The sequence below is a fragment of the Anaerococcus tetradius ATCC 35098 genome, assembly GCF_000159095.1.
In the GTDB taxonomy this organism is placed as follows: domain Bacteria; phylum Bacillota; class Clostridia; order Tissierellales; family Peptoniphilaceae; genus Anaerococcus; species Anaerococcus tetradius.
This window is the reverse complement of the sequence record NZ_GG666309.1, coordinates 1-48,144: the sequence shown is the minus strand read 5'-3', so window position 1 is coordinate 48,144 and position 48,144 is coordinate 1. Positions and strand designations below refer to the sequence as shown.

At 28.6% G+C, this 48,144-nt stretch carries 32 protein-coding genes and 2 pseudogenes; 30 read left to right on the top strand and 4 right to left on the bottom strand.

Going from position 1 to position 48,144, the window contains the following annotated elements; genetic code table 11:
• The 8 genes and pseudogenes from HMPREF0077_RS09725 to HMPREF0077_RS09690 form a co-directional block, all read left to right on the top strand.
• A pseudogene (locus HMPREF0077_RS09725) lies at positions 1–265 on the top strand (single-stranded DNA-binding protein); the annotation flags it as partial.
• Positions 266–916: 651 nt separating this feature from the next.
• A complete protein-coding gene (locus HMPREF0077_RS09720; protein WP_004837843.1) occupies positions 917–2,287 on the top strand; it encodes a radical SAM/SPASM domain-containing protein in 1,371 nt (456 codons plus the stop codon).
• Between the two features lie 2 nt (positions 2,288–2,289).
• Positions 2,290–3,450 carry a site-2 protease family protein gene (locus tag HMPREF0077_RS09715; RefSeq protein WP_004837842.1) on the top strand — a complete coding sequence of 387 codons (1,161 nt, stop codon included), beginning with the start codon at positions 2,290–2,292 and terminating at the stop codon, positions 3,448–3,450.
• Positions 3,451–3,469: 19 nt separating this feature from the next.
• Positions 3,470–5,014, top strand: coding sequence for a spermidine synthase (locus tag HMPREF0077_RS09710; RefSeq protein WP_155811755.1), 1,545 nt, complete (start codon positions 3,470–3,472; stop codon positions 5,012–5,014).
• Positions 5,015–5,020: 6 nt separating this feature from the next.
• Entirely contained in the window at positions 5,021–5,938 is a 918-nt protein-coding gene (locus HMPREF0077_RS09705; RefSeq protein WP_004837840.1) for an ABC transporter ATP-binding protein, read from the top strand.
• The gene (locus HMPREF0077_RS09700; RefSeq protein ID WP_004837839.1) at positions 5,922–6,656 is read left to right on the top strand and encodes an ABC transporter permease; all 735 of its coding nucleotides are present in this window, start codon (positions 5,922–5,924) and stop codon (positions 6,654–6,656) included. Before HMPREF0077_RS09705 ends, HMPREF0077_RS09700 begins: the two co-directional genes overlap by 17 nt.
• Positions 6,657–6,686: 30 nt before the next feature.
• Complete coding sequence (locus HMPREF0077_RS09695; RefSeq protein WP_004837838.1) at positions 6,687–8,225, top strand: sensor histidine kinase; 1,539 nt, start codon at positions 6,687–6,689, stop codon at positions 8,223–8,225.
• A complete protein-coding gene (locus HMPREF0077_RS09690) occupies positions 8,203–8,817 on the top strand; it encodes a response regulator transcription factor (RefSeq protein ID WP_004837837.1) in 615 nt (204 codons plus the stop codon). Before HMPREF0077_RS09695 ends, HMPREF0077_RS09690 begins: the two co-directional genes overlap by 23 nt.
• Before the next feature lie 747 nt (positions 8,818–9,564).
• Here the strand turns inward: HMPREF0077_RS09690 and HMPREF0077_RS09680 are convergent.
• A complete protein-coding gene (locus HMPREF0077_RS09680) occupies positions 9,565–10,932 on the bottom strand; it encodes a relaxase/mobilization nuclease domain-containing protein (RefSeq protein WP_004837835.1) in 1,368 nt (455 codons plus the stop codon).
• Entirely contained in the window at positions 10,932–11,300 is a 369-nt protein-coding gene (mobC, locus tag HMPREF0077_RS09675; RefSeq protein WP_040349748.1) for a plasmid mobilization relaxosome protein MobC, read from the bottom strand. The genes HMPREF0077_RS09680 and mobC overlap by 1 nt, the downstream gene beginning before the upstream one ends.
• A gap of 549 nt (positions 11,301–11,849) precedes the next feature.
• On the opposite strand from mobC, the gene HMPREF0077_RS09670 reads away from it, so the two are divergent.
• The 18 genes from HMPREF0077_RS09670 to HMPREF0077_RS09585 all read left to right on the top strand — a co-directional run bounded on the left by HMPREF0077_RS09670 (position 11,850) and on the right by HMPREF0077_RS09585 (position 39,550).
• Positions 11,850–12,242, top strand: coding sequence for a metal-dependent transcriptional regulator (locus tag HMPREF0077_RS09670; protein ID WP_004837832.1), 393 nt, complete (start codon positions 11,850–11,852; stop codon positions 12,240–12,242).
• 196 nt (positions 12,243–12,438) lie between these two features.
• Complete coding sequence (locus tag HMPREF0077_RS11050) at positions 12,439–13,800, top strand: salicylate synthase (protein ID WP_040349747.1); 1,362 nt, start codon at positions 12,439–12,441, stop codon at positions 13,798–13,800.
• Between the two features lie 3 nt (positions 13,801–13,803).
• Positions 13,804–14,850, top strand: a complete 1,047-nt coding sequence (aroB, locus tag HMPREF0077_RS09660) for a 3-dehydroquinate synthase (protein ID WP_004837830.1) — start codon at positions 13,804–13,806, stop codon at positions 14,848–14,850.
• A gap of 14 nt (positions 14,851–14,864) precedes the next feature.
• Positions 14,865–16,139 carry a 3-phosphoshikimate 1-carboxyvinyltransferase gene (aroA, locus tag HMPREF0077_RS09655; protein WP_040349746.1) on the top strand — a complete coding sequence of 425 codons (1,275 nt, stop codon included), beginning with the start codon at positions 14,865–14,867 and terminating at the stop codon, positions 16,137–16,139.
• Positions 16,126–17,205, top strand: a complete 1,080-nt coding sequence (aroC, locus tag HMPREF0077_RS09650; protein WP_004837828.1) for a chorismate synthase — start codon at positions 16,126–16,128, stop codon at positions 17,203–17,205. The genes aroA and aroC overlap by 14 nt, the downstream gene beginning before the upstream one ends.
• 22 nt (positions 17,206–17,227) lie before the next feature.
• Positions 17,228–18,469, top strand: coding sequence for a shikimate kinase (locus HMPREF0077_RS09645; protein WP_004837827.1), 1,242 nt, complete (start codon positions 17,228–17,230; stop codon positions 18,467–18,469).
• Positions 18,447–18,875 carry a type II 3-dehydroquinate dehydratase gene (aroQ, locus tag HMPREF0077_RS09640; RefSeq protein WP_004837826.1) on the top strand — a complete coding sequence of 143 codons (429 nt, stop codon included), beginning with the start codon at positions 18,447–18,449 and terminating at the stop codon, positions 18,873–18,875. The genes HMPREF0077_RS09645 and aroQ overlap by 23 nt, the downstream gene beginning before the upstream one ends.
• A gap of 15 nt (positions 18,876–18,890) precedes the next feature.
• Complete coding sequence (gene aroF, locus HMPREF0077_RS09635; RefSeq protein WP_004837825.1) at positions 18,891–19,859, top strand: 3-deoxy-7-phosphoheptulonate synthase; 969 nt, start codon at positions 18,891–18,893, stop codon at positions 19,857–19,859.
• Positions 19,860–19,979: 120 nt separating this feature from the next.
• Positions 19,980–20,720 carry a thioesterase II family protein gene (locus HMPREF0077_RS09630; protein ID WP_002842328.1) on the top strand — a complete coding sequence of 247 codons (741 nt, stop codon included), beginning with the start codon at positions 19,980–19,982 and terminating at the stop codon, positions 20,718–20,720.
• A 1-nt stretch (position 20,721) separates the two neighbouring features.
• Positions 20,722–21,408, top strand: coding sequence for a 4'-phosphopantetheinyl transferase family protein (locus HMPREF0077_RS09625; RefSeq protein ID WP_002842315.1), 687 nt, complete (start codon positions 20,722–20,724; stop codon positions 21,406–21,408).
• Entirely contained in the window at positions 21,405–22,991 is a 1,587-nt protein-coding gene (locus HMPREF0077_RS09620; RefSeq protein WP_004837824.1) for a (2,3-dihydroxybenzoyl)adenylate synthase, read from the top strand. The genes HMPREF0077_RS09625 and HMPREF0077_RS09620 overlap by 4 nt, the downstream gene beginning before the upstream one ends.
• 12 nt (positions 22,992–23,003) lie before the next feature.
• The gene (locus HMPREF0077_RS09615) at positions 23,004–29,213 is read left to right on the top strand and encodes a non-ribosomal peptide synthetase (protein ID WP_004837823.1); all 6,210 of its coding nucleotides are present in this window, start codon (positions 23,004–23,006) and stop codon (positions 29,211–29,213) included.
• Between the two features lie 8 nt (positions 29,214–29,221).
• A complete protein-coding gene (locus HMPREF0077_RS09610; RefSeq protein WP_004837822.1) occupies positions 29,222–34,657 on the top strand; it encodes a condensation domain-containing protein in 5,436 nt (1,811 codons plus the stop codon).
• Positions 34,654–35,775 (top strand): saccharopine dehydrogenase family protein, encoded by a 1,122-nt coding sequence (locus HMPREF0077_RS09605; protein ID WP_004837821.1) that lies wholly within the window; start codon positions 34,654–34,656, stop codon positions 35,773–35,775. The genes HMPREF0077_RS09610 and HMPREF0077_RS09605 overlap by 4 nt, the downstream gene beginning before the upstream one ends.
• A 3-nt stretch (positions 35,776–35,778) precedes the next feature.
• Entirely contained in the window at positions 35,779–36,858 is a 1,080-nt protein-coding gene (locus HMPREF0077_RS10555; RefSeq protein ID WP_002842344.1) for a Gfo/Idh/MocA family oxidoreductase, read from the top strand.
• On the top strand, positions 36,851–37,450 hold the full coding sequence (locus HMPREF0077_RS09595; RefSeq protein ID WP_002842343.1) for an MptD family putative ECF transporter S component: 600 nt from the start codon (positions 36,851–36,853) through the stop codon (positions 37,448–37,450). The genes HMPREF0077_RS10555 and HMPREF0077_RS09595 overlap by 8 nt, the downstream gene beginning before the upstream one ends.
• Positions 37,447–38,163, top strand: coding sequence for an energy-coupling factor transporter transmembrane component T (locus HMPREF0077_RS09590; protein ID WP_004837820.1), 717 nt, complete (start codon positions 37,447–37,449; stop codon positions 38,161–38,163). The genes HMPREF0077_RS09595 and HMPREF0077_RS09590 overlap by 4 nt, the downstream gene beginning before the upstream one ends.
• On the top strand, positions 38,156–39,550 hold the full coding sequence (locus HMPREF0077_RS09585; protein ID WP_004837819.1) for an ABC transporter ATP-binding protein: 1,395 nt from the start codon (positions 38,156–38,158) through the stop codon (positions 39,548–39,550). The genes HMPREF0077_RS09590 and HMPREF0077_RS09585 overlap by 8 nt, the downstream gene beginning before the upstream one ends.
• A 438-nt stretch (positions 39,551–39,988) precedes the next feature.
• On the opposite strand, the pseudogene HMPREF0077_RS11195 reads toward HMPREF0077_RS09585, so the two are convergent.
• Positions 39,989–40,729 (bottom strand): annotated as a pseudogene (locus HMPREF0077_RS11195) (transposase).
• A gap of 294 nt (positions 40,730–41,023) precedes the next feature.
• On the bottom strand, positions 41,024–41,983 hold the full coding sequence (locus HMPREF0077_RS09570) for a helix-turn-helix domain-containing protein (protein ID WP_004837815.1): 960 nt from the start codon (positions 41,981–41,983) through the stop codon (positions 41,024–41,026).
• Between the two features lie 148 nt (positions 41,984–42,131).
• Between HMPREF0077_RS09570 and HMPREF0077_RS09565 the strand changes: the two genes are divergently transcribed.
• The 4 genes from HMPREF0077_RS09565 (at position 42,132) to HMPREF0077_RS09550 (ending at position 48,043) form a co-directional block, all read left to right on the top strand.
• On the top strand, positions 42,132–43,886 hold the full coding sequence (locus HMPREF0077_RS09565; protein WP_004837814.1) for an ABC transporter ATP-binding protein: 1,755 nt from the start codon (positions 42,132–42,134) through the stop codon (positions 43,884–43,886).
• Positions 43,870–45,588: an ABC transporter ATP-binding protein gene (locus HMPREF0077_RS09560; RefSeq protein ID WP_211204694.1), complete on the top strand. Its 1,719-nt coding sequence runs from the start codon at positions 43,870–43,872 to the stop codon at positions 45,586–45,588. Before HMPREF0077_RS09565 ends, HMPREF0077_RS09560 begins: the two co-directional genes overlap by 17 nt.
• An 11-nt stretch (positions 45,589–45,599) precedes the next feature.
• Positions 45,600–46,943 (top strand): MATE family efflux transporter, encoded by a 1,344-nt coding sequence (locus tag HMPREF0077_RS09555; protein ID WP_040349741.1) that lies wholly within the window; start codon positions 45,600–45,602, stop codon positions 46,941–46,943.
• 692 nt (positions 46,944–47,635) lie between these two features.
• Positions 47,636–48,043, top strand: coding sequence for a sigma-70 family RNA polymerase sigma factor (locus HMPREF0077_RS09550; protein ID WP_002841660.1), 408 nt, complete (start codon positions 47,636–47,638; stop codon positions 48,041–48,043).
• Positions 48,044–48,144: the final 101 nt, after the last annotated feature.

Genomic DNA, 48,144 nt, shown 5'->3' with positions numbered 1-48,144 from the left:
CTGCTACGCCTATAATGACAAAATCAATCAAGTAAAAAATTTGAAAAAAGGAGATTTTGTACACCTATTTGGCAAAGAAAAGAAAAGTATAGGAAAGGATAATAAGGAATACACAAGTCTAAAAGTTTACTCTACAAAGTTATTAAAAGCTAAAGAGCATACTAAAGCAAAAGCATCAACAATAGGGAAATTAAAGGAATTTAAAACTAAAGGGGATATGAAAGTGGATGAAAAGAAGAAAAAGGATAATAGCATAGAAAGGTAAAAGATTATAGGGGGCAGGTTTTAGGATTGCCTTTATTTTTTTGATAAGTTTGCAATATCGGTTATACATTATTATTCTTAATATAATAATGTATAAACATAACAACAAGTTTAAATCAAAAAACTATTAGTAGATAATTAAAATTAATCAGCAATGATCATTAATTTTCATATCTGTAATTTTATTTTTGCAATTGATATTAATATATATGATAAAATTTCAAAGTTTTGCGAAATTACGTAAACTTAACAGAATTAGAAAATTGTCCTTGAAATAAACTTTTAGAAGAATCAATTATTCAATATCGTAAATATAGAAAAATAAGACAAAAGTAAGCTGACAAAAATAAGATTAAATAATATTATAAAGACAGTACAACAAAAGTTGTATTTGTGTTGTTTACTAAGATTTAGAAAGGAGAACTTTTATGAAATCAGTTAATGAAGTGAAACTTTGGACGGAAGTTGAAATTGAAGAGCTTGAAGAAAGAGAAGAATATATTTCTTGTTTGTGTTGTTGGAGAATTTAGTATAATTTAACGTTTTTAGCTTTAAAGTTGTGAAACTTAATTAGTGAACAACGCAAAAAAATATGGCGGTGTTGTTATTATTAATGGCATCGCCATAATACTACACATTAGGAGGACTAAACATGGCTATATTAACAAAATATATTTCGTTTTATAATATTAACGAAGAAAATGAATTGATGGTGAATGCACTTTCTGGTGCTATTGATATTATAGATTTGGAAACGAAATCTATAATTCATAAGTTTAGTGAACAAGATAACATTAAAGCTTTGAATGCTAGAGAAAAAAATATATATGATTCTTTGAAGAAAAGAGGATATATATTTGAAGATAGAAATCATGAGTTAAATGAGATGAAACGACAAATGAAAATTCATGAATATTTATGTGATATATCTGTGATTCATGTTATTTGTCCTACTATGTTTTGTAATATGAATTGTGTATATTGTTTTGAACCTTCTAAGGTTAGAAATCAACAAAAAGTTATTAGTGATAATCAATGTCAGTCTATTTGTGATTTTATATATAAAGTAAAAGAGAATAAACCAAATATAAAGCATCGAATTCAATTATTCGGGGGAGAACCTATTCTTCCTATTACCAAAGATATAAATATTAAAATTTTGTCGTTTGCTGAAAAAAATAATATTCCAGTTAGTATAATAACAAATGGAAGTCATGTGGAAAACTACATAAATATTTTTAAAAGATTTGAAAATACGATAGATTCCGTACAGATAACTATTGACGGAATTAAATTAATTCATGATTCTAGAAGAGTTTATAAAAATGGTAAAGGAACATTTGACGATATAGTTAATGGATTGGATTTATTAGTAAATACTAAAATAAGGCAAATAAATTTAAGAGTTAATATAAATCAGTATAATATTAACTACTTAAAAGAGCTTGAAGATTTTTTAAAATCAAAAAAATGGATAGATAGCCCTAATTTTAGATTCGATTTAGCACCTGTGACAGATCATACTGCAGATAATGCTGTGGACACAATATCGGAAGATGAGATTATAAAAAAATTAAATGAAAAGTTTCCAAATTATATGGAAAATAGATTATCAATGTTTAGAGTAATATCTCATATAATGAGAGGAACTTCTGAGAATGCAAAAAAAGATTTTGCAAAATACACGTATTGTGAAGCTAATAGGGGACAATATTATGTGTATGATCCAGAGGGTAACATATATGCGTGTCCTGAAGCAATAGGAAATCCCCAATATGCTATAGGATTTTATAACGATGAAAGAGTTAGTCTTAATAAAGAGGCATATTCAATATGGAGTAATAGATGTATATTGAACATTGATAGATGTTTGGATTGTGAAATTGCTCCGTTCTGTGGCGGTGGGTGTGCCTACGCAGCTATAAAAAATAATGGTGATATTAATGACCCTTATTGTAATAATGCTAAAGAAGTTTTAAGAGAATATATAAATTCGATTAAGTATAAATTTTTAGAGATGTAAATATGGTAGAAAATTTAAAGACTAATCATTACGTTAAAGAATATCTAGATGATGGAAGACTACTACTTAGTTTTGATAACGGGAAAAGGGTAAGAGTTACGCCAATTGTAGAAGAAATAATTAAAAAATTTGATGGTACAAAAAGCATAAATAAAGTAAAAAATGAATTAAATAATGAAGGATTTGAGATATCAGAATCAGAATTAGAAGATTTAATAAATAATAGATTAATAATGACTGGGGTATTTAGCGAATATAATGAAAGTAGTCAATATAAATTTTGGTTTCATTTACCAATAATAGATGGTGATAAACTAAAAATGATATTACCTGGATTTATATTTAAACCAACACTTATAATAATTTTGAGTATAATTTATTGTGTAATATCTCTAAAATATATAAAGGAATTTAATTGGATATATTTTATTAACGGAATAAACAGTATTAATTATTTTCTATTTTTTATATCATTTGGTTTAATCTTCGTAGTTCATGAACTAGGACATATATATTCATCTAAGTCACTTGATTGTAAAGTTGGTAATATTGGTATAGGAGTATATATGTTTAGACCTGTTATGTATGTTAACCTAAGTGATTCATGGAAATTAAGTAATAAAAAAAGGTTAATCATAGATTTTGCTGGGATTTATTTACAAATGCTTGTTGGATTATTTATGTATTTTTTTTCGGCGGTAATGATCCGAAATAACACTATGGATGCTCTAATTATATTTAACTTAATTCTTATAATATTTAATTTGAATCCATTTTTAAGATTAGATGGATATTGGATTTTGTCAGATTTTATTGATGAACCGAATATTCATGGTAGATCCATGAAATTATTAAATTATATTTATAATGGAAAAATATATAATAAAAGGAAAGCATATACAATGGAAAGTAGCAAGTGTGTGAAAGTTTATTCTTTGATGTATGCATTAGTGAATTTGACAATAATAATTTTTGGGATTATTAGAGTATTAGAAGTGTTTTTTGGAAAGAGAAATTTACTAGAATCAATTCGTTTACTTTTTTATGGAGAATTGTTTCTATTTCAAAGAATCAAAATTGGAGCAAATTTAATTATAGATATAATATCTCTAGTTTACATATCTTTATTGTTTGTTAAAATCATAAAAAAATATAAAAAATAGTTAGAACATGGGGGGCTATATGAATGTAAATAAAAATAAGCAAGTTATTATATATTACTTTACTGCTTTAATATCAGGGTTTTGTATAATGGGAATTGAAACAAGTGCGACAAGAATATTATCTCCTTATTTTGGCTCAACAACTCTAATTTGGTTAATTGAAATTAGCTTAATAATGATTTGTATAGGAATTGGGAATTATTTTGGGGGTAAACGTGCAGATAAATTAGTAAAAACAAGAACTTGTGAGGAAAGGATTGTTAAAAATTTATTAATATCTTTTTTGTTCATATGTACGGTATCACTAACGTCTAAAATAGTTATAATGGGGTCAATAATATTGGCTTCTGAAGTGCAATTAGGGAATATAATTATGATATCTTCTATTATTTGCAGCATAGTATTATTTAGTGTTCCATTAATTTTTATGGGGACAATCTCTCCACTGCTAGCAAAAATAAGTATAACTTCTTTAGATGAAACTGGAAATGTAATGGGAAATTTATATTTATTCAACATATTTGGATCTGTGTTAGGAACAATGATACCAACTATATTAGTAATCCCCAAAATAGGCGTAAAAAGATCTTTTCTATTATTTGGAGCGGTACTAGCCATTATTCTGATTTTATATAGCAAAAAAATAAAAAAGAATTTTTTATTAAATTCAATTATTTGTGTTTTATGGCTTTGTATGTCGTTATATTTATCAACAACAAGTCTAGCCTTTGATAAGCCTGTGCACGAAGAAGAGTCAGAATATAATTATATTAATGTATCACAAAATGATGATGGAAAATTAGCTTTAAAAACAAATGTATTTTTTGGCGCACAGTCAATAAAAGTTGATAAGAATAAAAAGAAATCAGGATATTATTATGACGAATTTGTTAAGATTAATAATTTACTTGATGATAAAGTCAAGCATAAAATCTTAATTATTGGTTATGGAACGGGAACTATGTCTACTTTGTTGCATAAAAATTTTGATAATTTTGAAGTTACAGGGATAGAAATAGATAGAAATATTGTCAACTTAAGAGAGCTTTATTTTAATAAAAGTGATGATAAAATTATAATTTCTGACGGAAGGAATTATTTAAATAGTACAGATGAAATGTATGATTTAATAATACTTGATGTTTATCAGAATATATCTATGCCAATAAACCTAACTACTAGAGAATTTTTTGAGGATTGTAAAGCGCATCTTAATAGAAATGGAATTATTGCATTGAATATAGGTTTAGGAAATAGCCTGAATTCTAATCTTGTGCTTGCCTTAAGTGGTACTTTGAAATGTGTTTGCCCTAATGTTTATAAATATAAAACCAAAAGTGACAATAATGTTATTGTATATGGTTCAGAAAAGAATTTAGAATTATCGTTAAAAGAGCAAAACAATAACCATCTTAAAGATGAGACTAAAAAGTTGTTTAAAGATTCTCAAAAAGTTGAAGATGTAAATAATATTTTATCTGATGATATTAATAATATTGAGAAACTTCAAGATGAAGAATTTAATAAAATAGTGAAAAATCAAATGAAGATTAGAAAGGATTGAGCGTAAATGGATGTAATTCAATTAGAAAATATTTCTAAAAAGTATAAAGAGACTATCGCTTTAGAGAATATAGATTTAAAAATAGAAAGCAATAGAATTTATGGTTTGATAGGAGTAAATGGAGCTGGGAAATCTACTTTAGTTAAAATAATTACTGGAAATATTTTTCCTACAAAAGGTTCTATAAAATTATTTAATAAATCTTTTTCAAAAGAACTGATAAAGAGTAGAGAACATATCAGTGCAACGATTGAAACTCCAAGTTTTTACTCCGGATTGACTGCAGAAGAAAATATAAGATTAGCTTGTATTGAACTTGGGATTGAATTTGGAATGGAGCAAAAGGAAATATTCCAACAACTAGAAATAATGGATAGCTTAAAAAAGAAAGCTAAAAATTTATCGCTAGGAACGAAGCAAAAACTTGGATTAGGAATAGCTTTTTTGAAAAATCCTGATTTATTGATTTTAGATGAGCCAACAAACGGAATCGATCCAATATCCGTATCAAAGCTAAGAAGAATTTTTAGAGATTTCATAGAAAAAGAAAATAAGACAATATTAATATCTAGCCACATATTAACAGAATTGTATGAGATAGCCACAGATTTCATATTTATTGATAAGGGGAAAATAATACAGGTGGTTTCAAAAACAGAATTAACGAAAGATTTAGGCACATCTGTTATAGGATATAGAGATAATATCGAGGAAGTTTATAATCTATTGAAAATAGCATGCCCTGAAAGAGAATATAGATTAAAAAATAATACTTTAGAGGTTCGAGGCATATATTCAAAAGATGAAGAGCTAGAAATTATAAAAAAATTAAGACTAAATAACTGTAAAACAGAAATAAAAAGAGATAATTTAGAAACATATATGATAAAATTAGTGGAGGGAGACAATGAAGAACTTAATTAAATTTAATGCAGAAAGATTGAAGAAAGATAAGTTTTTTTATGTGCTAATTTTAAGTGTAACATTGTTATCAATATTAAGTGGATTTCAAGATACCGTACAGGGAAATATAAGCAGTGGGTATGAAGGTTTTATAAAATCTTATTCAGATATATTTATGTCATTTTTCATTGCGGTTTATTGTGGATATTTTATAGGTAGTGATTTTTCTTCAAAGATTATACAAAGACAGATTTCTTCAGGAATTAGTCGAAAAGACATTGTAATATCAAAATTGATTGTATTGATGATTGCTTCTTTTATAATTGTTAACTTGTATCCAATTATAGTAGGAATAATGGGAAGCTTAAAGTATGGATTTTTACCAATCAAAGACTATAATAATATTCTTGAAATTGTAAGAATATTAATTATTTCTAATTTATGCTTTATGTCTTTAACGAGTATTTATTCTTTATTAGGATTTGCAACCCAAAGTATCGGGGAAACAATAGGGATTTCTTTAGCAATTCCAGTAGTAATATCAATGTTACAGGGAATAATACCTATAGAATTTATAAAAAAAAGTATTACATTTTTTCCGCTATCTCAAATAAAAAATGTAATTATAAATAAAAACTTTATAGACGGAACTCTTAGACCTACAACTATATCCCTAATAGTCTTTTTTATTATGATTACAATAACAATATTAATATTTAGAAAGTCAGATATTAATTAAAAATAACATGATAAATGGAAGGTACTGTATATGATAAATAGAAAAAGTGTATTATTAGTTTTATGTATAATAGTTCAAGGTGTGATTAGTTATTTCGTCCTTAGTCATTTGGGAAATAATAGCATTAATAATATACAACTATTCTCTTTGTGTTTATTTACAGTATACGGATACATAAGCTATAAAATTTTGGTATTAGATAGAGTTAAGGAGACGATTAAAAATTTTATAATAGCTACTTTATGTATTAATATTTTTGTAGTAGTTGACGTTTTTGATTTTTTAAAAAGTAATATGTACACAACATTTAAGCTAATAACGGTGTTTGTAATTACAGCAAATTTACTCAAAGTCGTTAGTGCATATTTAATAGATATAAAAATACTTAAAAAGATTATTATATTTTTTACAATTTTAGCTATATTGTTTGAGTCACTTGATTTAGGGTATGCAGAGATAATAAATTATATTTTGTATGTAATTATAACATTTGGTCCTTTTGTTATGGCATACAAGAAACGAAAGATATTATTTGAGTTTGGTGCAAAAATATATGGGGTAACATTTTTATTTATTGCCTCAATATTTATATATATATTTAGCGGAATATTTATAAATAACGCTAAGTTAGAAAAGCTGGAAATATACTTTTTGTTGAATTCAATATATTTGACTACATTATATTTCATACTACTAAAAAAACAAAAATCATCTAAAGTGATAAACAAAAATGAAATGCTCTTGATGATTATAGACTGTATGTTTTTATGTATATTTATAGTATTTGTAAATTTATTTGGACAAGGTCTAAGGAGAGTTATTTATATGGGGATAAGTCTAATAACAATATACAAAGAGAGTATGTTAATGTTTTACTTTTATTTTGAAAAACAGAAAGATCCAAATGGAGTGATAAGAAATAAAATACAGCAATACAATATAGAAAAGAATTATAACAAAAGAATTTCAAACTTTTTACATGATGATATATTACAAGATATAATAGCTATAAAAATGAATATTCTTTTAGGAGAAAAAGAATTTTTAGATGAGTCAATTAAAACAATAGATAAATTAATTGGAATTACAAGGTCCGAGATTGAATTATATAATCCTACAATTATTTATGATTTACCATTAGCAGACAATTACTATAATTTAATAGAATCTTTAAGGAACAGGTTTAACAAAAATGATATATTAATAGACTTAAATTGTGATAAAGAGTTTTTTGTAAATTATCCATACGATATGGTTATTTATAAGATTTTGCATGAATTATGTATAAATATATACAAACATTCAAAAGGAAATTATTCTGAGATTAATATAAAAACGGATAATAGAGAATTATATATTAGCGTAATCAATCATGAAGATGTATTTGATTATGAAAATATAAAGATAGGGAATGGAAGAGGATTAGAGATTATAAAAGATGAAATTGAAAAATTAGATGGGAAAATATTAATTGATCAGTTTTATGACAAAGTTGAACCATTCATTAAAATTAATGTAACTATACCTATAGAGGAGGAAGTGATCTGTGAAAATATTATTAATAGATGACCATACCATGTTTTCTAATAGTTTAAAATATAGTTTAGAGCGTGAAGAAGAAATAGATATTGTTGATTTGATTGATGATATTATTAATTTGGGATCAATATTAGAAAAAAAAGAATATGATATTATTTTAATGGATATTAATTTGAGTAAAATGAAGGGCAATAAGGATGGATTAGAAGTTGCTAATGAGATATTAATAAAATATCCAAAACAAAAAATCGTTATGCTAACTGGATATGATTTAATAGGCTTTGAAGAGAAAGCGAAGAAAATAGGTACTAAAGGGTTCATATGCAAAGATGAGAATATCAAAGTTTTAGTAAAGAAATTAAATGATGTAGTAAATGGAGAGTTAATATTTAATGCAAACACTAACTTGAATTATGATTTGACAGAAAGAGAAATTGAAATTATTAATTTGTATTGTTCAGGGCTTACAAGAATGGAAGTCGCAAAGGAATGTAATATTTGTAAAAGTTCATTAGCGACAGCGTTAAATCGCATATACGAAAAATTGGGTGTTAGAAATTATCAAGAGATGGTTCATATTGCAATGAAATATGGATATGTAAAACCTGTATATTTTAAATAATAGAATTAAAAAGTTCTTTATTTAATAGAACTAATATTAAGGCACTCTTAGTAGTGATTGGGTAATATTTTATGTATAGAAAAGATTAGAAATAAGATTAAAAAAATATATAAAGTGTTAAATCGAATAATATCGTTCAGAGAAAGTGCAAGATTCACAAGAAACAATAGAAGATATTTTAGGTGAGACAGTGGAACAAATGTTAAAAGCAGAATTAGACGAGTACTTAGACTATGAATATGGTGAAAAATATTATCTTTAAGTATTAGAAATGGATCAAGCAAGAAATAGTAAAATCGTCCTGTGAAAACATAGATCTAAACATTTCAAAATGAAAGACTTAAAAATAATAGCAATGGAAAACTTTAATAGACAATTAAGAGAAGTAACAAAAAACAAAATGATGTTTTTAAATGACCATGTTTTATAAAAAAAGTTTGTATTTAGAAGTGGTGGATGCTTCAAGTAAATGGACAAGCAGAATAAGCGGATTGGGTCAAATACTATCACAATTGATTTTATTTTTTGAAGATATAATCTAAAATTTATCTTTATTGGTTAATTGTGCCAAATTAGGTTACAAATATTTGAACCACAGAATTTAGTGATAAAAGTGCATTTTTTTGATTAAGAAAAATAGCAGCTTACAGTCTATTGGGAAGAGCAGGTTTTACAGAACCAATTGAGAGAAAGTCATGGTTACAGTACTTCGTAACCTATTTTCTAAATATCTTAAAAATATATTACTTATATTAACTCATTATTAATATACTTATCTGTATTTTTTCTTAATTGAGTAAGCTCGTAAATCAAGGTGTTCTTATTAGAGTAGTCTTTCATAAGAATATCTTTTTTACTTTTATATTCATCGTAAATATTTGATAATTCTTTTATACTTAAATTTTTATACTTGTTTTTGTCTAAAGTAGTTAATGACTTTTCGTATGTGATAATTTGAGTTCTATATTCTGCATAAAATTCTTTATCTTTAGAGTTTGATTTATAGACTTCATAAATAGATTTATTTATTTGTAAAGTGTTTAAAGCTTCAATTGCAGTATAGATTTCGTTCAAATCTTTTTCTATATTCTTAATTTCATTTAAAGTTTTTTGCCTATTAATGGCTTCTTGTTGAAGTTTATTTTCTAGATCTATATTAGATGTCAGCCCATACTTTCTGAGTTGATTTAAAGTATCAGCCATAGTATTCATATTGTGTTTCTTTGCCCATATTTCATAAGCTTCAGAAGATTGTATCTTTTTATTATTTTTTAAGTCTATTATATTGTCGACTTTTTTATATGTTTTCGTAGAAGAATCAAAATCAATTTTTACTGACTTTTTATTCATATTATTCTCGATTCTTTCCTTTATCTTTTCATTGGTATAATCTTTTCCAAGAGTATTTTCTTTAGCACGAATAAATCGTCCTTTTTCTCCTTGTTCTTTATGACGAAAAGATAAGTACTTGCCTAATTTGATTTCGTATCCATATTCTTCCATAGTTTTTAAAAAGTTATCATAGCTATTAGACTTTTGAATAGCATGATCAATAGATATTTGAAGTCTATATTTCCAAGATGTCCCTTTTTTAAATTCCATATATTCCTTATATGATTTCCCATTAGTTTTATATTTATTTTTAAACTTCATATAGTCTTCATCTATAACAGATAACTTATATTTTCTACACAAGTCATCACTATAATTTCTAATTTGATGGTAAGATTTTTTATTGCTTTGATAGGCTTTACCTGTATCAAAAGAAACATTATTAAATAGAATATGGTTATGAATATGCTCCTTATCTACATGGGTTGTTATTACGTATTCATATTTTCCTTGTAGTACCTTCTCACATAATTCAATTCCAATTTTGTGTGCTTCTTCAGGTGTAGTTTCTCCAGGTGCAAAAGCTTGAATTAAATGTCTAGCTAAAACTTTTGCCTTAGAATTACATTCTATTTTTGTTTGTTCAAACTCTAAATGAGCAGTTATAGGGTTACAATTTAAAGATGAGATTAGAATTCTTTCGTCTGTTTTATTGCTATCCATAATATAATCAAGGGCAGCTTTTAAGGTAGATTTAATAGGATGAATTTTAGTAACAGCCATTATTTTTTCTCCGTATTAAAACTATTGGAATAAGTAAGAGAGTATATTTTTTTACGCATGGATAAAATATCCTTTGCTTGTTTTTCTAATAAGCTTTTTAAATCTTCTAAATCATCTTTATATATAATTGATGTAGTATTTATCCTTTTAGCAATTTGATTTATATTATTTGAAGTACGACTTATATTTGTTGACATTTCACGAAAGACATCCATATCTAGTACATAAATATCTTTTTCTAAAATACATTTCATAATAAATTGCCTAAGAGTTTTACACTTAGATGCTTTATATTTTTCATTTAGCAATTCTAACTCCTCATCAGATAACATTAAATAGATTCCGTTATGCCTAAATCTACTTGTCATAATTTAACCTCCTTGTCTATTATAGTTGTAGTAATAAAATACTACATTTTGTTCTCAATCTCTCTTTCTTATGGGATAATAATTGTATATATAGAGCTCGTAGTAAACCTCATTGAAGTTCGTCTACCTAATAAATTTATTAATAGAAATAAAAAAGAAAAACCTGTAAATTCAAGTAGGATTACTTGACTTACAGGTTTAATTTATTCTATATATTTCGTCTGGAAATCTCCTGATTTAATTTTTTAGTATTTATATTTTATCACTTTTTGAGATAATATTCAAGTTTGAGTTGGGGCTATTATAAGAGCTTGTTGATGAATTTAATTATTATAAATTTAGGGGTTTGGGGATATTCCCCAACAAGTAAAATGGAAAAAATAAGCGATATAATCGTAGTATTCTTATTTCATTTTTAGTAAGTGCATATGCACTTACTGTGCTTGCTGAACAAGTGTTAAGTGGTTTTAATATATTTGTAATGTTAGAGAATATATTTTATAATTATCTTAATGGGGTATACATTAAAATATAAAAAAGAAAAGGGGTATGATTTTGGGAGGTAAGCTTCACAGAAAAGTTTTTTCTAAGGAACACTATATTGAAGTAATTTATGTTTTATTGAGAGAAAAAGAGAATGTTTATAATAAAGATATTGTTAACTATACGAAGTTAAGCAAACCATCAGTTAGTGTGGCTATAAATAATTTAATAGATGAGGGGTATGTGTACAGGGAATCTATGTCAATAAAGCTAACGGAAAAAGGAGAAAAAATAGGTAAAGAATTATATAATAAACATATTTATTTTTATAATCTATTTTTAGAATTAGGCGTTGAACCTAAACAAGCAAATGAAGAAGCGTGTAGTGTTGAACATGTAATATCAAATGAAACATTTAAAAAGATTAGAGCATTTATAGAAGAAAGCAGTAAAAAATAAGCAAATATTTTCAGGTAGGCAGTTTTAATTAAATTATTAGGTAAACCTAAGTTGATTTAATTAGAATTGTTTTTTTTTATGTAGAAATTTATACTTTTTTACAAATTTTAAAATTATTTGAAGTGACATATTGATTTTCATAAATATATATGTTAAAATTAAGTTAGTCAAGACTAACTTAATAAAGGAGGATAATATGCCTAAAATAAACAGAGGAACTTATGATAAGGCCACTATAGATATTTCAGATAATGACAATCTGAATTCATTTGTATTAGCGATAAAAATAATAGAAGATGTAGCTAATGAAATTCAACCTTATATGGTGTATGAAAATTTCAATGAAATATCAGTTGCTATAGGAGAATATATTGGAATTGAAGTGTATACAGAAAAAATCCTAATAACTGAAAATGGTGATACTGTAGAACATAAGGTAAGCGATCTAAGTGAAGACATGAAGAAGGTTTTCGAAAATATAAACTTTACTGACTGGAGAATGTATGGAATCGCTGATTTTAATTATGCAAAGCATACATTTTTGAAAAATGTGAGTGATAAGGAAGTTTTGTTAAAGATGTTTATTCCAAGAACCGACATTAGAATTTTAGAAGGTTCGATAGAAGTAAAATCTGTTGATAATATTGACGAAATAATTTCAGCAGTGGAGAAATGTACAATAAATTCTACTAAAGAAGAGTTGAAAAAAAATACTTCGCAAGTTGATTTAGAAAAGCTAAAATCAATAGATAGTGAATACTACAAAGAGATTGTTTCTAAAGGAATAGAAGAAATTAATAATGATAAGTATGATAAGGTTATTTTGTCCAGAAAAATTAAGTTAGAGAAAAAAATCTTACTAAAAGATAGTTTTTTATTAGGGAGAAAATACAATACCCCTGCACGTTCATATTGTCTGAAAATTGGTGATGTTGAAGTTATAGGTTTTAGTCCAGAAACAGTTGTCGAGGTGGATGAAGAAAAAAAAGTATACACATTTCCTCTAGCTGGAACCAGAGCATTAACAGATGATCCTATAAAGAATAAGGAATTAAAGTGTGAATTATTAAAAGATCCTAAAGAGATTGCTGAACATGCTGTTTCTGTTAAGTTAGCTTTTGAAGAATTAGAAAAAGTTTGTATAAAGGATAGTATATCGGTAGTTAAATTCATGGAGGTTTTGGAGAGGGGTTCAGTTCAGCATCTAGCATCAAGGTTGAAAGGGACGCTTAAAGAAGAATTCAATGAATGGCATGCATTTACTGCTCTTTTCCCGGCAGTTACCGCATCTGGAATACCCAAAGCAGAGTGTATAGATGCTATAGATAGGTTAGAAAAAGACGAAAGAGGATTATATAGCGGAGGCGTACTAACTTATGATCAAAATGGAACAATGGATGTGGCATTAGCTTTAAGAACTGCATTTCAAACAGACAAAGAAACATGGATTCGAGTAGGTGCTGGAATTGTAAAATTATCAAAAGCAGAAAGAGAATTAGAAGAAACTAAAGAAAAAGCAGGAAGCATTTTAGACAAGTTAGTTTATATAGAAGATTAAGAGATGGATATATTTATTAACACTACGCAATCTAAATACAAAATATATTTAGATTGCGTAGCTTTAAAAAACTTAAATGAATTTATTTCAAGCAAAAAACAGTACAAGAACATTATAGTAATAACAGATAGCAATGTGGACCATTTTATAGGCAACAGTTTTAATTTAAAAAATTATAAGCTTTATAAGTATGTTATAGAAGCAGGGGAAAAGTCCAAAAATATAGAAACATACTATAAAATAATAAGATATTTGACCTCAATAAAAGCGGATAGGCATGATTTAATTATTGCATTAGGTGGTGGGGTAGTTGGTGATTTAGCTGGATTTGTGGCCTCTACTTATATGAGGGGCATAGATTATATTCAAATACCTACTAGTCTTTTAGCTATGGTTGATTCATCCATTGGATCAAAAACGGCAATCAATACAGAAGACGGGAAAAATTTAATCGGAAGTTTTTATAATCCTAGAGCTGTGTTTATAGATTTTACTTACTTAAAAAACCTTCCTCAAAAAGAATTTCTAAATGGACTGTCTGAAACAATTAAAGCTTCGATTATAAAAGATAGAAAACTATTCGAATTAATTATAGAAAGCGATTTAAACAATGAAGAAATAATAAAGAAGATTGTAAAAAGAAGCATTGAAATTAAAAAGGAAATTGTCGAGAGGGATTTAAAAGAAACAAAAGAAAGACAACTTTTAAATTTTGGTCATACAATAGGTCATGCCTTAGAAAAACTAAGCGACTATACCTTACCACATGGCTATGGTGTTGCAATTGGAATGGCAATGATAACTAGAGGATATTACAATATGGGAAAAACAGATGAGAGAACCTATAAAAGAGTAGAAGAAATACTTAGAAAATATCATCTACCAACACATTGTAGTTATAGTGCAGAGGAACTTTACAGCGAAATTTTAAAAGACAAGAAAAGCAATGGAGACAAGATAAATATTATATATCCAAAATTAATAGGTGATTGCAGAATTGATATTGTAGATAAGTCTAACCTATTAGAAGTGTTAAAACATTGCTTATGAAAGGTGGTTGTCGAATGAATGTAAAAATTAAGCCGAATGAAATTAAGGGAAAGATGAAGTCGATACCATCAAAGTCGCTGTTACATCGAGCAATTATATTAAGTGGAATAGCAAAAGACAGAGAAATCATATTAGAACAGGTAAATACAATATCAGAAGATATAGAAGCTACACTTACTTGTATTGAAAAATTAGGAGCTAAAACTAAGGTGGAAGGAGATTCAATTAGAATTACAAGCCTTGGAAACATAAAGAAATCTAAAGTTGAATTACACTGTAAAGAGAGTGGAACAACACTTAGATTACTTTTACCACTTGTAAGTACATTTTCAAAAGAGGCAACAGTAGATTGTTCTGAGGGTCTTAGAAAAAGACCGATTAGAGAATTAATCGAAACGTTAGAAGAATCAGGGTTATATTTCAAGGAAAAGGGATTTCCAATTAACATCTCAGGAAATGTGACCACTGATTTTTTTAAAATTAGTGGTGATATTAGTTCTCAATATGTCAGTGGCTTGCTTTTGCTTTCTTCACTACTAGATCAAAGAAGTTCAATATATCTTACTACTAAATTAGAATCTAGGGCTTATGTAAATATAACAATAAAAGTATTAAGAGATTTTGGAATAATAGTTAATGAGTTAGAAGAGGGTGTATTTGAAATATATGGGGGGAGAGACAGGATACTCCCACCTAAAGAATATCAAATCGAAGGGGATTGGTCTAATGCAGCATTCTTTCTTGTAGGAGGTTGTTTAGGAGACTCAATAAAGATGTCTGGTTTAAATTTAGAATCTAGTCAAGGGGATAAAAAGATAGTTCAAATTCTTAAAAAGGCTGGAGCAATTCTCACCTGTTCTGATGATTTTATAAGTTCTAATAGAAGCCATTTAAACTCCTTTGAAGTAGATTTTTCCGAAACACCTGATTTATTTCCAATTTTATCAGTAGTGGCTGCATTATCAAAAGGACAAAGTATTTTAAAAGGTGGAGAAAGACTAAAACTTAAAGAAAGCAATCGAATAGAAAGTACATTTCAGATGTTAAAAAGTTTAGGGGCAGACGTAAAAAAAAGAGAGGATGGATTGATTATTCAAGGGAAGGAAATTTTAGATGGTGGAATTGTGAATTCTTTTAATGACCATAGAATTGTTATGTCAGTAACCATGGCATCTATTAGATGTAAAGAACCTGTTTCGATAGTAAATGCAGGAGCGGTAAATAAATCATATCCTAATTTTTTTGAGGACTTTAAAAAAGTAGGAGGGATCTTTGATGTCATCAGTTAGTATAGGAGAAAACATAAAAATAAGCCTTTTTGGAGAATCTCACGGTTTGGCTATTGGGGGAGTAATAGATGGATTACCCCATGGACAAAAAGTTGATATGGAAAAACTAGACAAATTTATGGCAAGAAGAAAACCAGGTTCTGGGAAATATGTAACTCAAAGAAAAGAAAGAGATGAAATAAAATTTTTATCAGGGATAAAGGATTTTATTATTATGGGAGATCCACTGGCAGTTATTATTGAGAATAATAATATTAGACCGGAGGATTATAAAACCTTAGCCTATACTCCAAGACCTTCACATATTGATTTTTCAGCTAAGAAAAAATTTGGAGAGCATATAGATTTAATTGGTGGTGGGCATTTCTCGGCAAGGCTAACAGCAATTTTAACTGCTTTTGGAGGTATCGCTAAGCAAATACTTGAAAGCAAGAATATTCTCGTATCTGCTCACCTAGATAGAATTAGAGAAATTCAAGACACAAGACATAATGATATAGAAAACATACAGAAGGCTGTAGAGAAGTCTGAGAATAATAGATATTCCATAATTAATGAGGAAAATATGGAAAAAATTGATAAGGTCCTACAGGAGTTAGTAAAAGAAAAGGATTCTACAGGAGGTATAGTAGAGTGTTCTGTATTTGGCTTGCCACCTGGGGTAGGAAACCCTGTATTTGATGGTTTAGAAAATAATATTGCTAAGATGTCTTTTGCCATACCGGGAGTTAAAGGAATAGAATTCGGATCTGGATTTGAGGGTGCTTTGAAATTAGGTTCAGAGAACAATGATAACTTCTATATTGATGAAAGAAAAGAAATAAAGACCAAGACTAACCATGCTGGTGGAATAATTGGTGGAATAAGCAGTGGAATGCCTATAAATTTAAAGGTAGCCTTTAAACCAACTCCATCTATTGGGAAGGAACAAGGAACAGTGAATATACAAACAATGAGCAATACTAGGATAAAAATAAAAGGAAGGCATGATCCTTGTATAGCAATAAGAGGTGTTGTAGTAGTTGAGGCGATAGTGTCTTTAGTAGTATTAGACTATTTATTATAGATAGCAAGTTAGAGGAGCAAGTATGGAATATGGATTACTAGGGAAAAAACTAATTTATAGTTTTTCTCCAATGATACACAAGTATTTTGGGGACTGTGAATATGAATTAGTAGAATGTAGTGAAGAAGATATAAGATTAATTTTAAGTGGAAAGAAATTTAAAGGCTTAAACATTACAAATCCATATAAGATAATGGCAAAAGAATATTGTGATAAGCTAGATGAAAGTGCAAGAAAGACAGGTTGTGTAAATACGATAGTAAATAAAAATGGCAGTTTGTATGGATATAATACAGATTATTATGGTTTTTTACACATGATTAAGAAGATAAAATCCATAAAGAAAGAAAGTCCGTTTTCTATCATTGGATCAGGAGCTACAGCAAGGATGAGTAAGGTAGTCCTAGAAGATTTAGAATGTCAATCAATAAAAATAATTTCTAGAGAAGATATAAAAAACCATAATATTGAAGAACTTATTAAAGACACAGAGATACTTATAAATTGTACACCAATAGGAGTTTATCCACTTGTTGATGAAAGCTTTCCTGTAGAAATAAAAAAACTGATTAAATTAAAGCATGTCATTGATTTAAATTATAATCCTTTAAACACGAGGCTGATGATAGAAGCAAATGAACTAGGGTGTAAGGCAAACTCAGGTCTTTCAATGCTAGTTGCTCAAGGGAAAAAAGCTGCGGAAATATTCTTGAGTAAGAAAATAGATGATAGCTTAATAGATGAGGTAGAAAGAAAGATAAGAAAAAGATTATTAAATATCGTATTGATTGGCATGCCAGGTAGTGGAAAAACTGTAATAGGAAGAGAGTTAGCACATAGAATCAACAGGGAATTCGTTGATATTGACAATTGTATTGAAAATCTTCATAAAATGACTATTCAAAAAATAATTGAAAAAAATGGGATACGTTTTTTTCGAGAACTTGAAAAGGAAGTAGTAAGGGAAGAGCTATTATCTTTTTCAAAAGTGTTTTCTACTGGTGGAGGGGTCATTGAGGATAGAGAAAACTGGAGATATCTAAAATACAATTCACAAGTTATTTATATAGAGAGAGATTTAGATCAACTTGACACCAAGGGACGTCCTCTTTCGCAAGGAGGAATAGATAGATTGAATAATATCTATGAGAAAAGAAATCCTATTTATAAAAAACTTTCAGATTATAGGGTTAAAAATAATAAAAGTCTTCTAGAAACAGTAGAGGAGATAGTAAAAGTTTATGAAAAAAATTTTAGTTATTAATGGTCCAAACCTTAATATGTTGGGAATTAGAGAGCCGGAAATCTATGGAGTAAAAACATATGAGGATTTGTGTAGGGAGATCAAAGAATATGCAAATAAGATAAATATTGAAGTGGATACTTTCCAATCTAATCATGAAGGAGAGATAATAGACATAATTCAAAAATCTTATGGTAGATATTATGGGATAGTGATTAATCCAGGCGCCTATACTCATACCAGCATAGCTATTTTAGATGCCTTAAAAGCTGTAGGAATAAGAACGGTAGAAGTTCATTTAACAGACATAATGGATAGAGAGGATTATAGGAAAAAGTCATTTATTTCAGAACATGCTGAGATGACAATCTACGGTAAGGGGTTTGAAGGTTATTTACAAGCCATTGAATCCCTAATTAAAAAGTAGAAAAGGGGTGATAAAATGCAATACATTCTGAAGGGAAAAAAAGACTTTAAAGCATGTGTGGAATACTTAAAAAAAGAAGATATTCTATTTCAAGATTATGATATTAAAGATTATTATATCATCAATGTTTTTGATAATACTTTATGTTCAAAGATAGAAAATGAGGAAGAAGCTTTTCTAAATACAAAAGATATTTCTATTGAGAATGGATATTTAGTAACAAAAAGATATAAAGAGAAAACCATAATTGATGTAAAAGGGATCGAAATTGGAGGAGAAGAACCTGTTGTTATTTCAGGACCTTGTTCTGTTGAGTCAGAAGAAATTGTAAGAAATATAGCAATAGGTATAAAAAAAGCAGGAGCAGATATATTAAGAGGAGGAGCGTTTAAACCAAGAACATCTCCTTATGAATTTCAGGGCTTAGGTAGAAAGGGAATAGACATTCTTAATAAGATTGGTAAAGAGCTTGAGATACCTGTAGTAACGGAAATAATGGATATCAGAGAACTGGACTATATGATAGATAAGGTTGATATTTTACAAGTAGGTGCTAGGAATATGTACAATTACTCTCTATTAAAAGAATTAGGGAAGCTAGATAAGCCTATTTTACTTAAAAGAGGATTAAGTGCAACGATAAAAGAATTTTTATTAAGTGCTGAGTATATTATGCTTGGTGGCAATGGAAAAGTTATTTTATGTGAGAGAGGAATTAGGACTTACGAAAATTATACAAGAAACACAATGGATATAGCTGCCATATCTTTCTTGAAAAATATTACACATTTACCAATAATCGCAGATCCAAGTCATGCAACAGGAAAGAGGGAACTAATAGGCCCCTTATCTAAAGCTTCAATTTCAGCAGGTGCTGACGGAATCATAATAGAATCTCACTTAAATCCAGAAAATGCTTGGAGCGATGGAAAACAAACAATAGATATATCTAGTTTGAAAACTATAATTAGATTTTGTAAATAGTAAAATATATTTTTATAAAAAATATCAATAGATATTGAAAAATGCTATCAATATATGCTATTATTAAGTTAGCTTAAACTAACAAATGCTAATATTTAATATTTTTCAGGAGGTAATAATTTGAGTAAGTGGTTTGTACATGGCAATGAAATAGGAATACAAGAGAGTAGGAATACCATTTTTATATTTCCCTATGCTGGAGGAGGAGCTTCTTCTTTTAAAAATTGGGGAAGACATTTTAAAAATAGCGGTGTGTATTTTGCTCAATATCCAGGTAGAGAAAATAGGTTTTCTGAAAAAGCTATTAAGGATATCAGAGAATTAGTTGAAGAACTATTTAAAGCTATGAAAACAGTTTTTGACTTTACATCACCATATTATTTATTTGGACACAGCATGGGGACTAAGATAGTTTATGAATTAGCATTGAAAATAAAAGAGAGTGGGCTTCCAAACCCTGAAGGCTTAATTATTTCAGCGGGGAGGGCGCCATGCTATAAAGAGCCAAATCCTATCTACCATTTAGATGATGATGGATTTATAGAAGGATTGAGAAGATATGGTGGAACTCCTGATGAAATATTAGATAACAAGGATTTAATTAGTATCTTTTTACCTACTTTAAGAGCAGATTTTATCATAGATGAGGACTATCAAGATGAAGAATATAAAAAAGTTGATAGTGATATACTAGGCTTGATGGGAACAATTGATAAGGAAATGAGTTTAGAAGAAATGACTAAGTGGAGTGAATATACGACAAAGAATTTCACATATGAGTACATCGAAGGAGAACATATGTTTATAAACACTTCTGAAGAAGATGTAATTAAAGAATTGAGAAAATATATCAACGATTAGAATGGATACAAAAATTTTACAAGTGTTTAAATTTGATGAAATCGACTGTATTGTTGATAGGTTTTTTGATAATGAAGTAGCTTTATTAACAATTAACACATCTGAATTTAAGGATAAATATTATACAGAAAAATTTTTAAAAAAGGAAGAAATTAAACATGCTCAAGGATTTAAATCAGAGGTAGCAAGGATAAATTATATTGTATCTCGAAGCGTAGTAAATAAAGTTTTTTCCTTTATATTAAGAAAAGATGTTGAAAAAATAGAGGTATTAAATGGAAAGTACAAAAAACCATTTGTTAAAAACAATAAAGGAATAAAGTTCAACATTTCCCATACAGATGGTCTTGTAATAGTTGGATTCTCTCAAGAAGAAATAGGCGTAGATATAGAATGGATAAATAAGAGATTTGAGTACAAAGATATAGTAAATAATTGTTTTACAGATTCAGAAATTGAATATATAGATAAGGATTTCTGCAAATTTTATGAATTATGGACGATTAAGGAAGCTTACTTAAAATGTGATGGTATTGGTCTAATCAGAGATACTAAGGAGATAGAAGTTATAAATATTAGCAAGAATTGGGCTGAGTTAAGAGATAGTAAAGGCTACAATAAACAACTTAGAATGATTAGAGATAATTCAGGGTATATAGGGGCAATTTGCACAACGGAGGAAAAATGAATATAAAAATTAAAGAAAAATTAGAAGACTTCTATGACAAAGAGGTTTGGAATCATTTATCTCTAGGTGATTTTTTAACTAAAGTTTCCAATAAATATAGTGAAAAAATAGCCATCAATGAAAATGGAAACGAGTATTCTTATAAAGAGATTGAAAGTATCTCTAATAGATATGCAAAGGGATTTTTAAAAGAAGGCTTTAAAAAGGGTGATAAAGTTGTATTACAACTACCAAACAGTGCTGAATTGATTTTTGTGGCTTTTGCTCTTTTTAAAATAGGAGTAATTCCAATTATGTCTTTACCAGCTCATAGAAAGACGGAGATTAGTGGAATAATTCAATTATCAGAAGCAAAGGCATATATCGCACAAGATAGGTATTTAGGATTTTCTTATACGGAAATGATTAGAGAAGTTATTAAAGAAAATAGAACAGATATAAAAGTTTTTATTCAGGGAGATAATGAAGAGTTCAGATCTCTAACAGAAATCAAAGCAAATACGCCTATTGAAGAAAATGTGAATGTTGATTATAAAGACATAGGTTTACTATTGTTATCTGGAGGAACAACAGGAATACCGAAATTAATCCCAAGGAGACACTGTGATTACTTATATGTAGCAGAGTATTCGGGACGAAGGTGTGGGTTAACTGAAGAAAGTGTATATTTAGCTGCTTTACCGATGTCTCATAACTTTCCTTTAGGATGCCCTGGAATAATGGGAACATTGTTTTATGGAGGGAAAATAGTGATTTGCCCTACTACAAGCCCTGATGAGATAATACCGTTAATTGAAGAAGAGAGAGTTACAATTACTGGATTAGTTCCTGCCATGGCTAATATGTGTATAGAGTTTTTAGAAATGGATGAATATGATATATCCTCTTTAAAATTGATTCAGATTGGTGGTTCTGTTTTAGACCAAATTACAGCCAAGAAAATCGAGAGAGGTTTTTCTTGTAAGCTTCAGCAAATTTTTGGAATTGCTGAAGGTTTAATATCAACTACAAGTTTAGATGATAATAGTGAAACTATATACAATACACAAGGTAAACCAATAAGTGAATATGATGAGGTATTGATTGTTGATGAAGAAGGGAAAGAATTACCTGTAGAGGAGTATGGAGAACTTATAGTTAGAGGCCCATATACAATTTATGGTTATTATAATTTAGATGAAATTAATAAGAACTGTATAACTGAAGATTGTTACTTCAAAACAGGTGATAAAGCTAGAAAGCTTAAAGATGGTAATTTTCAAATTGTAGGAAGGCTAAAAGAAATGATCAATAGAGCTGGAGAAAAAATAACCCCTACAGAGCTAGAAGAAATTCTATTAACTCACGATAAAATTGTAGAAGTACAAGTTGTAGGAATTCCAGATCAAATTTTAGGAGAAAAAATAGGAGTTTTTGTCCTTTCAGGAGATAACGAGATTACTCTAAATGAAATCAGAACATTTCTAAAAGAGCATGGAGTAGCCCATTTCAAATTACCAGATTTAGTTAAAAAGGTTGATGCTTGGCCATTGACAAGCGTTGGTAAGATAAGTAAAGAAACACTTAGAAAATCTGCCTTATAGGAGGAATTAGCAATGGAGATAAATGATATAAAAAACAAAGTGATACAGTCCATTAAAGAACATATTCGCATGGAAATTAACGATGATTTTGAGAAGGGCGATAATCTTATAGAAAGAGGATTAAGTTCTATTATGATAATGAAAATATCTAATAAGTTAAGAAAATCAGGTATTAGGATATCATTCTCTAAATTAATGGAAAAACCAACTTTTAATGAATGGGAAATGTTAATTAAGAGTGCAAAAATTAACGATAAATTTATATCAAAAGAAGCAGAAATAGTTAAGAACAAAGAATATGTTGGTATTAAATTTCCGTTAACAGATGTGCAATATGCTTACTGGGTTGGTAGAGAAGATGATCAGGTTTTGGGAGGCGTAGGGTGTCATGCCTATCTAGAAATTGATGGTAAAGATATAAATGTTAAAAAATTAAATGAAGCGTGGATAAAATTACAAAAAGATCATCCAATGTTGAGAGCAAAATTTAACAGTGATGGCACTCAGGAAATCATGGAGTCTCCTTACACAGACGAAATCAGTGTATACAACTTAGAGAATCTAGATAATAAAGAAATTAAGGATTCTTTAAATGAAATTAGAGAAAAAATATCTCATAGGAAATTAAAGGTCGAAAAAGGTGAAGTAGCAGGTCTTGGAATTGCTTTATTACCTGAGGGAAAGACAAAAATCTTTTTAGATATTGATTTGTTGGTTGCGGATGTTATGAGTCTAAGCATTATGATTAAAGAATTAACAAGAAATTATGTAGGAGAAGGTGAAAAACATTCTATAGACTATACCTTCAAAGATTATATTGGAGATAATAAAGACAATCAATTACAATTAGAAGAGGATAAGGACTTTTGGAAGACAAAAATTGAAAATGACTTTCCTATGGAAGCACCTAATTTACCACTAAAAATTAGGCCTGAAATGGTTAAAGAAACTAAGTTTATTAGAAGAAAGAAAGTGGTAGATGAAGAAAGTTGGAGTGAAATAAAAAGACTAGCCTCTTTGCATAAAGTAACACCATCAATGGTTTTATTGGCCTGCTATGGTCTTGTAATAGAACGATGGACTAATCAAGAAAAGTTTTTAATAAATATGCCTTTATTTAATAGGGATACTGAAAACAGTAATTTAAGTAATATGATTGCAGATTTTACTAACTTATTATTGGTAGATTATGAGAGAAGACTAGGGGAAACATTGATACAAACTATAGAGAGGGTTAGTGAAGTATTTTTAGAAAATGTTTCGCATAGCTCATATTCTGGTGTCCAAGTTCAAAGAGACATGTATAAAGAAATAGGTAACAATAATAACGTGGCTCCTATTGTGTTTGCTTGTAATATTGATTATCCTTTAGAAACGGAAAAGTCAAGAGAAGCGCTTGGGGGAATTTCATATATGATTTCTCAAACACCAGGTGTTTGGTTGGATTTTCAGACTTATGTAACAGATGAAAAGTTAATTTTATGTTGGGATGCTGTGGAAGAACTTTACCCAGAAGAATTATTAAATGATATGTTTGATGCTTTTTATGAACTCCTTATTTCCTTAACTAAAAAAGAAAATTGGGAAAAGAAAACAGATGTTTTATCTCAAAGGCAAAAGGAAATTAGAAGGCAAGAAATTGAAGCTATTATTCCACTAAAATATCCAGATGAAAGAATTTATGATGGATTTATTAAAAATGTTATATTAAATCCAAGTAAAGTGGCAATTATAGACTCTTCTACAGGTGAAGAGATAAGTTATGGAGAACTTTATGATAATGCTTTAAAAATTGCTTTTTATTTACAATCAGAAGGCATAAAAAAGGGTGATTATATAGGAATAACACTTCCAAGAGGATGCAGACAAATTTTTGCTATTTTTGGAATTTTATTTAGCGGCGCAGCATATGTACCTATAGGAATTACACAGCCTAATGAAAGAAGAAGTAAAATATATGATCAAATTGGTATAAATCACATAATAAGTGATGAAGAAACAATAATTAGTTGTTCTTTGAATAACGAAGAAGTTAAGATTATTGATTTAGATAAAGGTATGAATAGCGATAAGAAATTAGAAAGTCCTGTTCAAGTTAGTCCATATGACAGTGCGTACATTATTATGACATCAGGGACAACAGGAGTGCCAAAAGGCGTTGAAATAATGCACACTAGTGCTATCAACACCTGTATAGACCTGAATAAGAAATATAACATTAACACTAATGATACTGTCTTAATGGTGTCTTCTATAGATTTTGACCTTTCTGTGTTTGATATATTTGGACTTTTACATGCTGGTGGTACATTTATTACCACAAGTGAAGACAATTATAGGAATCCAGATGAATGGCTTGAATTAATTGATAGATATAATGTTACTATTTGGGATTCAGTTCCAATATTATTTGACATGTTAGTTACAATGGCTGAAGGAAAAAAGAGAAAATTACCTTTTAGAGTTGTTATGTTATCAGGAGATTGGATTGCTTTAAATCTACCCGGAAGATTTTATAATATGAGCAATGACTCTGTTGTTGTAGCCATGGGTGGGGCTACGGAAGCATCTATATGGTCAAACTATCTAAATGTACCTAAAGAAATTCCGAACAATTGGGTTTCGATACCGTATGGAAAGCCTCTAGAGAATCAAGTATATAAGGTGGTAGATGACTTTGGCAGAACTTGTCCTAATTATGTTAAAGGCGAGTTATTAATCGGAGGAGTAGGTGTTGCTGAAGGGTACAGAGGAGATACTGAATTAACCGATAATAAATTCATTGTAGAAGATGATATAAGGTGGTACAGAACAGGGGATAACGGAAGAATATGGAACGATGGTACCATAGAATTTCTTGGTAGAAAAGACACTCAAGTTAAAGTTAAGGGACATCGAATTGAAATTGGTGAAATTGAGAAAGCTATAGCAAAGTATGCTGGGGTAGAAAATGTAATTGTTGATTTAATGGAAAGAGGAGGAAGCAAGAAGTTAGTAGCCTTTATTAAAAGTGATGTTAATTCATATGAAGTTAACAACATGCCAAAAAATCAAGGTTTTAATACTTCTTTTTTGGTAAAACCTAAAATACCTTCATCAAATGATGAAACTATATACAAAAACAAAGAAATTGACAAACTAGTTTTGAAAACCATTTTAAATGTATTTAATGGGTTAAAGATTGACTTTACTAGTAAAAGTTACTCTTTAAATGAAATATATAAAGATATAAACTTGTCAAGTTCAAATAGAATAATAGTGGACAAATGGATTGATACACTAGTAAACTTTAAGCTTTTAAAAAAGGTTGATGGAAGATTTAAAGAAGATAGCTCTATTTCTAAAATAAAAATAGACGTGGAATCAGTACAGGAAATTGAAAGATTCACAAAAGAAATTACACCAGAGCTTATAGATATTTTAAAAACAGGGAGAGATCCTTTAGAAGTTTTCTACAGAGAAGATAAAAAATTTAATTTAGTAAGACTTGCTGAAGCCATAGAAGATTATAAAGAATCTATAGATAGTATAGTAAACTCTCTAAATAATTATATAGATAAGAATACAGACAGAAAATTAAGAATCATAGAATATTCAACTAGAAACAGTCAAATGACAAATAGATTATTTAATAAATACAAAGATTATGTTGAGGAATATGTTTATGCAGACAATTCTGTGTTTTTAAAAGAAGACTTATCTGATATTAATGAAAATAGTAAATTTAGATATTCTATTATTAATCAAGAAATAAATGATGGATTGGAAGAGGATTATTTTGATGTGGTAATAGCATTAAATTCAATTCACAGGAGTGGAGATTCAAGAGAGACATTAAAGAAGCTAATAAAGAAATTGAAACCAAATGGGTTACTTGTAGGAAATGAAATTAATAAATTAAATTTACTTTCTCTGATTACAGCTGATATATTGAATCCAGAAAACATAGGTATTAATAACGACATTAATTTAAAAACAGATATTAGTAGAATTCTTTATGAAAGCAATGTCAATGAGTCATCCAAGGCTAATTTCAATACTTTTTTTATCGAAAAACTAAAAAGTAATAAAATCTCATTTGAAGATCTAAAAGACTATTTGTTGGGAATAGTTCCAAATTATATGATTCCAACTTATTTTTATCATGTGGATGAAATCCCACTGAATAAGAATGGAAAAGCAGATAGAAAGAAGCTTAAAAAAGATTTACTGAAGGATGTCAAGCATTCTAGAGTTATTTCAGAAGAAATAACAAATGACATATCAGATACAGAAAAAATATTATTGAATATCTGGAAAGAATGTTTATGCAATGAAAATATTGGAGTTAATGATAATTATTTTATCGTTGGAGGGGACTCATTAACAGCAGCATCCATTATCGGGAAAGTCAAAAATAAAATGGGGATAGAAATTTCGATAAAAGACATTTTTCAGAGTGCCTCTGTAGCTTCTTTGTCGGATTTTATAGATAAAAACAAAATGTTTATCAATAGAAGCAAAATACGAACTTTAGTGCCAGATAAAGAAAACATATATGAGCCATTTCCACTTACTGATGTACAAATGGCTTATTGGATAGGTAGACAGGGGGCGTATAACTTAGGGAATGTATCAACACATTGTTATTTTGAATTCGATAGTATGGATATAAATGTCAATAAACTACAGAAAGCGTTAAATGATATCATTGAATATAATCCTGCTTTAAGAACAATAATATTAAATTCAGGAGAACAAGTAATTCTGAAAGAAGTTCCATACTATTTATTAAATATAAATGATTTAAGCACTTTGGATGATGATGCTAAAGAAAATATTTTATTGCAAATGAGAGAATCACTTTCGCATAGAATTATAGATTTGAGTAATTTTCCTACATTTGATTTTAAAGTAACTAAAATTACTAAAACTCTATTTCGAATATTTATAGGAATTGATAATGCAATACTTGATGGTTGGAGCATGTTTGAGTTTTTAAAAGAAATAAAGCTTAAATATGATGGAGATTTTAGTTCGGAAACTATTGAACCAACATTTCGAGACTATGTTTTATATAAAAAACAAGAAGACAGATTTCATTATGAACGAGATAAAGATTATTGGATAAACAGGTTGGACTCATTTCCTATCATGCCAAGATTATCCATTATGAAAAATGATGGAAATAACTCTGAACAAAGATTTAAAAGAAAAGAAGCTAGAATAAAGAGAGACGATTGGATAGAAATTAAAAGATTAGCGACTGAAGTAGAGGTAACACCAACAACTATACTTTTATCATTATTTTCTACAATATTATGCAAATATAGTAACAGCAATAATTTTGTAGTTAATGTGACACAATTTATAAAGGAAGATATTCATCCTGAAATTCATAAAGTTATGGGAGACTTTACTCAGTTATGTTTATTGGAAATAAAACTTGATAAAAGCAAAACTATTTTGGAAAATGCAAAGGAAATTCAGGAACAACTCCTTTCTGATATGATGCATTCATCATATAGTTCAATAGAGTTTTTAAGAGATTTAAGAGAGAAGAAACATACAGATATGATTGCTCCAATTATATTTACAAGTGGCTTAGGAATGAAAGGAAATAGAAATGTAGATTTTCTCGGTGAGTTAAATTACTCTATAAGCCAAACGCCTCAAGTATGGTTAGATCATCAAGTAATAGAATTAGATGAAGACCTTATATTGACATGGGATTATGTAACTAATTTATTCATAAATGAGGAGATAGATATATGTTTCAACGCATATGTAGAATTAATAAATGATTTTTTAGAATCAAGCAACAAAAAAGTGGATGAATTAATAAGAATTTCAAATGATGACACAGAAATGGATTTGACAATAAACCATATTGAGAAAAAAGACCTTATTAAAAAATCAATTTCAAACAACAGGAATGATAAAAACCTCAATAGTGAGTCAGAAGAGAGTATACAAACATTTGAAAATGAGATAGTCAGGATTGTAGAAAATGTATTAAAAGTAGAGAAACTAGAGTTGGTAGATGATTTTTTCAAATCTGGTGGCAACTCGCTTAATGCTGTGCAATTAACAAACTTAGTAAACGAAACATTTAATATTAATTTATCTATGGTTGTAATATTAGAAAATCCTATGCTCCAAGATTTTTCTAATGCTGTCTTTAAGGAAATAAATAACAGGAATAAAAACAATAACAATGATAATGAAATAGGTTTTATATAGGAGGGCATATGTCGATAGAAAAAACTATTCTAAAATATCAGAAGCAAGGCATAAGGTTATTTTTAGAAAATGGAAAACTATGCTATAATTCCCCAAAAGGTGTTATGAATAAAGCAATTCAAGAGGAACTTTCTAAGATAAGAGATGAGTTAATAGATTTTCTTGCAAAAAGTTGCTCTCCTGTAATAATTGACAAGGAAAATTTAAATGAAGAATTTGATTTAACAAATATGCAATTAGCTTATACAGTAGGTAAAGGGGAGCTATATAAATATGGACAAACAAACTGTAAAATTTATTGTGAAATAAAATATCCTGTAATTGATATAGCTAAATTTAAGAAATCCTGGACTGATGTAATAATAGCAAATGAAATGTTACATGCTGTAATTTACAATGATGGAAAACAAAAAATCTTAAAGGATTATAATATTCCAGATATAAGATATACTAAAAGGTGTTCAAAATACCATTTTAATGACGAACATTTGGAAAATGTTAGAAAGAGATTATCTTCAAAGACTTATGAGTTAGGGAAATGGCCACTATATGACATAGAAATAACATCATTTGATGATTACAGTATAATTCATTTGTCTTTGGATATGTTGATTGCAGACTTTACAAGCATTGGAGTTATAATTAGAGATCTTGAGGACTCATATTTTGAAGATATTAAGTTAGAAAACAAAGGAATAACATTTAGAGATATTATAGTATTCGATGAAAACTTCAAAAAAACAAGTGAATATCGAATCAACTATAATAAAGCGAAAGATTATTGGTTGAAAAAAATTGAAGATTTACCTGAAGGACCAACATTAACAACCAAATCAAGTGAAGGAAATGTATCAATAAAACAATTTAATCTTCGTATAACTGAAAAGAGAGAATTAGAAATACAAGATATTTGTAGCAGAAACAAAATAACCCTAACAGCGTTTATATTAACAGCATATGCAGAAGTATTAAGCCGTTGGTCTAGCGAAAAAAGATTTTGTATAAATGTCACAATTTCGGAGAGAGATGATATTCATCCTAATATTAGTTCTATTGTAGGGGATTTTACTGATATCAATTTACTAGAAATAAGCAATTTAAACGAAAATGAATTTGTGGAAAATGCACAAAATATCCAGCTTCAACTTTGGAAGGATATTGATAATAGAAGTTTTTCAGGTATTGAAGTTCTTAGAGAAGTATCAAAATCAAGAAAACAGAATATAATATATCCATATGTTTTTACAAGTGCTTTAGGCATTCAAGAGAACATTAAAAGTAACAGCATAAGTAATTTTGGGGAATTGGTTTATAAAATAACACAGACCCCACAAGTAATACTTGATTGTCAGGTAATGAGAGACAAGGGTGGAATATTGATTACATGGGATGTAAGAGATAATATATTCCCTAAAGGTATGATTGAATCAGCTTTTACAAGATTCTCTGATATTATACTAAATAGACGTAAAGAAAACTCTAGCAAAGATAAAGAAGTGTTAAGAACATTTGGCCAGAGTCATATATTGTCATCGGAGTTTAATGACAATATGAATTTTGAATCTTTTATTGGAAATCTATATCTAAAAGAAATGGCTTCTAAAATAATATTGAATAATTATGATCAAAAATATACGTATAAAAAATTAGGTTTGCTAGTAAGAAATATTAGAGATTTATTAATTATAAATAAATGCAAAGCTGGAGATACTGTTTTAATTAATTCACCGGATGCTTTTTTAAAAGTCGGAGCTATCTTAGCAATATTATCAATAGGAGGGGGAGCATTACCTATTGATGAAACGGAAGATTTAGAAGAAATAGAGTCGCTAAACAAGAAGTATGATATTAAATTTGCTCTAATTAATGATATTAACGATTTTTGCTTAGATGGAGAGATTTATAAAAATTTAAAAATTATTTCTTTGGAACAGATAGAAGATTTTGATGATGAAAAACCAGATAAATTTGAAATAACTGATATAGCAAAGGCTACACTCATTTCAAAGGAGATGGATCAATTAGGTGAAATGAGATTTTATCCTATCAAGGTTAAAAACATATTTTCTTTTGTCAGAAAACAAATTGATTTATTGAAAGTAAGAAAAGCTGATGAATTACTAGTTTGTGAAAATAACAATAGCCGTGTTTTAATTACGAATTTATTAATATGCTTATTATCTCAATCAACATTAAACCTGTGCAAAAATATTTCACAACAAAAATATAATAAAATGATAATGGACTCAGAATTCATACAGGTCAATATGCATCAACTTGAAGTGTTATGTAAAAATCATATTCGTAAATCAAAAATAAAATCAATAATTTCTAAAACTTTAATTGTTATAACTGCTATTGACTCTATGAGCTTAATAAATCAATTTCCAGAGTTATTAGAAAGTTTTAGAATTATATTTATGATTGATGATTTTACAATTCAAGATAATGAGCAGTATATGATTTTATGTAAAGAGTATGTAAAGATGGATCATGAAGATAATTTGCTTTCATTTAACAAGAATCTATCGAGCGGTGAAGTTTCTATTTTGGATCAGCATTTGTCTATGTGCCCAGAATGGGTTGTAGGTGATATATTCGTCAACAAAAAATCGAACGATGAGTCAAGTAGTGACATATATAACAGTACTGATCAAAAAAATGTTCTTGCGAAAACAAAATTTAGAGGAATGTATACATCAGATAGTATAATAGTAACCCATGATAGTACTGGTGATGTAAAATTAGAGGGTAACGATATTAATGTTTATGAAATTGAAAGTAAAATTAATTCTTTAAAAGATATTCATAAGTCTGCAATTGTCCCCAATAAAAATGATTGTAGCGTAGATGTGTTTGTCCAACCAAATTTTTCTGAAGCAACCAAAGATACCAGAAATATTAAATTTTCGGAGTTCAACATAAAAGATGTGGATGACTTTAACTTGGATAATTTTTTAAGGTGGATGCAGGCATCAAACGAAACGGCTATAGAGGATATTTTTCAAACATTTTTAAAATTAGGAGTATTTGTTAATAAAAACAAGTGGTATTCTATTAAAGAAATATATTATGAAACAAAGGTTGTTGATATATACAAAAGATTATTGAAAAGATGGCTTAATGCACTTATTTCCGAGGGAATTATTAAATACAACGCAAACAGAGGATACAAATTAAATAGTTGTAGAGTAGATAATATAGGAAAGGCATGGGAAAAATGGAAAGAGATAGATTTGCACGTTAAATACAGCGATATAATGATGAATTATTTTTATGAATCACGAGTGAATCTAATTAAATTGCTACAAGGAAAGATAAATTCAGTTGAGTTATTTTTCCCAAATGGTTCTTTTGATGTAGCTTTAGCAGCATATAAAAACAATCCTATAAGTAACATAATGAATAAAGCAACGATAAAATATATTAATGATATTATAGATGATTTCAATCAACGCTTTCCTAACAAGGATTTCAGGATTTTAGAAGTAGGGGGAGGAGTTGGAGGAACCACTATTGATTTAATGAAGCAAATTAAAAATTATAATATAAAGTATTTATTTACTGATATTTCTCAGTCATTTATTAATGAAGCAGAAAAAAATTTTATAAAGTATAATAATATAGATTTTGGAATTTACGATATAAATAAAGATTATTTTGAACAGGGAATGAATAATTCAGAGTTTGATTTAATCATTTGCAATAATGTATTTCATAATGCAAATGATGAATCTGAAGTATTAGAACAATTTAAGGGAATGCTTACTAGAAATGGACATCTAGTAATTCTTGAAGGTTTACCCGGAAGTTATGCGTTATTAACTTCAATGGAGTTTCATGCAGGCTTAGACCATATAAAAGGATTTAGAGAAGATACGGATCAAGTGTTTTTATCAATGAATGACATGAATAAAATCATAAATTATTGCAATGGTGATTTGGTGAAGTGTTTTCCAGACAATAGCAGAGAACGAGATATTTTGGGACAATGTTTATATATTGTAAAATTTAGAGAAAGTATTATTGATTTAGATAAAAAAAGAATTTTAAATAATATATTAAGACTCTTGCCTTATCCTATTAGAGTTAATACATTTAATGTTATTAATTCAATCCCTCTTACAAGGGAAGCTTGTATTAATAGAAGAAAACTAAGAGATGATTTAAAGGAAAGAATTAATAAAAGAGTAAAAATAAAAGAAATAAATAAGAAGGAAGTTGGACCTGCAACTAATTTAGAAAAAAATTTAGTTCAAATATGGAAAGAAACATTGAAAGTTGAAAGTTTGAGCATTAATGACAACTTTTTCGAATTAGGAGGTGATTCTTTAATAGCTGCACAGATTGCCTCTAAAATGAAACAAAACTTAGCAGAGTTTAAAGAAGTTCCTTGGGATCAGATAATGTTGGGCTTAATTCAATCAGATTCCTTAAGAGAAATGTGTAGTAATTTTATATTTAACTCGCAAGAAGAACTAAAAGAAGATAATGAGAGTATAGGAAAAATAATTTTACTGAGTGAGAAAAAGACTACGAATTCAGCATGTGTTTTATTTCATGATGGTTTAGGAAGCTTGGGACCATATTCGAGCTTGATACCATTAATAAATGAAAATTGTGATAAGTATAATTTATACGGATTAGGAAATATTGATGAAAAAAGTTTTTTATCAATATCTCCAGATAACTTGATATCAACATTAGGATACGAGTATGCAAATCTATTAGAGCAGACGGGAGAAAAAGAATTCGAATTAATAGGATTTTGTACGGGTGGGTTGATAGCTATTGAAACTGGTAAAGTTCTATTAGAAAAAGGTTTGAAGGTAAATATGGTGACCACAATAGATACTATGATATGCAAAAAGATGATACTAAATAATTTTCTATTAGAAAGGGCATTTGCACAACTCATAGGAGCGAATATTAATAAAGCTGGTCATTCAGTTTCAGACGAAGAAGTGAGAAAGAGCTTACTATACTTATCGAAGAATTATAATCTTAAATTAATGCAAAGGGATGATTTATTTTTAGAGTCTATTGATAAATTTAAGAATGTGAAAGAATGTTATGTAGAATTTAGTACATTAGATGAAAATGAGCGTTTTAATAGGATGTTAAATAGCATTGAAAACGAAAAGCTTAATGAAATAAATACTTTAAGTAATATTAAGCAAAGATTTAACATATTCTCTCAAAGTTTTGAGGCTGCTATGCTATATGAGCCTGAAAATTATGTAGGAGATGTAAAAGTTTTATATTGTGATAATGAAAAATTTACTTTTTTACCGCTCGATAATATTGATAATGAAAAATTTTGGAAGAATGCAACTTTAGGGGATATAAAGCTACAAAAAATAAAAGGGAATCACTTAACATGTTTAAATGGGAAAATGGCAAGTGAAGTATTTAAAAATATTTTTGGAGATAAAAAACAATGAAAAAAAAGATAGGTATATTGGGATCTAGTGGCTTTTGCGGGAATATAGTATTTGAGGAGTTGAAGCAAAGTGGGTATAGGTTAAGATGTGGACATAGATATATAAAAAAAGATCTCGTAGATAAATATATTGAGCACGTATCCGTTGATGTTTTGAATGATAAAGAGTTGTACCTTTTTTGTAAGGATTGCGACTTGATAGTTAATGCGACAGGACCTTCATATATTACAAGCCCTAAAATTGCTTATGCAATAAAAAAACTTGATTTAAAATATGTTGATTTATTTGGCGTTAATTTATTGGATGATGAAATAATTTTAAATACAAAATCTGTAATAGGTACTGGAAATTTCCCAGGATTATCTGGAATTGTTTTGAAGTGGCTCAATGAAAAATATTCAAAAAACTTAAAACGTATTTACATGTATGCTGGAGGAAATGAGAAAGTGACATTAAATGCATTAATTGATGTTTTAATGAGTTCATTAGATGGATATATTGAGACCAATTGTTTTATCTATAAAGGAGAAAAGAAAAAAATAAGCAGAGAAGTTGATTTAAAAGAACAAAATAATGTTGATTTTTTACCTTTGAATTCTGTATGTATAAAATATATTTCTAAAGAGTTATTAAATGTTTCTGAAAAATTTCCTAATAATGAAGTTTATTGGAATAATGTGTATCTCAACCCAGAGCATGATAAGATTCTAAGACAGGGTGTTTCAGAAATCCAGAAAGAATATTCCTTGGAGAAAGTATATCAAGTTGCCGATTACATTAATGAGCAAATATCAAGTAAAAGAAAAGCTAAGGATAATTTACTTCAATACAAGTATCAATGTTCTATAATTCTAGACTATGGGTTTGGGGAATATGAGGAGTTTTTAGAAGTTATATGTGGAGATACTTATCTTATAAACGGTTATTTAACAGCAATGTGTGTAAAAGAGTTGTTGGATAGAGATGACATAAATAAAACAATGTGGGCGTTTGAGATTTTGGATAGTAAAGATGTTTTAGAAGAGTTGCTATACAGAAAAGCTATTTTAGATATTAAATTAAATGGCAAATCAATAAGAGATGAAATTTGTGTTAGCCAAGAAAGGGGGGAAATATAAGTTATGCAAAACAAATATAGAGTATTGGTTTGTGGTGTAGGATTTGGACAGTTTTATATAAAAGCTATCGAAAATATGAATGAAAAATTTCAGATAGTAGGCATTTTGTCAAAAGGTAGTGAATTGTCTCAAAGTTATGCTAAAAAGTATAAAATACCAATATATACAACCTTAAATGATGTGAATCTTAATGAAATAGATTTGGCTTGTGTTGTTATAGGGTCAACATTGATAGGTGGGGCAGGCAGTGATTTGGTTAAGCAACTGTTAAAGAATGGAGTAAATGTAATTCAGGAACAACCAGTTCATTTAAAAGAATATATAGAGTTTTTGAAATTATCAAGAGAAAATTCTTGTTTTTATAAACTTAACACATTTTATCCAAATTTAAAAAGTGTAGATACATTTTTGAGTTTATCTAAAAAGCTAAATAAGTTGTCGAAAATTAGATTTATTTCTGCACAATGCAGTGTACATGTATTGTTTCCTCTTATAGATATTTTGGGAAGAGCTTTGGGAGGACTAAAACCTTATGAATTTAGAAATATATCTACGCAGAATATAGAATCACCTTTTGAGATTATAGAAGGGTATATAAACGATATTCCTATATGTATAAGTGTGCAAAATCAAATGACTGCGAAAAATCCAGATAATTACATGTTATTAATGCATAAAATAATGTTTATAACGAACTCAGGGAATTTGACATTATCAGGTACAAATGGACCTATAATATGGGAGAGTTGTTTGGATAAGCCACATGATAAAAATGGAAAATTTAATTTAGAAGAAAGCAATGAGTTTTCGAAATTAAAAACATTTGAAATAGCTGAAGATAACGAAGAAACTTATAGTAGTATGATGAAATTAAGTTGGGTTAATTCTATTTCAAAGTCCATTATAGAATTTATAAATTGTATAGATAGTAAAAAGGCTAATATAGTGGAGCAACAATACTTGATTTCAGCGATAGAGACATGGGGTGAATTATCTAGAGAGCTTGGACAAAGTAAAATAATTCAACCGTATAAAAAAAATGCAATTAAAATTAATGATTTAAAAGGAGGAAAAAATGAATAAAAATAATATGAATGGTCTAAAAACAAAGGATTTGATTACTATAGGGGTTTTTACAGCTCTCTATTTTATATTTAATATGATTGGGGGAATGCCTTTTGGAATGAATCCTGTATTAACCTTTTATCAGCCAATGGGTAGTGCTCTTTTATCAGGAATAATATTTATGTTTCTGATCTCGAAAGTGGCTAAAAGAGGAACTATTGCTATTTTGGCAATAATAATTTGTATTTTGAGATTTGCAACTGGCATGCATTGGGCTATGGGTCTTGGAACTTTAGTTATGGGGATAATTGCTGAGTTTATAGCAGGAAGCAAGTCATATAAAAGTAAAAAAACAAACATCCTTTCTTTTGGAGTATTTGCACTTGGAGATATAGGGACTTTTGTCGTATATTTTATGGATCCTAAGTCTTGGTCAAATGCAATGATAGAGAAGGGGACAGATATAACATATATAGAGTCTATGAATGCAGCAGCTGCTGATTGGATGATTTATGTTATTGTGATTGGAACTTTTTTAGTTGCTTTATTTAGTGCTTTTATAGGTTCTAAACTTTTGAAAAAGCAATTTGAAAAGGCGGGTATTATATGATTTCAGGAGAATTGAATACACATATTAATCCATGCACAAAAATAGTTTTACTATTTTTGTGCATAATTATATCTAGTATATTGCCCTCAATAGAATATGAATTAGCTTTTGTAGCATTAATTGCTATTTTTAGTCTTATAAATAGAAAAATCAAAATTGCTTTTACTGGGATATTAATATATCTATTAGTATATTTTCTTAGTATTTTAATTGTAAGATATGGAAGTAATACTTTTAGAAGCATATTTATGCCATTTTTGGGTTTAGTTAATAAAATTTATCCGGTATGTATGCTCTCTATGATAATACTTAGCACAACGAAAGTAGGGGAGTTTTTATCTGCTATGGATTATGTTGGTGTTTCTAAAAAAATTTCTATCCCCCTAGCAGTAATGCTTAGGTATATACCAACTATAAAAGAAGATTGGCTATATATAAAAGATTCAATGAGGTTTAGAGGAATTTCTCCATCTTTTTTGGGGTTTATAAAAAACCCTTCTTTAACCGTAGAATGCATTTATTCTCCTATGATAATTATGGCGTCAAAAGCCGCAGATGAATTAACTATAGCTTCTATCACGAGGGGAATTGAATCACCAAATAAACGAACTTCAATTATAAGGATTAATTTTGGAATTTTAGATTATTTATCTCTAATAATTGGAGTAGTAATTACTGCATTTACAATATATTTGAGGTATTTTTATGATTAAGTTAAATGAAGTTTGTTTCAAATATAGAAACTCTAAGGATATTAGCCTAGATAATATAAATATAGAAATAAAAAAAGGAGAGTTTATTTTAATATGTGGTTCTTCTGGCTCTGGAAAAACCTCTATTACAAGGCTTATAAATAAGTTGATACCATATTATTATGAAGGAGATTTAAATGGTGATGTAAAAATAAATGATAAATCATTATCTGACTATCAAATGTTTGAACTTTCAAAAAATGTCGGCAGTGTTTTTCAAAATCCTAGAACCCAATTCTTTAATGTGGATACAAATAGTGAAATTGTATTCGGACTAGAAAACCAAGGAGTAGAAACAAAAATTTTAGAAGAGAAATTAGATGAAACCTGCAAGAAATTAGAAATAAATAAACTAAAAAATAGAAATATTTTTCATTTATCTGGAGGAGAGAAACAAAAAATTGCTTTTGCATCAGTTTATGCAACAAATCCAGATATTTATTTACTTGATGAGCCTTCTTCTAATTTGGACATACCGACAATAGATATATTAAAAAAACACTTATCCATGTTGAAAGAGAGTGGTAAAACAGTTATTATATCTGAACACAGAATCTATTATATAATGGATTTAGTTGATAGAATTATTTATATGAAGAATGGGAAAATTGATAAAATTTTTTCCAATAAAGATTTTTTAAGTTTATCTGAAGATGAAATTAAGACTATGGGTTTAAGAACAAGAAACAAACCTAGTTTAAATATAAAAGAAAAATCACCAATTATAGGTAAGTCTTATTTACAGGTAAATAATGTTTCAATTTATAGGAAAGATAAATGCCTTACAGATAGATTTAGTTTTTCTGCAAACAAGGGTGATATTATTGCTGTTTTAGGATCTAACGGCATAGGGAAAACTACTTTTTTAAGAACTCTTTGTGGACTTTATACTGATTATAAGGGTGAGTTTATTTTAAAATCTAAAGAAATTGATGAAAAAGCAAGAAAGCAAATATCTTATATGGTTATGCAAGACGTAAATTATCAATTATTTGCCGATAGTGTCTTTGCTGAATGTAAATTAGGAATAAAGAACGTAAAAGATGATTTAATTAATGAACTGCTAAATGATTTTGACTTATATAATTATAAAAATAGCCACCCTAACACTTTGTCTGGGGGACAAAAGCAAAGACTTGCCATAGTTTGTGGACTATTGTGTAACAAAGAAATTTTTATTTTAGACGAGCCTACAAGTGGGCTTGATTATAAAAATATGATTAAAACTGTAGAATTATTAAAGTCACATTCAAAAGATAAAATTATTTTTATAGCTACCCATGATTTTGAATTTGCAAGTTTAATTTGCAATCGTGTATTGGATTTAGAAAAAATAAGATATGTCTAACTTGATATCTTAATGAAATTATAAAAAATATTCACATTAATAAGAAGATAATTTAATTGTTTTATTATAGTTAACTAATAATTGTTCAGTATTACACTTTAAAATTATTAAGGCATAGAGTTTTCAAGGTAGTGTTAAATAAATTGTGTAACCTCTTGTGAAACTAAGTAAATTGTACCTAACTAGATAATGCTACATGCTTTGTACCTTAATCCCATATATTGGATGAAAAATTTTTGCTTTGGCGCTTTCCTTATGTTTTATTTAGCAGTTTACTTAGTTCATATAGTGCCATCCCAAATTCCTTATGGATCATAGAAGAAAACGCCGTGTTGTATTTTGAAACATCGGTATACACATACTTTTCCAGAGATGTTTCATGGGGAAATTGTTCTTTTACTTTAGGATATTTGTCTGCCCATTTATCAAACAAATTTTCTAAGGGAAGTTTAAGTCTTCCAGTAGGGGTGACTTATTATTGACTCTTACTTTATTGGCTATATTTCTTATGATATGTATCCAGTAGGATCGATGTTTTGATAAGGGACATTCATCGTTAAGAGTATGCTTTAGTTTTGTTAATTCATCGCTAACAAAGAGAACGATATCTTCTAGTCCTCTGGATTTAAGATCTTGGAATATTTCTCTGTAGTTAGAAGCAGATTCTATGGGATAAATAGCAAAGCTTAGACCCTCTTTGTGGCCTTCTTTTGTGATTCCTATAATATCATGAACAGCTTCTTTGCTAATCGAATCTCGTCTTATGGAGAGAAAGGTAACATAGCAGTAGACAACGGCCTGTCTGGAGTTCTTTTTAAAAAGCTATAGTTCCTCTAGGGTGGACTTCGAACTATTTGATACGGTTTGCTGACCGTATATTTTCTCAATCATTTCTAATAGGTCTCTGGTTGTTAGACCATTTTGGTGGAACAATTTAATGTTATCTTCAAGAGTAGAATTTGACTCGTTAAAAAAAGATAGGGGTTTTTGAGAAAAGAGCCCCTTCCTATCCATAGGCATCTTAAGATGTAATATACCATATTTGCCTTTAAGGGTTCTAGTGTAGTAGCTATTTCTAGAATTCCCAGAGTTGTATTCACTGGTATCACAGGGCTCAAATCCTAAAAAACGTTTTTTTCTGTTTCTAGAAGAAGATTCATCGCATCTTCCGGTTGACAGCGAAATATTTCTGTAACATCTACTCCTTGGGCTAGCACTTCAATCAATTCTTTGTTAAAATTTGTTATGAGGTTCTCCAATATTCATGTGATTTAGTTGTGTTAACTTAATCTTACAAGATTGGATCCTCTTTTTCTATCCAAGGAACAACTTTACGTTTACACAAGATATTTTACACTATGATTTTCAATGAGATATAAATTTATATTGTTAATTAATAGTATTAAAAATTCCAAAAAGAGGACTAGACATATTGAGGCGTCTTAGTCCTCTTTTTAGGAATATGGTTTAGATTTATTTATTTAAATTAATCATAATTTTAACCTCATTAGGATAAACTCCCTTATATCTTTTGTAAAGTTTGCTAAATCGGCTAGCTGAAGTATACCCAACAGTTTTAGCTATATGTCTTATTTCAAGATCAGTGGTTACTAATAATTGTTCTGCTATATTCATTCTTTTTCTTTGGGTAAATTCTGTAATACTCAAATTGTTTTTTTTCTTAAAACTTTCCTTTAACTTTGTTCCACTCATACAAGCGATTTTTTCTAGAAGTGATTGAGGTATGTTGTTAGAATAATGATCGCTAATATATCTTTCTACATTCTCAATAAGTTTTTCATCTTCGGTTGAAAGAGGCTTAAAATTTTTCGAATCTTCACTAGCCTCAACAGTTATATAAAACCACTCTTTTACCTTTTCCTCAAAGAAAAGTTTAGCTTCAGCATTTTCAAGTTTACAAGTCAAAATATCTTTAGCAATCTTACTTATTGGATTAATAATTGAATTTTTAGATTGAAAAAACATATCTTTTAAATCATCTACATTATTTGAGTAAGAATATGGTGGATAGTATTTTTCTAAAAAACTTTTTTTAAATTTTACACCTACAAGACACAATCTAGAATTTTTATGTATAAGATATCTATTCTTTTTGTCGCTTGGATCCATAACAAACATAGAAAAAGGTTCAATTGACTGATAGGGATTAAACCATTCTCCGTTTCCAGACATTACAAAATTGGAAATTAATGTAACATAATTTTGCATTGATTCAACGCCATCTTCTACAAAATCTTCTTTTATGAAAAGATTATGAATGTCTATTATAAAGTCGCTACTTTCGTAATACCAGTAATAACCATTATATAATTTCGTATTAGCTATATAATACCTCCCTAGAGGATGAAAATAATTCTCGTCTTTTAATTCCGATGAAACATAAGCATTTATTAAACTTTCAAAATTTTCCATACAAACCTCCAATAACACGTTTAGACATATAAACCTATATATATTGTAAAACAAACGAAAATATTTTACAATATACTTATGATAAAAGTTATCAAGTAAGTCGTATTTTTTATTTGAAATTTATCAAAATATTATTAAGGGGGTAAATATGAAAATTTACAAAAGGCTTTTTTCCTATGTGCCTGAGGGAAAACATAATGGATATATAGCAGTTTTCTTATCAGCACTATCTGCGTTTCTGATGGTGTACGGATATTCATTGTTGTATAAATTTTTAAGAAGTTCAATTGTTGAGGAGGATTTATTAGTTGCTAGAGCAATGTCTATTCAAACTGTTTTGAGTTTGACGTTGGGAGCTTTGGTATATTTACTATCAGGTTTATTTTCCCATAAGCTCGGATTTCGTTTAGAAACTAATTTGAGAAAGAAAGGGATAGATGGACTTACAGGAGCAAGTTTTCGTTTTTATGACTTAAATCCATCTGGAATTATAAGAAAAACTATTGATGATAATGCAGCTAAAACTCATACGGCAGTAGCACATATGATACCAGATAATTCACAAGCTTTTTTAATTCCAGTCTTATCTTTAATACTTGCCTTTTCTATTAGTAGTAGAGTGGGAATAGTTATTCTTATACTAACAATAGTAGGGGCTCTTATTTTAAAGAACATGATGGGTGGAGGAGAGTTCATGGAATACTACCAAAAATCCTTAGAAATTTTAAGTGGTGAAACAGTTGAATATGTCAGAGGCATGCAAGTTGTTAAAATATTCGGAGCTACTGTAGAGTCTTTTAAAACTCTTTATAAGGCAATTAAGGATTATTCTAAGTATGCTCTTGATTACTCAATTAGTTCTAAAAAACCTTATGTACTATATCAATGGATATTTTTTGGAATTATTGCAATTTTGTCTATCCCTTTAGTTTTTACCATAAATAAAGTTAATAATGCTAATTTGCTTATTGTTGAACTATTCATGATTTTGTTTTTAAGTGGAGTAATGATGGTTTCATTTATGAAAATTATGTGGGCTAGTATGAACATCTTTAACGCTAGGTATGCTGTAGATACTTTAGAAGATTTATATAAAAAGATGAATGAAGATAAATTGTCTTATGGAGAGAATATTAATTTCAAAAACTATAATATAGAGTTTGAAAAAGTGAATTTTTCTTATAATGAAAACAAAGTACTAGAAAATTTATCTTTTAAATTAGAAGAAGGAAAAAAATATGCTTTGGTGGGTCATTCAGGCTCAGGTAAATCGACTATTGTAAAGCTATTATCTGGTTTTTACAAAGTAGATAGTGGCAGTATAAAGATTGGAGAGAGACCCTTAGAATCTTATAGTAAGGATACTCTAATAAACACAATTTCTTTTGTTTTTCAGGATAGCAAACTTTTTAAGACATCTATTTACGAAAATGTTGCTCTTGCTAATAGAAAGGCAAGTAGAGAAGAAGTTATGAAGGCTATGGAACTTGCAGGTTGTAATGTTATTTTAAATAAGTTTCCTGAAAGGGAGAATACCATGATCGGCTCAAAAGGAGTCTATTTATCAGGAGGAGAAAAACAGAGAATTGCTATTGCGAGAGCCATGCTCAAGAAATCTAAAATTGTAATTATGGATGAAGCTAGTGCTTCTATTGATCCAGACAATGAGTATGAGCTTCAAAAGGCCTTTAAAAACCTTATGAAAGATAAAACAGTTATTATGATTGCCCATAGGATGAGTAGTATTCGTTCTGTTGATGAAATTTTAGTTTTAGAGAATGGAGAAATAATTGAAAGAGGCAGTGATCAAGAACTTATTTCAAAAGGTGGAAAATATAAGGAATTATTAGAGCTTTATGACAGTGCAAATCAATGGAGGGTTAAAGATGAGGAAATTTTATAAAAAACGCTTTTGTCTGACTGATAAAGGGGCTAAAGATCTCACTAAATCAACTATATCGAGTTTCTTAGTTTACTGTATTAATATGGTTCCTGCCTTTATTTTAATGATGTTAACAGATGAGCTTCTTTTGAAAAATGTTAAAAGCCCTTATTTATATTTTGGAGTTTCTGTTGCTACATTAGTAATAATGTATGTTTTGTTAGCCAAAGAATATGATGATCTTTATACTACAACTTATGAAGAGAGTGCTAATTTAAGAATAGATATTGCTGAAACTCTATCAAAACTTCCCCTATCCTACTTTTCAAGACATAATTTATCAGATATATCTCAAACGATTATGGCAGATGTGGAAAAAGTAGAACACGCTATGAGTCATTCAATTCCTAAAGTAGGAGGAATGGTTTTATTTTTCCCACTAATTGGAATTATGTTAATGATAGGTAATTTTAAGATGGGGCTTGCAGTAATGATCCCAACTATTTTAAGTTTTATACTAATACCTATTGCTAAAAAGTCGCAGGTAAAAGGAAACAAGAAATATCACAAGGTACTTAGAGAAAACTCAGAAAAATTCCAAGAAACCATTGAACTTCAACAAGAAATAAATAGTTTTAACTTATCTGATGAAGTGAAGACATCACTTTATAAACAGATGGAAGAAAGTGAAAAAATACATTTAAAAGTGGAAGAGAGTTCTATTATAACATTAGGTTTATCTACTATGTTTTCTTTCGTAAGTATAGCAGTAGTTAGTTATGTCGGTATTAGCCTTATTCTATCTGGAGAGATTGACATTTTATATCTCTTAGGTTATTTAATGTCTGCTATAAAGATAAAAGATATTTTTGATTTATCAAAAGAAGGATTACTAGAAGTTTTCTCTATAGATCCAAGTGTTGAAAGGATCAGAGAGATTAAAGAAGCAAAAATTCAAGAGGGTAAAGATGTAGAACTGAATATGTTTGATATAGTCTTTAAAAATGTAGCTTTTTCTTATGATGATAATCAGGTTTTAAAGGACATTAGCTTTACTGCGAAACAGGGAGAGGTAACGGCTCTAGTTGGAGCTTCTGGCTCTGGAAAGACAAGTATATTAAGATTAATATCAAGATTATATGATTATGATAAAGGTCAAATTTTAATAGATGGAAAGGATATAAAAAACATTTCCACAGATTCTTTATTTAAGAAAATATCTATTGTTTTTCAAGATGTTACTTTATTTAACTCATCTATATTAGAAAATATTCGTATAGGTAAAAAAGATGCCAGCGATGAAGAAGTTATCAAGGCAGCTACCCTTGCAAATTGTATGGATTTTATTAATAAACTTCCTAATGGATTAGATACAGTTATAGGGGAAAATGGGTCAGAGCTTTCTGGTGGTGAAAGACAAAGGCTTTCTATTGCAAGAGCTTTTTTAAAGGATGCACCAATTCTTATATTAGATGAAATATCAGCAAGCCTTGATGTGGACAATGAAAAGAAAATTCAAGAAAGTTTGAATAAATTAATAAAGGATAAAACAGTTATTATTATTTCCCATAGATTAAAATCTATTGAAAATGTAGATAAAATCATAGTCATAGAAAATGGACATGTGGAAAGCCAAGGCAATCACAAAGAACTGATAGAAGAATCAAAATTGTATAACAATTTATTAGAAAAAACGAAATTAGCAGAAGAATTTATATATTGAGGGGATTAAAAATGAAACAAAACATGAAAGAACAGTTGTTGACCAAGAAGCCATTGTCTTTAATGTTTCAATTATCTATACCAGCAGTAATTGGGATGGTAGTTATAGGCCTATATCCACTTATGGATGGAATATTTGCAGGACAGATAATAGGGGAAAATGCCATGGCAGCTTGTTCAATAGCCATGCCACTTACATTTTTTAATAATGGGATTGCAACGCTTATAGGGATAGGTTCGGCATCGATTTTATCAAGAGCCATGGGAAAAGGTGATAAAGATACTATAGACAAACTTATGGGAAATCTTATCTATTGGGTTATCTTTTTTTCAACGATTATAACAATAGGAGGAATACTTCTAGGACCATATTTTTTAGATTTAATTGGAGCAACAGGAGAAATAAAGGCATTAGGTATAAGGTATTTAAGAATAATATTTCTAGGCTCAATTTTTGTAAACTTTACCCAGTCAGCCAATATGGTTATGCGTGGTGAAGGGCTTATGAAAAGAGCAATGAGTATCATGGGACTCGGTGCCTTTATCAATATAGTTCTTGATCCAATACTAATGAAAGCAATGGGTGATTATGCCATTGAGGGAGCAGCTATAGCAACTGTAACAGCACAAATAATTCAAGCTGTTATTACTCTTTATTATTTTAAGAATAAAAGTGAAAATGTAAAAATAGGGAAAATAAAAAAAGAAAAAGATATATCAAAGGAAATGTTTGGAGTAGGAGTATCAGCTATGATCATGCAAGTATTTTTCATGGTTCAGCAAACATTGCTTTATAGACAAGCTTTTAGATATGGAGGAGATCCAAATGCAATATTAATGTCAGCAACTTTGAGATTTTATGGATTTTCATTTATACCAATTTGGGGAATGAGTCAGGGGTTACAGCCGATTATTGGTACAAACTTTGGAGCAAAACAATACGATAGAGTAAAGGAAACTATGAAGATATTTTCTATAGGAGGAACAGTACTTGCAGCAATTTTTTGGTTACCAGCACAAGTATTTTCAAAACAGTTACTTGGTTTATTTAAAGTAAGTCAGGATATAATTTCAAGCGGAGTTAATAATTTCAGAATATTCTATTCAGTATTTATTCTTTATGGAATTATGATTATGACAATAACTTTTTTTCAAGCGATAGGGGATGGAAAAAAAGCTGGAATGATTGTAATGCTAAGACAGTTAATACTACTTGTTCCAGCCTTACTTATATTTCCAAGAGTATTTGGAGTAGGGGCTGTTTGGTGGGCAGAACCAGTTGTAGATTTTACTATGATAATGGTAGGTTTAGCAATGCAAGCCAAGGCTATTTCAAATATGAATTTAAATAATTAAAGATTTGATTTTTATAATATTTTTATGGGAAAAATAATATATCAGTAAAGAAAATTCGATAATTGAAAGATTACCTGCTAATAAAAGAAAATTACAAATACAAGATACTAGTGTAGAGGTATTTATTTCTAAAGGTTTTGCATAGATAACAAAGAAAGACATATAAACCTGCAGGAATAAGCACAGGATGCTTGTATAACTATAAAAAAATAAGAATGATATTTTATCTGAATTGATTTTTGAAAGATTTAGTCTTATTTTTAGTTGAATCCAAAGCCAATCAAAATTGAAAAAACAAATAAAACTAAAATTTATAGATTATTTTAACAAGAAAAACTTGGATAAGTTCATATGCTTGGAAGGAAATAAATTTTATGAGAATCTAGAGATATTAACACTTTCTATAGAATTTTTAGATATGAAGCAGAATTAATGCAAATATATCTACTTTTAGTGATATATATAAATGTGATGGAGGTAGATATATCAATGAAGAAAACTATAAATAAAACCACGATAAGAATACCTATCTATTTTAATAGCATGTTTATGTTAACTTTTTAGGTTTAACAGAAAACAGTTTTTAGTTTTAAAACTTCTATTTTTCAGAGGACTCGACATGCCTAAATGCCGTAGTCCTCCTTTTTTATGCTCAAAAATCGAAAAACGAGTAAAAAAAGGAGGACCAAAGGATGTCAGATAATGATAAAGAAAAATACATTTATGTTAAGGGTAAAAAAATATATGTACCTGATGAAGTGTATAGAGCATATAAAAAAGAGATTAATCATGAAGCTCATTTGAAGCGCCTGGATATAAAGCACGGTGTATTTCATTTTGGAGATTTTAATACAAGTGTTGTAGATATTGCGGATAAGAGTATTGATGTTGAAAAGATTATTGAAACTAAAATGCTAATAGAAGATCTGCATTGTGCATTAAACAATTTAAATGAGGAAGAAAGAAACCTAATCAAATTACTATATTTTGATGATAAAACTCTCATAGAAGTTGCAAAACAAAGAAACACAAATCCAATGAAAATTAGTAGATTAAGAAATAAGATTTTAGAGAAACTGAGAAAACTTTTGGATAGGTAAATCAAGTAGGGGACAGAGATATTTTTCTCTGTCCTCTATTTTTTTAAAATTTTTCAAAAAAATATTCAAAAAAGTGTTAAAAGTTGTCCTGAAAGTAAGGC

Coding starts and splice junctions, on each gene's coding strand:
- HMPREF0077_RS09720 (WP_004837843.1), top strand. CDS start 917: ATGGCTATATTAACAAAATATATTTCGTTTTATAATATTAACGAAGAA.
- HMPREF0077_RS09715 (WP_004837842.1), top strand. CDS start 2,290: ATGGTAGAAAATTTAAAGACTAATCATTACGTTAAAGAATATCTAGAT.
- HMPREF0077_RS09710 (WP_155811755.1), top strand. CDS start 3,470: ATGAATGTAAATAAAAATAAGCAAGTTATTATATATTACTTTACTGCT.
- HMPREF0077_RS09705 (WP_004837840.1), top strand. CDS start 5,021: ATGGATGTAATTCAATTAGAAAATATTTCTAAAAAGTATAAAGAGACT.
- HMPREF0077_RS09700 (WP_004837839.1), top strand. CDS start 5,922: ATGAAGAACTTAATTAAATTTAATGCAGAAAGATTGAAGAAAGATAAG.
- HMPREF0077_RS09695 (WP_004837838.1), top strand. CDS start 6,687: ATGATAAATAGAAAAAGTGTATTATTAGTTTTATGTATAATAGTTCAA.
- HMPREF0077_RS09680 (WP_004837835.1), bottom strand. CDS start 10,932: ATGGCTGTTACTAAAATTCATCCTATTAAATCTACCTTAAAAGCTGCC.
- mobC (WP_040349748.1), bottom strand. CDS start 11,300: ATGACAAGTAGATTTAGGCATAACGGAATCTATTTAATGTTATCTGAT.
- HMPREF0077_RS09670 (WP_004837832.1), top strand. CDS start 11,850: ATGATTTTGGGAGGTAAGCTTCACAGAAAAGTTTTTTCTAAGGAACAC.
- HMPREF0077_RS11050 (WP_040349747.1), top strand. CDS start 12,439: ATGCCTAAAATAAACAGAGGAACTTATGATAAGGCCACTATAGATATT.
- aroB (WP_004837830.1), top strand. CDS start 13,804: ATGGATATATTTATTAACACTACGCAATCTAAATACAAAATATATTTA.
- aroA (WP_040349746.1), top strand. CDS start 14,865: ATGAATGTAAAAATTAAGCCGAATGAAATTAAGGGAAAGATGAAGTCG.
- aroC (WP_004837828.1), top strand. CDS start 16,126: ATGTCATCAGTTAGTATAGGAGAAAACATAAAAATAAGCCTTTTTGGA.
- HMPREF0077_RS09645 (WP_004837827.1), top strand. CDS start 17,228: ATGGAATATGGATTACTAGGGAAAAAACTAATTTATAGTTTTTCTCCA.
- aroQ (WP_004837826.1), top strand. CDS start 18,447: ATGAAAAAAATTTTAGTTATTAATGGTCCAAACCTTAATATGTTGGGA.
- aroF (WP_004837825.1), top strand. CDS start 18,891: ATGCAATACATTCTGAAGGGAAAAAAAGACTTTAAAGCATGTGTGGAA.
- HMPREF0077_RS09625 (WP_002842315.1), top strand. CDS start 20,722: ATGGATACAAAAATTTTACAAGTGTTTAAATTTGATGAAATCGACTGT.
- HMPREF0077_RS09620 (WP_004837824.1), top strand. CDS start 21,405: ATGAATATAAAAATTAAAGAAAAATTAGAAGACTTCTATGACAAAGAG.
- HMPREF0077_RS09615 (WP_004837823.1), top strand. CDS start 23,004: ATGGAGATAAATGATATAAAAAACAAAGTGATACAGTCCATTAAAGAA.
- HMPREF0077_RS09610 (WP_004837822.1), top strand. CDS start 29,222: ATGTCGATAGAAAAAACTATTCTAAAATATCAGAAGCAAGGCATAAGG.
- HMPREF0077_RS09605 (WP_004837821.1), top strand. CDS start 34,654: ATGAAAAAAAAGATAGGTATATTGGGATCTAGTGGCTTTTGCGGGAAT.
- HMPREF0077_RS10555 (WP_002842344.1), top strand. CDS start 35,779: ATGCAAAACAAATATAGAGTATTGGTTTGTGGTGTAGGATTTGGACAG.
- HMPREF0077_RS09595 (WP_002842343.1), top strand. CDS start 36,851: ATGAATAAAAATAATATGAATGGTCTAAAAACAAAGGATTTGATTACT.
- HMPREF0077_RS09590 (WP_004837820.1), top strand. CDS start 37,447: ATGATTTCAGGAGAATTGAATACACATATTAATCCATGCACAAAAATA.
- HMPREF0077_RS09585 (WP_004837819.1), top strand. CDS start 38,156: ATGATTAAGTTAAATGAAGTTTGTTTCAAATATAGAAACTCTAAGGAT.
- HMPREF0077_RS09570 (WP_004837815.1), bottom strand. CDS start 41,983: ATGGAAAATTTTGAAAGTTTAATAAATGCTTATGTTTCATCGGAATTA.
- HMPREF0077_RS09565 (WP_004837814.1), top strand. CDS start 42,132: ATGAAAATTTACAAAAGGCTTTTTTCCTATGTGCCTGAGGGAAAACAT.
- HMPREF0077_RS09560 (WP_211204694.1), top strand. CDS start 43,870: ATGAGGAAATTTTATAAAAAACGCTTTTGTCTGACTGATAAAGGGGCT.
- HMPREF0077_RS09555 (WP_040349741.1), top strand. CDS start 45,600: ATGAAACAAAACATGAAAGAACAGTTGTTGACCAAGAAGCCATTGTCT.
- HMPREF0077_RS09550 (WP_002841660.1), top strand. CDS start 47,636: ATGTCAGATAATGATAAAGAAAAATACATTTATGTTAAGGGTAAAAAA.